General features: G+C 64.3%; 57 protein-coding genes and 1 tRNA gene (2 of these 58 only partly in view). 45 read left to right on the top strand and 13 right to left on the bottom strand.

The window, feature by feature from the left end:
• The 4 genes in view from nth to marP are tightly spaced (at most 50 nt apart) and all read left to right on the top strand, a layout consistent with a single transcriptional unit that may run on beyond the window.
• Positions 1–615 carry the 3' portion of an endonuclease III gene (nth, locus tag R4P57_RS25030; RefSeq protein WP_411742438.1) on the top strand. 153 nt of this gene lie to the left of the window's left edge, so the window shows 615 of its 768 coding nt (coding positions 154–768); the start codon falls outside the window, past its left edge; its stop codon occupies positions 613–615.
• 50 nt (positions 616–665) lie between these two features.
• The gene (locus R4P57_RS25025) at positions 666–1277 is read left to right on the top strand and encodes a TlpA disulfide reductase family protein (protein WP_317805576.1); all 612 of its coding nucleotides are present in this window, start codon (positions 666–668) and stop codon (positions 1275–1277) included.
• Positions 1278–1300: 23 nt separating this feature from the next.
• Entirely contained in the window at positions 1301–1987 is a 687-nt protein-coding gene (locus R4P57_RS25020) for a CoA pyrophosphatase (protein WP_317805575.1), read from the top strand.
• Entirely contained in the window at positions 1984–3174 is a 1191-nt protein-coding gene (gene marP / locus R4P57_RS25015) for an acid resistance serine protease MarP (RefSeq protein WP_317805567.1), read from the top strand. The genes R4P57_RS25020 and marP overlap by 4 nt, the downstream gene beginning before the upstream one ends.
• On the opposite strand, the gene R4P57_RS25010 is transcribed toward marP, so the two are convergent.
• Positions 3171–4103: an alpha/beta hydrolase gene (locus R4P57_RS25010; protein ID WP_317805566.1), complete on the bottom strand. Its 933-nt coding sequence runs from the start codon at positions 4101–4103 to the stop codon at positions 3171–3173. The two genes, marP and R4P57_RS25010, sit on opposite strands and share 4 nt — an antisense overlap.
• Positions 4104–4124: 21 nt before the next feature.
• Positions 4125–4619: a phage holin family protein gene (locus R4P57_RS25005; RefSeq protein WP_317805565.1), complete on the bottom strand. Its 495-nt coding sequence runs from the start codon at positions 4617–4619 to the stop codon at positions 4125–4127.
• Positions 4620–4860: 241 nt separating this feature from the next.
• Between R4P57_RS25005 and R4P57_RS25000 the strand changes: the two genes are divergently transcribed.
• Both R4P57_RS25000 and R4P57_RS24995 read left to right on the top strand, forming a co-directional pair.
• Positions 4861–6231, top strand: a complete 1371-nt coding sequence (locus tag R4P57_RS25000; protein WP_317805564.1) for an MFS transporter — start codon at positions 4861–4863, stop codon at positions 6229–6231.
• 221 nt (positions 6232–6452) lie between these two features.
• Entirely contained in the window at positions 6453–8243 is a 1791-nt protein-coding gene (locus R4P57_RS24995; protein ID WP_317805563.1) for a glycosyltransferase family 39 protein, read from the top strand.
• Positions 8244–8319: 76 nt separating this feature from the next.
• Here the strand turns inward: R4P57_RS24995 and acs are convergent, their stop codons facing one another.
• Positions 8320–10263: an acetate--CoA ligase gene (gene acs / locus R4P57_RS24990; protein ID WP_317805562.1), complete on the bottom strand. Its 1944-nt coding sequence runs from the start codon at positions 10261–10263 to the stop codon at positions 8320–8322.
• Between the two features lie 445 nt (positions 10264–10708).
• Here acs and R4P57_RS24985 point away from each other — a divergent pair, with 445 nt between their 5' ends.
• The 5 genes from R4P57_RS24985 (at position 10709) to R4P57_RS24965 (ending at position 16788) form a co-directional block, all read left to right on the top strand.
• Positions 10709–12331 carry an ABC transporter substrate-binding protein gene (locus R4P57_RS24985; RefSeq protein WP_317805561.1) on the top strand — a complete coding sequence of 541 codons (1623 nt, stop codon included), beginning with the start codon at positions 10709–10711 and terminating at the stop codon, positions 12329–12331.
• A 140-nt stretch (positions 12332–12471) separates the two neighbouring features.
• Positions 12472–13395, top strand: coding sequence for an ABC transporter permease (locus R4P57_RS24980; RefSeq protein ID WP_317805560.1), 924 nt, complete (start codon positions 12472–12474; stop codon positions 13393–13395).
• Complete coding sequence (locus tag R4P57_RS24975; protein ID WP_317805559.1) at positions 13388–14326, top strand: ABC transporter permease; 939 nt, start codon at positions 13388–13390, stop codon at positions 14324–14326. Before R4P57_RS24980 ends, R4P57_RS24975 begins: the two co-directional genes overlap by 8 nt.
• A 1-nt stretch (position 14327) precedes the next feature.
• Complete coding sequence (locus tag R4P57_RS24970) at positions 14328–16001, top strand: ABC transporter ATP-binding protein (RefSeq protein WP_317805558.1); 1674 nt, start codon at positions 14328–14330, stop codon at positions 15999–16001.
• A 40-nt stretch (positions 16002–16041) separates the two neighbouring features.
• Positions 16042–16788: an oxidoreductase gene (locus R4P57_RS24965; RefSeq protein ID WP_317805557.1), complete on the top strand. Its 747-nt coding sequence runs from the start codon at positions 16042–16044 to the stop codon at positions 16786–16788.
• A gap of 359 nt (positions 16789–17147) precedes the next feature.
• On the opposite strand, the gene R4P57_RS24960 is transcribed toward R4P57_RS24965, so the two are convergent.
• Entirely contained in the window at positions 17148–17993 is an 846-nt protein-coding gene (locus tag R4P57_RS24960) for an HAD-IB family hydrolase (RefSeq protein ID WP_411742437.1), read from the bottom strand.
• Positions 17994–18327: 334 nt separating this feature from the next.
• On the opposite strand from R4P57_RS24960, the gene ssd reads away from it, so the two are divergent.
• The 7 genes from ssd to R4P57_RS24925 all read left to right on the top strand — a co-directional run bounded on the left by ssd (position 18328) and on the right by R4P57_RS24925 (position 22915).
• On the top strand, positions 18328–19443 hold the full coding sequence (gene ssd / locus R4P57_RS24955) for a septum site-determining protein Ssd (protein WP_317805555.1): 1116 nt from the start codon (positions 18328–18330) through the stop codon (positions 19441–19443).
• Positions 19440–20624 carry a TadA family conjugal transfer-associated ATPase gene (locus tag R4P57_RS24950; RefSeq protein ID WP_317805554.1) on the top strand — a complete coding sequence of 395 codons (1185 nt, stop codon included), beginning with the start codon at positions 19440–19442 and terminating at the stop codon, positions 20622–20624. Before ssd ends, R4P57_RS24950 begins: the two co-directional genes overlap by 4 nt.
• Positions 20621–21400, top strand: a complete 780-nt coding sequence (locus R4P57_RS24945) for a type II secretion system F family protein (protein WP_317805553.1) — start codon at positions 20621–20623, stop codon at positions 21398–21400. Before R4P57_RS24950 ends, R4P57_RS24945 begins: the two co-directional genes overlap by 4 nt.
• Positions 21397–21969 carry a type II secretion system F family protein gene (locus R4P57_RS24940; protein ID WP_317805552.1) on the top strand — a complete coding sequence of 191 codons (573 nt, stop codon included), beginning with the start codon at positions 21397–21399 and terminating at the stop codon, positions 21967–21969. The genes R4P57_RS24945 and R4P57_RS24940 overlap by 4 nt, the downstream gene beginning before the upstream one ends.
• Positions 21970–22032: 63 nt before the next feature.
• Positions 22033–22236 (top strand): DUF4244 domain-containing protein, encoded by a 204-nt coding sequence (locus R4P57_RS24935; RefSeq protein WP_317805551.1) that lies wholly within the window; start codon positions 22033–22035, stop codon positions 22234–22236.
• Positions 22237–22241: 5 nt separating this feature from the next.
• Positions 22242–22571, top strand: a complete 330-nt coding sequence (locus tag R4P57_RS24930; protein ID WP_317805550.1) for a TadE family type IV pilus minor pilin — start codon at positions 22242–22244, stop codon at positions 22569–22571.
• Positions 22568–22915 (top strand): Rv3654c family TadE-like protein, encoded by a 348-nt coding sequence (locus R4P57_RS24925; RefSeq protein WP_317805549.1) that lies wholly within the window; start codon positions 22568–22570, stop codon positions 22913–22915. Before R4P57_RS24930 ends, R4P57_RS24925 begins: the two co-directional genes overlap by 4 nt.
• A gap of 25 nt (positions 22916–22940) precedes the next feature.
• On the opposite strand, the gene R4P57_RS24920 is transcribed toward R4P57_RS24925, so the two are convergent.
• Both R4P57_RS24920 and R4P57_RS24915 read right to left on the bottom strand, forming a co-directional pair.
• On the bottom strand, positions 22941–24203 hold the full coding sequence (locus tag R4P57_RS24920) for an alpha-hydroxy acid oxidase (RefSeq protein ID WP_317805548.1): 1263 nt from the start codon (positions 24201–24203) through the stop codon (positions 22941–22943).
• Positions 24204–24255: 52 nt separating this feature from the next.
• The gene (locus tag R4P57_RS24915) at positions 24256–25941 is read right to left on the bottom strand and encodes an L-lactate permease (RefSeq protein ID WP_317805547.1); all 1686 of its coding nucleotides are present in this window, start codon (positions 25939–25941) and stop codon (positions 24256–24258) included.
• A gap of 121 nt (positions 25942–26062) precedes the next feature.
• Here R4P57_RS24915 and R4P57_RS24910 point away from each other — a divergent pair, with 121 nt between their 5' ends.
• Positions 26063–26830 (top strand): FadR/GntR family transcriptional regulator, encoded by a 768-nt coding sequence (locus tag R4P57_RS24910; protein WP_317805546.1) that lies wholly within the window; start codon positions 26063–26065, stop codon positions 26828–26830.
• A gap of 172 nt (positions 26831–27002) precedes the next feature.
• Here R4P57_RS24910 and R4P57_RS24905 read toward each other — a convergent pair whose 3' ends face one another.
• The gene (locus R4P57_RS24905) at positions 27003–29372 is read right to left on the bottom strand and encodes a DEAD/DEAH box helicase (RefSeq protein ID WP_317805545.1); all 2370 of its coding nucleotides are present in this window, start codon (positions 29370–29372) and stop codon (positions 27003–27005) included.
• A gap of 397 nt (positions 29373–29769) precedes the next feature.
• Between R4P57_RS24905 and R4P57_RS24900 the strand changes: the two genes are divergently transcribed.
• From R4P57_RS24900 to R4P57_RS24885, 4 genes are all read left to right on the top strand, one after another.
• On the top strand, positions 29770–29973 hold the full coding sequence (locus R4P57_RS24900; protein WP_005248460.1) for a cold-shock protein: 204 nt from the start codon (positions 29770–29772) through the stop codon (positions 29971–29973).
• A 148-nt stretch (positions 29974–30121) separates the two neighbouring features.
• The gene (locus tag R4P57_RS24895; protein WP_317805544.1) at positions 30122–30709 is read left to right on the top strand and encodes a hypothetical protein; all 588 of its coding nucleotides are present in this window, start codon (positions 30122–30124) and stop codon (positions 30707–30709) included.
• A gap of 109 nt (positions 30710–30818) precedes the next feature.
• Positions 30819–33812: a type I DNA topoisomerase gene (gene topA, locus R4P57_RS24890; protein WP_317805543.1), complete on the top strand. Its 2994-nt coding sequence runs from the start codon at positions 30819–30821 to the stop codon at positions 33810–33812.
• Positions 33813–33865: 53 nt separating this feature from the next.
• Positions 33866–35053 (top strand): DNA polymerase III subunit delta', encoded by a 1188-nt coding sequence (locus R4P57_RS24885; RefSeq protein ID WP_317805542.1) that lies wholly within the window; start codon positions 33866–33868, stop codon positions 35051–35053.
• Here the strand turns inward: R4P57_RS24885 and R4P57_RS24880 are convergent.
• The gene (locus tag R4P57_RS24880) at positions 35050–35568 is read right to left on the bottom strand and encodes a CGNR zinc finger domain-containing protein (protein WP_317805541.1); all 519 of its coding nucleotides are present in this window, start codon (positions 35566–35568) and stop codon (positions 35050–35052) included. The two genes, R4P57_RS24885 and R4P57_RS24880, sit on opposite strands and share 4 nt — an antisense overlap.
• Positions 35569–35656: 88 nt before the next feature.
• On the opposite strand from R4P57_RS24880, the gene R4P57_RS24875 reads away from it, so the two are divergent.
• A complete protein-coding gene (locus tag R4P57_RS24875; RefSeq protein WP_317805540.1) occupies positions 35657–36352 on the top strand; it encodes an SDR family oxidoreductase in 696 nt (231 codons plus the stop codon).
• A 66-nt stretch (positions 36353–36418) separates the two neighbouring features.
• Positions 36419–36491 (top strand) — tRNA-Thr (locus R4P57_RS24870).
• Between the two features lie 68 nt (positions 36492–36559).
• Here the strand turns inward: R4P57_RS24870 and R4P57_RS24865 are convergent.
• Positions 36560–37828: a tyrosine-type recombinase/integrase gene (locus R4P57_RS24865; RefSeq protein WP_317805539.1), complete on the bottom strand. Its 1269-nt coding sequence runs from the start codon at positions 37826–37828 to the stop codon at positions 36560–36562.
• Between the two features lie 454 nt (positions 37829–38282).
• Between R4P57_RS24865 and R4P57_RS24860 the strand changes: the two genes are divergently transcribed.
• The 10 genes from R4P57_RS24860 (at position 38283) to R4P57_RS24815 (ending at position 44078) form a co-directional block, all read left to right on the top strand.
• Positions 38283–38513 carry a hypothetical protein gene (locus tag R4P57_RS24860; RefSeq protein ID WP_317805538.1) on the top strand — a complete coding sequence of 77 codons (231 nt, stop codon included), beginning with the start codon at positions 38283–38285 and terminating at the stop codon, positions 38511–38513.
• A 512-nt stretch (positions 38514–39025) separates the two neighbouring features.
• The gene (locus R4P57_RS24855; RefSeq protein WP_317805537.1) at positions 39026–40183 is read left to right on the top strand and encodes a hypothetical protein; all 1158 of its coding nucleotides are present in this window, start codon (positions 39026–39028) and stop codon (positions 40181–40183) included.
• The gene (locus tag R4P57_RS24850) at positions 40180–40485 is read left to right on the top strand and encodes a hypothetical protein (protein WP_317805536.1); all 306 of its coding nucleotides are present in this window, start codon (positions 40180–40182) and stop codon (positions 40483–40485) included. The genes R4P57_RS24855 and R4P57_RS24850 overlap by 4 nt, the downstream gene beginning before the upstream one ends.
• On the top strand, positions 40482–41018 hold the full coding sequence (locus R4P57_RS24845; RefSeq protein WP_317805535.1) for a DUF2637 domain-containing protein: 537 nt from the start codon (positions 40482–40484) through the stop codon (positions 41016–41018). Before R4P57_RS24850 ends, R4P57_RS24845 begins: the two co-directional genes overlap by 4 nt.
• A gap of 25 nt (positions 41019–41043) precedes the next feature.
• A complete protein-coding gene (locus tag R4P57_RS24840; RefSeq protein WP_317805534.1) occupies positions 41044–41493 on the top strand; it encodes a hypothetical protein in 450 nt (149 codons plus the stop codon).
• A 142-nt stretch (positions 41494–41635) separates the two neighbouring features.
• On the top strand, positions 41636–42196 hold the full coding sequence (locus tag R4P57_RS24835; RefSeq protein ID WP_317805533.1) for a hypothetical protein: 561 nt from the start codon (positions 41636–41638) through the stop codon (positions 42194–42196).
• 331 nt (positions 42197–42527) lie between these two features.
• Positions 42528–42776, top strand: coding sequence for a type II toxin-antitoxin system prevent-host-death family antitoxin (locus tag R4P57_RS24830; protein WP_317805532.1), 249 nt, complete (start codon positions 42528–42530; stop codon positions 42774–42776).
• Positions 42773–43039 carry a Txe/YoeB family addiction module toxin gene (locus R4P57_RS24825; RefSeq protein ID WP_317805531.1) on the top strand — a complete coding sequence of 89 codons (267 nt, stop codon included), beginning with the start codon at positions 42773–42775 and terminating at the stop codon, positions 43037–43039. The genes R4P57_RS24830 and R4P57_RS24825 overlap by 4 nt, the downstream gene beginning before the upstream one ends.
• Positions 43040–43052: 13 nt before the next feature.
• The gene (locus R4P57_RS24820) at positions 43053–43253 is read left to right on the top strand and encodes a hypothetical protein (RefSeq protein ID WP_317805530.1); all 201 of its coding nucleotides are present in this window, start codon (positions 43053–43055) and stop codon (positions 43251–43253) included.
• A gap of 105 nt (positions 43254–43358) precedes the next feature.
• Positions 43359–44078, top strand: a complete 720-nt coding sequence (locus tag R4P57_RS24815) for a DUF2510 domain-containing protein (RefSeq protein WP_317805529.1) — start codon at positions 43359–43361, stop codon at positions 44076–44078.
• Between the two features lie 67 nt (positions 44079–44145).
• Here R4P57_RS24815 and R4P57_RS24810 read toward each other — a convergent pair whose 3' ends face one another.
• On the bottom strand, positions 44146–44484 hold the full coding sequence (locus R4P57_RS24810) for a DUF5319 family protein (protein ID WP_317805528.1): 339 nt from the start codon (positions 44482–44484) through the stop codon (positions 44146–44148).
• Positions 44481–44807 (bottom strand): hypothetical protein, encoded by a 327-nt coding sequence (locus R4P57_RS24805; protein WP_317805527.1) that lies wholly within the window; start codon positions 44805–44807, stop codon positions 44481–44483. Before R4P57_RS24805 ends, R4P57_RS24810 begins: the two co-directional genes overlap by 4 nt.
• Before the next feature lie 300 nt (positions 44808–45107).
• Here R4P57_RS24805 and R4P57_RS24800 point away from each other — a divergent pair, with 300 nt between their 5' ends.
• The 3 genes from R4P57_RS24800 to R4P57_RS24790 are packed head-to-tail and all read left to right on the top strand — an operon-like array spanning position 45108 to position 50811.
• Positions 45108–49880, top strand: coding sequence for a hypothetical protein (locus R4P57_RS24800; RefSeq protein WP_317805526.1), 4773 nt, complete (start codon positions 45108–45110; stop codon positions 49878–49880).
• Entirely contained in the window at positions 49877–50146 is a 270-nt protein-coding gene (locus R4P57_RS24795; RefSeq protein WP_317805525.1) for a hypothetical protein, read from the top strand. Before R4P57_RS24800 ends, R4P57_RS24795 begins: the two co-directional genes overlap by 4 nt.
• Before the next feature lie 56 nt (positions 50147–50202).
• Positions 50203–50811, top strand: a complete 609-nt coding sequence (locus R4P57_RS24790; protein ID WP_317805524.1) for a hypothetical protein — start codon at positions 50203–50205, stop codon at positions 50809–50811.
• Between the two features lie 3 nt (positions 50812–50814).
• Here the strand turns inward: R4P57_RS24790 and R4P57_RS24785 are convergent, their stop codons facing one another.
• A complete protein-coding gene (locus R4P57_RS24785) occupies positions 50815–51153 on the bottom strand; it encodes a hypothetical protein (RefSeq protein WP_317805523.1) in 339 nt (112 codons plus the stop codon).
• Positions 51154–51183: 30 nt separating this feature from the next.
• Positions 51184–51411: a hypothetical protein gene (locus R4P57_RS24780; protein WP_317805522.1), complete on the bottom strand. Its 228-nt coding sequence runs from the start codon at positions 51409–51411 to the stop codon at positions 51184–51186.
• 186 nt (positions 51412–51597) lie between these two features.
• On the opposite strand from R4P57_RS24780, the gene R4P57_RS24775 reads away from it, so the two are divergent.
• From R4P57_RS24775 to R4P57_RS24745, 7 genes are all read left to right on the top strand, one after another.
• Positions 51598–51816, top strand: coding sequence for a hypothetical protein (locus R4P57_RS24775; protein WP_317805521.1), 219 nt, complete (start codon positions 51598–51600; stop codon positions 51814–51816).
• Positions 51817–52193: 377 nt separating this feature from the next.
• Positions 52194–52406 (top strand): hypothetical protein, encoded by a 213-nt coding sequence (locus R4P57_RS24770; protein ID WP_317805520.1) that lies wholly within the window; start codon positions 52194–52196, stop codon positions 52404–52406.
• Between the two features lie 478 nt (positions 52407–52884).
• On the top strand, positions 52885–53331 hold the full coding sequence (locus R4P57_RS24765; protein WP_317805519.1) for a hypothetical protein: 447 nt from the start codon (positions 52885–52887) through the stop codon (positions 53329–53331).
• The gene (locus tag R4P57_RS24760) at positions 53318–53707 is read left to right on the top strand and encodes a hypothetical protein (RefSeq protein WP_317805518.1); all 390 of its coding nucleotides are present in this window, start codon (positions 53318–53320) and stop codon (positions 53705–53707) included. The genes R4P57_RS24765 and R4P57_RS24760 overlap by 14 nt, the downstream gene beginning before the upstream one ends.
• 67 nt (positions 53708–53774) lie before the next feature.
• Complete coding sequence (locus tag R4P57_RS24755; RefSeq protein WP_317805517.1) at positions 53775–53900, top strand: hypothetical protein; 126 nt, start codon at positions 53775–53777, stop codon at positions 53898–53900.
• Positions 53901–54199: 299 nt separating this feature from the next.
• On the top strand, positions 54200–55114 hold the full coding sequence (locus tag R4P57_RS24750; protein ID WP_317805516.1) for a DNA-processing protein DprA: 915 nt from the start codon (positions 54200–54202) through the stop codon (positions 55112–55114).
• Positions 55115–56178: 1064 nt separating this feature from the next.
• Positions 56179–56218, top strand: partial view of a lipase family alpha/beta hydrolase gene (locus tag R4P57_RS24745; RefSeq protein ID WP_317805515.1) — the beginning only. The gene runs 785 nt beyond the window's last position; only the first 40 of its 825 coding nucleotides appear in the window; the start codon lies at positions 56179–56181; its stop codon lies off the right edge, out of view.

The following is a 56218-nucleotide window of genomic DNA, read 5'->3' as shown; positions in this document are numbered from 1 at the left end:
GCCGTCGCGACCATCCTGTCCGCGCAGTGCACCGACAAGCGCGTCAACATGGTCACCCCGGCACTGTTCGTGAAATACCGCACAGCCCGCGACTACGCCGAGGCCGACCGCACCGAGCTCGAGGAGTACATCCGCACCACGGGGTTCTACCGCAACAAGGCGAACTCGCTGATCGGGCTCGGACAGAAGCTGCTGGAGAACTTCGACGGCGAGGTGCCCGCGACGTTGAAGGATCTCGTCACGCTTCCCGGGATCGGCCGCAAGACGGCCAACGTGGTTCTCGGCAATGCCTTCGATGTTCCGGGAATCACCGTCGACACCCATTTCGGACGGCTCGTACGGCGCTGGCAGTGGACCGAGGAGCAGGACCCGGTCAAGGTCGAGCACGCCGTCGGCGCACTCATCGAACGCAAGGAGTGGACGCTGCTCTCGCATCGAGTCATCTTTCACGGTCGACGCGTCTGCCACGCTCGTACACCCGCATGTGGGGTGTGCGTCCTCGCCAAGGACTGCCCCTCCTTCGGGACCGGTCCGACCGACCCCGCCGCCGCGGCTGCATTGGTGAAGGGCCCGGAAACCGATCACCTCCTCGCTCTCGCCGGAATCGTGCCGTGAACAAGTCTGCTCTGCGCTGGTCACTGGTCGCTCTGATCCTGGTGGTCGGGATGGTCTACGCGCTGTGGCCCCGCAGCGACACCGCACCGGCAGCGCAGCGCGCGGACTCTCCAGGCCTCGGGCAGCGAGCACCGGGCACCGACGAGCGTCGAGCAGTCGACACCCCCGAGGCCCTCGCGCCGCTGCGTCAGGACGCCGGTCTCGCCGCATGTCCGACGGCGTCGGGCAACGCCGCCGGTCCGCTGACCGGTATCACCCTCGAATGCATCGGCGACGGCTCGTACGTCGACCTCGGCCAGGTACTCGCGGGCCGCCCGGCCCTACTCAACATCTGGGCGTACTGGTGCGGACCCTGCGCCGAAGAGCTGCCCTACCTGCAGCAGTACGCCGAACGAGCGGGCGACAGGATCGAGGTCCTGACGGTCCACAACGACGCCAACGAGGCCAACGGCCTGACTCGGCTCACCGACTACGGCATCACTCTGCCCGGAGTTCAGGACGGCGCGGGCCGCGTCGTCGCCGCCGTGGGAGCACCCAACGTGCTGCCCGTTTCCGTTTTGATATCTGCGGATGGCACCGTCGCCAAGGTGCTGCCACAACCCTTCCGGAGCGTCGACGACATCGCCGACGCCGTCCGCGTGAACCTCGGAGTCGACTCGTGAGCGCACCCGACTGGCTCGGGCGGATGCTCGACGTCGCAGGTAGGGCGGGCGGTCTGACCGACACCACCGGCACCAACCCCGTGCTGCAGCGTCAGGCACAGCCCGCCCAGAAAACTCGATCAGCGGCGGTACTCGTGCTGTTCGGCGGCCCGGCCGCCGCCGATCCGACCGCTCCCGGCGGACTGCCCGCCGACGCCGACGTCCTGCTGACCCAGCGTGCATCGACGCTGCGAGATCACAGCGGGCAGATCGCCTTCCCCGGCGGAGCCACCGATCCGGGCGACGACGGCCCGATCGGCACGGCACTGCGTGAGGCGCAGGAGGAAACCGGACTCGACCCGGCAGGCGTCGTGCCACTGGCGACGATGCCCGGCATCTACGTTCCGCCCTCGCGTTTCGACGTGGTTCCGGTGCTCTCGTACTGGGAGCGGCCGACCCCGGTGCGCGTCGTCGATCCCGGCGAGACCGAGCGAGTGGTGCGAGTTCCGTTGCGCGAGTTGCTCGATCCGGACAACCGATTCCAGGTGCGCCACCCGGCGGGCTACCAGGGGCCCGCGTTCGCTGTGCAGGGAATGCTGGTGTGGGGCTTCACGGGCGGTATCCTGGCGGGTCTGCTGGCTGTATCGGGCTGGGAGCCCGAGTGGGACACGGGGGACATACGCGATCTGGAGGCCAGCTTGACTGCGGTAGGAGCGAGGCTCGATCGGTGACAGGTTCAGGGTGGGTCGATATCGCGGTGGTTGCCATCGCACTGCTGGCGGCAACGTCGGGATGGCGACAGGGGGCGGTGGCGTCGGCGCTGGCGTTTCTCGGTGTCGTTCTCGGGGCCGTCGCCGGCATTCTGGTGGCACCGCACGTGCTCGAACACGTCGACGGTTCGCGGATGCGGGTGTTCGTCGGCATCGCGTTGATCGTGGTGTTGGTGATCGTCGGTGAAGTTGCCGGCATGGTTCTCGGTCGGGCATTGCGTAGCGGAATCCATTCCCGCGCAGCACGATCCGTCGACAGCACCATCGGTGCCGGGTTGCAGGCCGTCGCGGTGCTCGCCGCTGCGTGGCTGCTCGCCATCCCGCTGACGTCGTCCTCGCAGCCCGAGGTCGCCAGTGCGGTTCGCGGATCGACGGTCCTCGGCCAGGTCGACGAGGTGGCACCCGACTGGCTGCGACAGGTGCCCAAGGAATTCTCGGCCTTGCTCGACACCTCCGGACTACCGGATGTCATCGGCCCGTTCGGTAGCACCCCGGTCGCCGAGGTCGCCGCTCCCGATTCCGGGATCGCAGCGGGACCGATTCCGGTGCAACTGCAATCGAGCGTCATCAAGATCAACGGCATCGCGCCGAGCTGCCAGAAGGCGCTCGAGGGTTCGGGATTCGTCGTCGGATCGGATCTGGTGATGACCAACGCACACGTCGTCGCAGGCACGTCCGAGGTGACGGTCGATTCGCCGAACGGACCGCTCGACGCCGACGTCGTACTGTTCGATCCGGAAGAAGACGTTGCGGTGCTTCGTGTTCCGCAGCTGCAAGCACCGGTGCTGGCGTTTGCGCCGACGCCGGCCGAGTCCGGAACCGACGCCATCGTGCTCGGCTACCCCGGCGGCGGACCGTACACGGCGAGCCCGGCGCGTATCCGCGAGATCATCAACCTCAGCGGACCGGACATCTACCGCACCGGCACCGTCCAACGTGAGGTGTACACCGTCCGCGGATCGGTGCGGCAGGGCAACTCCGGTGGACCGCTGGTCAACTCGTCCGGTGAGGTACTCGGCGTCGTGTTCGGTGCCGCTGTCGACGACCCCGACACCGGATTCGTGCTGACCGCGTCGGAGATCGCGGACGAACTTGCGCAGAGCTTCGATGCCCCGGTGCCGGTGGGCACGGGCGACTGCATCGTCTAGCTCTCGCGCACGACCCGCAGGATCTCCTCGGACACCACGTCGGGAGCTTCCTGGTGCACGTAGTGCCCCACGTCCCGCACTGTTCGACGCGTCAGCCCCGGTGCCCAATGCCGATCTCTGTCGAGGGTGGTGGGCAGCACGTACGGGTCCAGGTCGCCGCTGATCTGCGCGACGGGAATCGAGGTGCGTACGTCCACGGCGTCCATGAAGCGGCGACCCTCGGCACGGAACTGGCTGCGGAACGCCCAGCGCTGATATTCGAGTGCGCAGTGTGCAGCACCGGGAATTCTGATGGCCGAACTCATCTTGGCTGCGGTGTCCGCGTAGTCCTCGGTCCTCTTCCACTCGGGCCCGGCGCGGTTGCTCATCAACTCGGTCACCGCGGCACCGCCTCGGCGCGTCAGTAGTCTCTCGGGGCGCAGCGGAACCTGGTAGCGAACGAAGTGCGGTAGCAGCGCGGCGCGCTGTGCCGAATCCTTCAACACGGCTCGTCGCAGAGAGATGGGGTGCGGGGCGTTGATCAGCACCATCGAATGCACCAAGCGGGGGTGGAGCGCAACACTGGCCCAGCAGACGAGACCGCCGTCGGCGTGGCCGACGAAGGTGGCGTGCGGGTACCCCAGCGCGCGAACCAGCCCGACGATGTCGCCGGCCAGGGTCCACCCGTCGTATCCGCGTGGAGGCTTGTCGGAGTCACCGTATCCGCGCAGGTCGACGGCGATGGCGCGAACACCCGACTGCGCGAGCGCCTCGAGTTGGTGTCGCCACGAGTACCAGAAGTCGGCGAAGCCGTGCAGCAGAACCACCAGCGGTGCGTCCGGTGCGTGTTCGCCGACCTCCACGATGTGGAACCGGATTCCGTTGGCGTGGATGTCGCGATGGATCCACTGTCCCGGATATCGGACCGTGGACGGATCGGGCTGATTCATACTGCTCGATTCGCCGGGCTACTACTTCTTGTAGCCGGGAACTCCGGGGATGGACTCGTGCTGGTTCGGCAGCACCGTCGACGCCTGCTTGAGCGAGTCGATGGTCTTCTCGGGCTTGCGCAGCTTCTTGACCCTGCGGTAGCCGAGGAATCCGAACAGCGCCGCGGCCAACACCATGAATGCGAACACGATGAGGAATGCGGCCCAACGGTAGAGCCACACGTCGAGCAGTTCAGCGGCGAAGAAGAAGAAGAAAAAGGTGCTGAACAGCAACACCGTCAACGCGATGATGAAGAAGACGCTGCCCTGCAGGCCCTTCTTGACCTCGCCGGTGACCTCGGCCTTGGCGAGGGCGACTTCGGCGCGCACGAGCGTCGAGACCTGAGTGGTGGCGTCCTTGACGAGATTTCCGATGCTGGCGCTACCAGGGGTGCGGGCATCGACATCGGTCAGAGGTATCGACGAAATCGTGTTCGGGACGCCGTTGCCGTATCCCTTGTCATTGCTGACGCTCAACTCTCGACCCCTTGTAATCGCTCTGCTCGTGTTGTGCGGATCGTATCGACAGTAGTGCCTAGGTAGCAGATTAACTGTTTCGCGGCAGGCTGGCGACGCTCGACCCGGGGCTGGTTACCGCGTCGTCCCGATGGGCAAACACGGGAATGTTGCACAAACGGGCAACGAACGCCGCCCGGGCGTGAAATTCTCAGGTGTTCATCAGGTAATTTGCAGGGAACTTCCCCCTTCAGGAGCATTTGTGAGTTCAGCACACGCCGTCGCCGCCGACGGCGCAATTCCCGCACCTCAGGTGCCGCGGTCGCGCATCGTGATCGCCTCGATGGTCGGCACGTCCATCGAGTTCTTCGACTTCTACATCTATGCCACCGCCGCAGTGCTCGTGTTCCCGCGTCTGTTCTTCCCGGCCGGCAACGACACGACCGCGCTGCTGGCGTCGTTCGCGACGTTCGGTTTGGCGTTCGTCGCGCGACCCATCGGCTCGATTCTGTTCGGCCACTTCGGTGATCGCATCGGACGCAAGGCGACCCTCGTCGGGTCCCTGCTGACGATGGGTGTCGCGACGTTCGCGATCGGACTGTTGCCGACGTACGCCGCGGTCGGCCTGTGGGCTCCGGCTCTGCTGGCGATCATGCGCTTCACCCAGGGCGTCGGTCTCGGAGGTGAGTGGAGTGGAGCGGCGTTGCTGGCCACCGAAACCGCCAAGCCGGGCAAGCGGGCCTGGGCGGCGATGTACCCGCAGCTCGGCGCACCGATCGGCTTCTTCTTCGCCAACGGCATCTTCCTGCTCATCGTCATCGCGACCGGCTACGATTCCGCGAACTCCGGCACCGACCACGCGTTCCTCACGTGGGGCTGGCGAATTCCGTTCCTGCTCAGCGCGATCATGGTCATCATCGGCCTGTACGTCCGGCTCAAGCTGGAGGAGACACCGGTGTTCAAGCTGGCAGTCGAGCGTGGCCAGAAGGTCAAGACACCTCTGGCCGAGGTGTTCAAGACCAGCTGGCGTCAGCTGATCATCGGCACGTTCGTCATGCTCGCCACCTACACGCTCTTCTACATCATGACCACGTGGGTGGTCAGCTACGGAACGGGCAAGGTCTCCGACGTCAACGGCCCCAAGCTCGCCATCCCGTACACCGACTTCCTGGAACTGCAGCTGATCGCCGTGCTGTTCTTCGCGGCACTGATCCCGGTAGCCGGACTGCTGGCCGACAAGTACGGCCGCCGCCCCACGCTCATCGTCATCACCGCGGCGATCGTGCTGTTCGGTCTGTCGTTCCACTGGTTCGCAGACCCGTCGTCCGCGTCGGCAGGCAAGATGCTGGTGTTCATGTGCGTGGGTCTCGGCCTGATGGGCCTGACCTTCGGACCGATGAGTGCCGTTCTGCCCGAACTGTTTCCGACGAACGTGCGCTACACAGGTTCGGGGATCTCGTACAACACCGCGTCGATCCTCGGTGCCGCAGTGGCCCCGTTCATCGCGACCTGGCTGGTCAGCAGCTACGGCGTCGGCTGGGTGGGCGTCTACCTCGCCATCGCTGCAGCGTTGACGCTGATCGCGTTGATCATCATGAAGGAAACGCGAGACCAGTCGCTCGACAGCGTGTAGAGCGGCTGCGCCGCATGTGCGCGGAACTTCGTAGTGGGCTACGAAGTTCCGCTCACATGTAGTTTCTTCACGTCGTTGCAGTGCAGACAATTCGGACATTCTTCGGGTGGCTGTGGCGATTGACGGTCGATTGTCAGGAAGTTGATCGCACATCCTCAGGATCGAGGGCAACAGTGATCGACTGTGACCGTCCTCGAACGCGACATCGCTCGCGCTGGGCAATGCCCACTCTCGCCGCCCTTCTCGTCGCGACCGCAGGTGTGTACGCCCTCGATCTCGACCGTGAGCGCTGGGGCAATTCCTTCTATGCGGCCGCCGTTCAAGCCGGGTCGGTGAGCTGGAAGGCCTTCCTCTTCGGTTCGTCCGACGCCGCGAACTCCATCACGGTGGACAAGCCGCCTGCATCGCTGTGGGTCATGGAGCTCTCGGTTCGCATCTTCGGCCTCAACTCGTGGTCGCTGTTGTTGCCGCAGGTGCTCATGGCTGTGCTGAGTGTGGGAATCATGTACGCGATCGTCGCCCGTCGATTCGGATACGGGGCAGCGTTGATTGCCGGCGCGGTCTTGGCGACGACGCCGACCTTCGCGCTGATGTTCCGCTACGACAACCCCGATGCTCTCCTCACCCTCACATTGTTGGGAGCAGCGTGGGCGATGCTTCGCGCGCTCGAGGACGGGCGCACTCGCTGGCTGGTGCTCACCGGAGCTGTTGTCGGCCTGGGGTTTCTGACGAAGCAACTGCAGGCGTTCCTCGTCGTTCCAGCTCTTGCCGTGGCGTACGCGGCGTTCGGTCCGCCGAAGCTTGGAACCCGACTGCGGCAGTTGCTGGCGGCCGGTGCCGCGGTGCTCGTGACCGCCGGATGGTGGGTCGCGATCGTGCAGCTCGTTCCCGCTGCCGACCGGCCGTGGGTCGGTGGGTCGAAGACCGACAGCATTCTGGACCTGGCATTCGGCTACAACGGCCTTGGTCGATTGACGGGCAACGAACACGGAAGCAGTGCGGCATCCGATGCCGGTGATGTGGTGCAGGCGGGCGGGCACGGTGCGCAGACGGGCATCACCCGCATGTTCGCGGCCGCACAGGGTGGTCAGATCTCGTGGCTGATACCGGCTGCGCTCGTGCTTGCTCTGGTGGGAATTGTGTTGCGCGGCAGAGCACCCCGACGGGACTTCCGGCGCGCGTGGTACGTGATGTGGGGATTGTGGCTCGTCGGGTGCTCGCTGGTGTTCAGCTTCATGTCGGGCACCTTCCACTCCTACTACACGATCGTGATCGCGCCGGCTATCGCCGCCATCGTCGGAGCTGCTCTGCATGAACTGTGGGTGCGACGCGAGAAGACTTGGTGCCGTTCGATTCTCGCGCTTGCTTCGGCCGTCACCACGGCAACGTCGTTCGTCTTTCTCGCTCGCACTCCCGATTTCGTGCCGTGGCTCCGCTGGGTCGTGCTGGGAGTCGGGATCGTTGTGGCTCTCGCCCTCGTGGTCCGGATGTCCCGAACTGTCTCGATTGCACTGGGAGCGGTGGCAATTGCGGTCGCTCTGGCCGGCCCGGTGGCGTACGTCGCCGACACCGTCGTCACCCCGCACAGTGGGGGTGGCCCATCGGCAGGCCCCACGATTCCATCCGAGGCCGCAGAGTCCAGAAACGCAGTGCACGACGACAGTGCCGGGCACTCGGCACTATTCACTGCCCAGGCACCGGACGGCCAGCTGACCGGACTGCTCGAATCCAACGCGCAGCACTACACCTGGGTGGCAGCGACGATCGGATCCGACGCCGCAGCGGTCCTACAGCTCGCGACCGACGACCCGGTGATGCCGGTGGGGGGATTCTCCGGAACCGATCCGTCGCCCACACTCGACCAATTCGAGGCCGACGTGGCCGCTGGAAAGATCCATTACTTCCTCGCCGGCACGGGCAAGGCCAGATCGTCGGCGATAGGGGATTGGGTGGCCGCGACCTTCACACCCAGAAGCATCGGCGACTACACGGTGTTCGATCTGACCGGGTGAGCATCAGAGCGGCTGCGCCGCATGTGCGCGGAACTTCGACCTCTGCTACGAAGTTCCGCGCACATGCGCGAAGCGCTTACCGACCTTTTTTGATCGCCTCGAATACCTTCGGGTCGACGAGGGTGGAGACGTCGCCGAGTTCGCGGCCCTCGGCCACGTCGCGCAACAGGCGACGCATGATCTTGCCAGAGCGGGTCTTCGGCAGCTCGGGCACGATGGAGATCTCCCGCGGCCGGGCGATCGGTGAAATCTCCTTCGACACCTGAGCTTTGAGTTCGGCGATCAAGGCGTCACCGGTGTTCTCCACGCCTGCACGGAGGATGACGAACGCGACGATGCCCTGACCGGTGGTCTCGTCGGCCGCACCGACGACGGCGGCTTCGGCGACACCGTGGTGGCTGACGAGCGCCGATTCGACCTCGGAGGTCGAGATGCGGTGGCCGGAGACGTTCATGACGTCGTCGACGCGGCCGAGGACCCACAGGGCACCGTCCTCGTCGTACTTGGCGCCGTCGCCGGCGAAGTACCAGCCTTCCTCGGCGTAGCGGGACCAGTAGGTGTCCTTGTATCGCTCCATGTCGCCCCAGATACCGCGCAGCATCGCCGGCCACGGCTCGGACAGGACGAGATATCCGTTGCCGCCGTTGCCCAGGGGCTTGGCGTCGTCGTCGACGATCTTGGCGGAGATTCCCGGCAGCGGGGTCATCGCGGAGCCCGGCTTGGTGGAGGTGACGCCGGGCAGTGGGGAGATCATGATCGCGCCGGTTTCGGTCTGCCACCAGGTGTCGACGATCGGTGCGGTTCCGCCGCCGACGACGTCGCGGAACCAGCGCCACGCCTCGGGGTTGATCGGCTCGCCGACGGAACCGAGCAGGCGGATCGAGCTGAGGTCGTGGGCCTCGGGAATCTCCTTGCCCCACTTCATGAATGTGCGCACGAGGGTGGGGGAGGTGTAGTAGATCGAGACCTTGTACTTCTCGATGACGTTCCAGTGCCGGTGCTCGTCGGGCGAATTGGGGGTGCCCTCGTAGACGACCTGCGTTGCGCGGTTCGAGAGCGGGCCGTAGACGATGTAGGAGTGCCCGGTGACCCAGCCGATGTCGGCGGTGCACCAGTAGACGTCCGTGCCGGGCTTGTGGTCGAAGACGTTGTGGTGGGTGTACGAGGTCTGCGTCAGGTAGCCGCCGGAGGTATGGATGATGCCCTTGGGCTTACCCGTCGTACCGGAGGTGTAGAGGATGAACAGGGGGTGCTCGGCCGGGAACGGCTGCGCCTCATGCTCTTTCGACGCCGTGGCGACGGTCTCGTGCCACCAGAGGTCGCGTCCGTCGGTCCAGGCGACGTCGGAGTCGGTGCGCTTGACGACCAGCACGTGTTCGATCGAGGCTGCCCCGTCGACGGCCTCGTCGACGGTGTCCTTGATGGGAGCGGGCTTGCCGCGTCGCCACTGGCCGTCGGTGGTGATGACGAGCTTGGCTTCGGCGTCGTCGATGCGTGAGCGCAGTGCGGTGGCGGAGAAGCCGGCGAAGACGACCGAGTGGGTGAGGCCGAGGCGAGCGCACGCGAGGATCGAGACGATGGCCTCGGGGATCATGGGCATGTAGATCGCGACGCGGTCGCCGGAGACGAGGCCGAGTTCGGTCAGGGTGTTGGCGGCCTGGCTGACGTCGGCGAGCAGATCGGAGTAGGTAACGTCGCGGCTGTCGCCGGGCTCGCCTTCCCAGTGGATGGCGACTTGGTCGCCGTGGCCGTCGAGGACGTGGCGGTCGACGCAGTTGTAGGCGACGTTGAGCTCGCCGTCGGCGAACCACTTGGCGACGGGGGCGTCGGACCAGTCGAGTACCTCGGTGAACGGGGTGTGCCAGTGGAGTCGGCGAGCCTGTTCGGCCCAGAAGCCGAGTCGATCCTCTTCGGCGGCGGCGTAGAGCTCGGCTCCGGCGTTCGCCTGAGCCGAGAACTCGGCCGAGGGTGCGTAGGAGGCAACCGCGGTCTCGTCGGTTCCGGGGGTACTGGTCGTCATCTCGAATAGCTCTCTTTCGTCCGATGCTTTTCGCCCATGAAACGGCACTCACTAGCCGGTCTCGAGCCCCTAGTGAGGGTAGTCACATGTGATGGCGATCGCACCGTTGCAATCGGCTGCAACCCCTTGATCTGCGGTGATCGGTAGTTTCCGCACGCTGGGCGGTCATCGGGGGCATCGACGCCGCGCCTCAGCGACCCGGATGTCCGAAGTGTGAGAAATCGACTTGCCGAAACGTTTCGATCATGTTTCGGGCTTACTCACGGGTCAGCAAAATCTGGGGGAGTTCACATGTTCGTTTCAGGATGTGTCTAAAGTTCGTTCCATCAGATCGTTGGTACGGCTCACATGCCGTGTCTTGCGGTCGCCCACGAATCCCCGGGCGTCGCGCCCGAGGACCCTGAACACGGATGACCCCGTGTTCACATCTGGATGGAGGATTTCCTTGCGTATCAAACGTGCCGCGGTCGTCACCACGGCTGTGCTGATGAGTGCGAGCTTGCTCGCTGCCTGTGGCGGCGGGGGCTCGAGCTCCGGTGGCAGCGCCGACGGGATCTACAGCATCTACATCGGCGAGCCGGAGAACCCGTTGGTTCCCGGAAACACCACCGAGAGCGAAGGCAGCCAGGTCCTCAAGGCGCTCTTCACTCCGCTGGTCACGTTCAACGACGAAGACAACAGCGTCGAGTACAACGGCGTTGCCGAGTCCGTCGAGTCCGACGACAACATCACCTGGACCGTCACGCTCAAGGACGGCTGGACGTTCCACGACGGCACCCCGGTCACCTCGGAGTCCTACACGAAGGCGTGGAGCTACAACGCGTTGAGCACCAACGCATTCGGTGCCTCCTACTTCTTCGAGAACATCGAAGGCTACGCAGATCTGCAGGGCAGCGACACTGCCGAGCCCGCCGCGACCGAACTGAGCGGACTGAGCGTCGTCGACGACACGACCTTCACCGTCAAGCTCACCGGACCGTTCGCAATCTTCCCGCTGACGCTCGGCTACACCGCGTTCGATCCGCTGCCGGAGGCGTTCTACACCGACCCGACGGCATTCGGCGCCCGCCCCATCGGTAACGGCCCGTTCAAGGCCGACTCGGACTTCGTTCCGGGGCAGGGCTTCACCGTCACCAAGTACGACGACTACGCAGGCGACAACGCCGCCCAGTCCGCAGGCGTCAACTTCAAGGTCTACACCGAGCTGAACACCGGCTACAACGATATCCAGGGCGGCGGACTCGACATCATGCTCGATCTGCCCGAGGATGCCTGGGCCACCGCGCGAGATCAGTTCGGTGATCGCTACACCGATCGCGCTCGTCCCGACATCACCTCGCTCGGCTTCCCGACGTACGACCCGCGGTTCCAGGACCCGAACGTGCGCAAGGCATTCTCGATGGCCATCGATCGTCAGGCCATCGCGACCGCGATCTTCACCGATACCCGCACTCCGGCAAATTCGTTCGCCTCTCCGGTGGTCGAGGGCTACCGAGAGGACGCATGTGGAGCCGCCTGTGAGCTCAATGCCGACGAGGCCAACCGCCTGCTCGACGAGGCCGGCTTCGATCGCAGCCAGCCGATCGACCTGTGGTTCAACGCCGGTGCCGGCCATGACTCATGGATGACGGCCGTGGGCAACCAGATTCGCGAGAACCTGGGTGTCGACTACGCACTGCGCGGCGATCTGCAGTTCGCTCAGTACCTGCCGCTGCAGGACGCCAAGGGTATGACCGGCCCGTTCCGTTCGGCCTGGATCATGGACTACCCGTCGATCTACAATTTCCTGGCGCCGCTGTATTCCAAGGCAGCACTTGCGCCGGCCGGCAGCAACTACGTCTTCTTCGACGATCCGGCGTTCGACGCCAAGTTGGCCGAAGGTAACAACGCCGACAGCGTCGACGCGGCGACGGCCAAGTACCAGGAGGCCGAGGACATCCTGATTCAGCAGATGCCCTCCACCCCGCTGTTCTACGGCCTGAATCAGGCAGTGTGGTCCGATCGCGTCTCCGACGTCAAGATCGACAACACCGGCGACATCGTCCTCGAGGACGTTGTAGTCAGCTAACAACGGACACCGGTGGGTGGCAACGGACGTGACTCCGTTGCCACCCACCGGTTCGTTTCGGCGGTGGGCTCGACGCCTACCGAAGACCTGCGTCAGCGAGACCCGATTCGCAGGATCGCCGCATTCAAGGAGAAACCACAGTGGGTCGCTACATATCCCGCCGATTACTGTTGACGATTCCCGTCCTGATCGGCTCCTCATTTCTGATCTTCGCCATGGTCTACGCCCTTCCGGGTGACCCCATCCGTGCCCTCGCCGGAGATCGCCCTCTCGCGCCTGCCGTCGTCGCGCAGCTGCGCGACGACTTCAACCTCGACGACAACCTGGTCGTCCAGTACATCAAGTACATCGGTGGATTCTTCCAGGGCAATTTCGGCACCGACTTCTCCGGCCGCCCTGTGCTCGACACCATCGAGCGGGCCCTGCCAGTCACCATCAAGCTGACGATCGTGGCCGTGGTCTTCGAGACGATCATGGGTATCGCAGCGGGTGTGCTCTCGGCCCTGAAGAAGGGGTCGTTCTTCGACAACCTCGTGCTGGTGTCCACCACGTTGCTGGTGTCGGTTCCGGTGTTCGTCCTCGGCTTCATCGCGCAGTTCACGTTGGGACTCAAGCTCGGCATCTTCCCGATCTCGGGCATCAACGACGGCTGGTCGAGCTACCTGCTCCCCGGCCTCGTGCTCGCCTCGCTGTCGATGGCGTACGTCGCCCGACTGACCCGCACGTCCGTGGCCGAGTCGATGGCGGCGGATTACATCCGAACCGCGAAGTCCAAGGGAATCAGTAATCGGCGCATCATCGTGCGGCATGCGCTGCGCAACTCGCTGATCCCCGTCGTCACCTTCATCGGTGCCGACGTCGGCGGTCTGCTGGGTGGTGCGATCGTGACCGAAACGGTGTTCAACCTGCCGGGCCTCGGTCGCGCAATCTACGACGCACTGGCGCGTCAGGAAGGTGCCGTCGTCGTCGGCATCGTGACGCTGTTCGTGTTCTTCTACATCTTCTTCAACCTCGTGGTGGACGTTCTCTACGCGGTTCTCGATCCAAGGATTCGCTATGAATAAAGAAGATTCGAGCGCAGCTCAGCACGCCGCGGACGAAGGCCAGCCCGGCAACGTCATCACCGGGGAGGCCGTCGATCTGGTCGGCCAGGCCAGCCTGTGGGGGAACGCGTGGAAGTTCTTGCGCAAGAGCCCCTTCTTCATCGTCGGGTCGTTTCTTCTCGTCGTTCTGTTGGTCATGGCTGTCTTCCCGCAGTTGTTCGCGCGGGGAATCGATCCTCGGGTGTGCTCGCTGTCCGACTCTCGGCAGACCCCGAGCGCCGCACACTGGTTCGGCACCGACATCCAGGGGTGCGACTACTACGCCAATGTCATCTACGGAGCGCGGATCTCGCTGTCCATCGGTGTGCTCTCCGTCATCGGAGTTCTCATCATCGGCGTGTTGATCGGCGCTCTCGCAGGCTATTTCGGCGGCGTCACCGACAGCATCCTGGCTCGCTTCACGGATGTCTTCTTCGGAATTCCACTCCTGCTCGGTGCCCTCATCCTGTTGACGGTGACCGAACAGCGCACCATCTTCACCGTCTCGCTCGCCCTGGTCGTCTTCGGCTGGATGACGGCGATGCGGTTGGTCCGATCGAGTGTCATCGCGATCAAGAACAGTGAGTACGTCCAGGCCGCTCAGGCGCTGGGTGCGTCCACGTACCGAATTCTGGTGCGGCATATCTTGCCGAACGCCCTTGCGCCCGTGATCATCTACGCCACCATCTCGGTCGGTACGTTCATCGCGGCCGAGGCGACGCTGACGTTCCTCGGGATCGGACTGCAAGCTCCCGAGATCTCCTGGGGCCTGCAGATCAACCTCGGTCAGAACGTGTTCCTGACGGCGCCGCACCTGGTGCTGTTCCCGGCCGCGTTCCTCTCGGTCACGGTGCTCGCGTTCATCATGCTCGGCGACGCACTCCGTGACGCACTCGATCCGAAACGGAACTGACATGAGTATCCAGAAGGACACGGTCCTGACCGTCACCGATCTGACGGTCGAGTTCGAGGTCGAGAAGGTGTGGCGCAAGGCCGCCGATTCCGTCTCGTTCACCGTCGCTGCGGGTGAAGTACTCGCCATCGTCGGTGAGTCGGGTTCCGGTAAGTCGACCACCGCCATGGCCATTCCCGGTCTGTTGGCGGACAATTCGCGCGTCTCGGGCAGCATCGTGCTCGGCGACCGTGAACTGGTCGGCCTGCCGGAGAAGCAGCTGGCCCCGATCCGCGGCAAGAACGTGGCGGTCATCTTCCAGGAGCCGATGACGGCGCTCAATCCGGTGTACTCGATCGGCTGGCAGATCACCGAGGCCATCCGCGCGCACACCTCGCTGTCGAAGAAGGAAGCGAAGGCGCGGGCCGTCGAGTTGTTGAAGCTCGTCGAGATGCCGGATCCGGAGACCCGGGTGAACTACTACCCGCATCAGCTCTCCGGTGGTCAGCGTCAGCGCGCCATGATCGCCCAGGCGCTGTCCTCGGATCCGTCGCTGCTGATCGCGGACGAGCCGACCACGGCTTTGGACGTGACGGTTCAGGCCGAGATCCTCGACCTGATGCGCGACCTGCGTAACCGCATCGACGCGTCGATCGTGCTGATCACCCACGACATGGGTGTGGTGGCAGACATGGCCGACCGCATTGCGGTGATGAAGGACGGCGTGATCGTCGAAACCGATGCTGCGCAGAAGATTTTCAAGAATGCGTCGCATCCGTACACGCAGCAGTTGCTCGCCTCGGTTCCGCACCTGGGCAGCAGTATGGAGTCCGTGGCGGCGGGCACGATCGCCCAGCCGAGCGCCGTCGAGGACACGCGGGCACTGAGCATCGTCGACGGCGTCATCGAGTACCCGGGCCGCACCGTGTTCAGGGCAGTCGACGGGGTCAGCCTCGATATCGAGATGGGTGAGGTCGTCGGGCTCGTCGGTGAATCGGGCTCGGGCAAGTCAACGATCGGCAAGGCTGTGGTGGGGCTCAACAAGCTCACCGGCGGCACGCTGTCGATCGCGGGTGTCGACATCACCAAGGCGACGAATCGCGATCTGCGGTCGGTGCGAAGCAAGGTCGGCATCGTGTTCCAGGATCCGGGTTCGTCGCTGAACCCGCGCTGGCCCATCGGTCAGTCCATCGCCGAGCCGATGCTGCTGCACACCGAACTCGGTGCTTCCGAGCGGAACAAGAAGGTCGAGGAACTACTCGATCAGGTGCACCTGTCGCGGACCATGCGTAACCGGTATCCCCACCAGCTGTCCGGTGGGCAGCGCCAGCGTGTCGGTATCGCTCGGGCATTGGCACTGGAGCCGACGCTTCTGGTGGCCGACGAACCGACGTCTGCGCTCGACGTGTCGGTGCAGGCCAAGGTGCTCGAGCTGTTCAAGGAACTCCAGCGTGAGTACGGGTTCGCATGCCTGTTCATCAGTCATGACCTCGCTGTGGTGGAGGTGCTGGCCAAGCGCATCGCGGTGCTGAACAAGGGCAAGTTGGCCGAGTTCGGTACGACGGATCAGATTCTGCGTCGTCCGACCAACGAGTACACCAAGCGGTTGCTCGCGGCCGTCCCGGTGCCCGACCCGGCCGAACAGGCCAAGCGTCGTCAGGCGCGCGCCGAGCTGTTGGCGGCCGGAGCGAAGTAGGCGGGAACACCGAGTGGGGGAGGGGGTACCGTCGTCTGTCGTGACGGACCCCCTCGCCCCGCTGCTGGAACTGCCCGGAGTTCTCGACTCCGCCGAACGTGCGCGCGACGCTCTTGGCGCGGTGCATCGGCACAAGGCCAATCGTCGTGGGTGGCCTGCCACCGCCGCCGAGGCCGCGGTGCGTGCGGCACGCTCGTCGTCGACGCTCGAGGGCGGTTCGATGGACTTCCCCCGCGAGGGCGAAGAAGGCGACCCCATTCTGGCGGGTGCGCTGCGAGTCGCGGCCGCTCTCGACGGTGATGCGCTGCAGAACACGGTCTCGACGTGGAAGCGCGCACCGCTGCAGACCCTCGCACGACTTCACCTGTTGGCCGCAGCTGACCTCGTCGACGACGCCTCCGAGCTCGGCCGGCCCCGCAGCGACGCGGGTGTCGGTGATCGACTCGACCTGCTCGCTCAACTGGTGACCGGCGGAACGTCTGCACCTGCCCCGGTGATCGCGGCGGTGGTACACGGTGAACTGTTGACGCTCAAAGCTTTCGGAACGGCCGACGGCATCGTTGCGCGCGCTGCATCGCGACTGGTGGCAGCGTCGTCGGGATTCGACCCCCACAACCTCGGAGTGCCGGAGGTGAGCTGGATGCGTCGAGCAAATGCCTACCGAGACGGCGCGACGGGATTCGCCGAGGGCACGGCAACCGGCGTCGGGAGTTGGGTGATTCTGTGCTGCGGAGCATTCGAAGCCGGTGCGGCAGAAGCGACTTCGATTGCCGAAGCTGCTCAGTAGTGAGCACATAAAAGGGCGGCGATGCCGACTTGCGTCGACGTCGCCGCCCGTTAGCACGGAGCGCCTGGTTACCAAGCGTGCACAGGTGGGCTGTGATGGACTACCACGTGGCCTCGGCGAGAATTCGTCAGTGATGAGGTCATCCCTGCAACCGGTGCAGGGTTCTTGCTGATCAATGGCGAATGTCGCAGGCCCACAGCGCTTCTGCCATTAGGTGGCAAGCTCCGCGTGGGTGCCGGTGTCCGTGCTGGGAATCCGGGTTGGGAGAGCGAATCTTCTCTTCCGATTCGTTCTTGGCCTTCCGTTCTTCCGTACGTCATTTGTACCCCGTGACGCTCCTCACATCAAGGGGTTGGGCGTCATCTTTTTCTTCGGAGCAGTCCGTAGGTGATCGCGCCGGCCGCGAGAGCGCTGAAACCTGCTGCGGCACTTGCCGCTACGGTCTTGCCGGACGGGGTCTGGATTCGTGATCGCAGCGAGACCGGGTTGGAGAAGGTGAGAATCGGCCATCCGCGCGAGGCCGCTTCCTTGCGCAATGCGCGATCGGGGTTGACGGCCGTGGGATGCCCGACGGCGCGCAGCATCGGCACGTCGGTGATCGAATCGGAGTACGCGTAGCTCGACGTCAAGTCGTAATCGTGTTGCGCGGCCAGGGAGTTCATGGCGTCGACCTTGCCCTCGCCGTAGCAGTAGAAGTCGACCTCGCCGATGTACTTGCCCTCCACGGTCACCATCGTGGTGGCCATGCTGTGATCGGCACCCAGAAGCTCTGCGATGGGGTGCACGATCTCGTCGCCGGACGCCGAGACGATCACGACGTCGTGTCCGCGGAGCTTGTGGTCGGCGATGAGATCGGCGGCTTCGGCGAACACGAGGGGGTCGACGATGTCGTGCAGAGTTTCGGCGACGACCGCTCGCACCTGTTCGACGTCCCAGCCTGCGGTCATGCCCGCGATGTGCGCGCGCATGCGCTCCATCTGGTCGTGATCGGCTCCGGAGAGCAGGAACAGGAACTGCGCGTAGCTGCTCTTGAGAACGGCGCGCCGGTTGATAAGTCCTTGGTCGAAGAACGGCTTGCTGAATGCCAACGTGCTGGACTTGGCAATGATCGTCTTGTCGAGGTCGAAGAATGCCGCGACGCGCGCTGCGCGTCGGCCGGCCGGGGCGTCGTCGTTGCTCGCGCTCTGGGTCACGTTTGTCACCATAGTGGCCGGTGGTGACCGGTGGATGTTGCGTGGTGACACTGGCGGACTCGGTCCGACGCGGTCGAGAAATACGAACGGTTGAACTTGCAAACAAGGATGTCCACGGGTGTAGTATTTTCTACGAGCCCGGTTCATCCCGGGCGGTGTTCAGCCCGACCCCCCGGGGCTGAACCAGACGACCCTCGCCTCCTCCCCCCCTGGCGAGGGTCGTCCTCTTTTCCGGGGTAGGTCAAAAACTGGTACAGCAGTACCGGTATTCATCCACAGGCCCGGATCTATCCACATTTCCCCAAGTCGCGCGCATCTCGAGCACATTCTCACGCACGCTTGGCGCATGGAAACGGACTCGCGGCAGCGAATCGCGCACCCGGCAGTGACGATGTCGATCGAACTTCGCGGTCTCCGCGAGGACGTCTATCGAATCGCCGCGGCCGCGGATTGTGTTGTGGAAGAGCAGAACTTACTGGTCGGTATCGGTTCGACACGTTCGATGTGGGACCGCGGCGGAACAATTTTGATCGATTTCGCGTCCGCAGAGACGGCACTGTCGACCGGATTTCCGCGACGCTCGGGCGTCATTCTGGTCACGGACGCACCACCGACACTCGACGACTGGCGAATCGCCACATCGCTCGGTGCCGAGCATGTGATCTCCCTGCCGTGGGACGAGGACGCACTCGTGCGCATACTCGGCGAACCCGCGTCGGCACCGTCGGGAGACGGTGGAGTGATCGCTGTGGTCGGCGCTCGCGGTGGCGCGGGCGCATCCACGTTCGCCGCCGCGCTCGGACTCTGCAGCAGCCGTTCGGGTCGACGTGCACTCGTCGTCGAGGGTGACCGGTACGGCAGCGGCCTCGACCTGTTGCTCGGCTGGGAGAATGCTCCGGGTCTGCGGTGGTCCGGCTTGGTGGTCGAAGGTGGCCGAGTCTCCGGCGACGCTCTGCACGGGGCGCTGCCCTCCCGCGCCGGATTGTCGGTGCTGGCACTGGGCCGATCCGACGACCGGAGTGTCGGACTCTCCGCCGTCGCAGTGGCGGTTGTGCTCGATGCAGGACGCGCAGCGGGTGATCTGGTGGTGTGCGACGCTCCGCGTCATCCCAGCGACGTCTCCGACGCCCTGTATGCCGCGGCGGACCTCGTCGCGCTGGTACTTCCGGCCGAACTGCGAGCCGTGACGTCGGCTGAGGCGGTGGTAGCGCATGTGGTGGATCGAAATGCCAATGTCGGCCTGGTCGTTCGTGGGCCTGCTCCGGGTGGGCTGAGGGCCGACGACATCGCGGTCGCCCTCGGGCTTCCGCTGTTGACGTCGATGCGCGCCGAGCCCGCGTTGGCCGAGCGCCTCGAACGAGGAGGTCTGGTGCTGGGCCGACGTTCGCCACTGGCCGCGGCGGCCGATGCTGTGCTCGATACGTTCGCGCACAAGCCCGGTGGTCAGCGGTGGGCGGCATGAGCGCCGTCGTCACCGCGGATCTGCTCGACCGCGTCCGTGATCGCTTGGCGGCATCGGCCGACGCTCCGGTTCCCGCCACCGTCGCCGCAGCCATTCGAGCGGAAGCAGGTGGAGTCATCGGCGACACCGATATGCTTGCGGCCCTACGGGTTCTGCAAACCGAGCTGACCGGCGCGGGGCCATTGGAGCCGCTGCTGTCCGAGCCCGGAGTGACCGATGTACTGGTCACCGCACCGGATCAGGTGTGGATCGATCGTGGTCGCGGACTCGAGCGCACCGGGGTTCGTTTTCTCGACGAGGCTGCCGTTCGGCGGCTCGCGCAACGGCTCGCCCTCTCTGCCGGCCGTCGACTCGACGACGCGCAGCCCTGGGTGGACGGTCGACTGCCGGGCGTCGGGCAGGGGGCGTTCGGCGTCCGCCTGCACGCTGTGCTGGCACCGGTGGCGAGTGGGGGAACGTGTGTGTCGCTTCGGGTTCTGCGACCCGCGACGCAGGGACTCGCCGCGCTCCGTGCATCAGGAGCTGTGACCGAAGACGGGTACGAGCTGCTGCGTCGAATCGTGTTCGGTCGCCTGGCATTTCTCGTCGTCGGTGGCACCGGCGCTGGAAAAACAACACTCTTGGCCGCACTTCTCGGGGAGGTGGATCCGGCAGAGAGAATAGTCTGCGTCGAGGACGCGGCCGAGTTGGCACCGGCCCATCCGCACGTGGTTCGTCTGGTGGCCCGCGCACCCAATGTCGAGGGTGTAGGCGAGGTGTCGGTGCGGCAGCTGGTTCGGCAGGCCCTGCGAATGCGACCCGATCGCCTGGTGGTCGGTGAGGTGCGCGGGGCCGAGGTCATCGACTTGATGACGGCTCTCAATACCGGTCACGACGGCGGAGCCGGAACCATTCACGCGAACTCCCCGGCCGAGGTACCCGCCCGGCTCGAAGCTCTTGCAGCACTGGGCGGAATGGGGCGAGACGCGTTGCACAGCCAACTTGCCGCTGCGGTTCAGGTGGTGTTGCACGTCCACCGCAGCGCCGACGGTACTCGACGACTACGTGAAATCGGAGTGGTCGACGTCGATCCCACCGGGCGGGTGCACATCGCGGCGGCCTGGTCGGTAGATGCCGAACCGACGCCGGGTGAAGGCCGGCTCCTCGAACTGCTCGACCGCCGATGCGGTGACGCCCGATGACGGCCGCGGTCATGGTCCTTGCTGTGGCAGTCGCTCTGTGGCCGAGCAGCTTCCGTCGATTGCCCAGCGAAGTACGCACGGCGTCGAGCGCGCCGCGATGGATGGTGCCGGCCAGCTGCGCTCTGGTTGCGGCAGGGACGGTGTGGTGGTTCGGCGGAATCTGGGCCGTGGGCGCAGCAGCGGTGGCGGGCAGTACCGGATGGCGGCGCTATCGTCGGCGACTCGAACGCGACCGGCGGGCCGACGAATTGAACTGGCTCGCAACCGGAGTCGAGGTGGTCATCGGCGAGCTCCGCGTCGGGTCCCATCCGGCCACGGCCAGCGCAGTTGCGGCGGAGGAGTGCGGCGGCATCGCGTCGACGGCACTGCGCGGCGCGGCATCGCGGGCGCGGCTGGGCGGCAGGGCTGCCGACGGCATCGCTGCGTCCGATTCGTTGCTGGACGCGGAGCTGGCCCGATTGGCCGCCGCGTGGCGGGTAGCCGACGACCATGGACTCGCCCTCGCCGAACTCCTCGACGCTGTCCGCGAGGACATGCTGGGACGCAGACGATTTCGTGAACGAACGGACGCATCGCTCGCCGGGGCCCGTGCCACCGCGCTGGTGCTCGCCGGTCTACCGATCCTCGGAGTCGCGCTCGGACAGCTGATGGGCGCGAATCCGCTGCAGATTCTGCTCGGCGGTGGGCTCGGCGGAATGCTGCTGCTCATCGGCACGGCGCTGGGCTGCGCGGGACTGCTGTGGACCGATGCGATCACCGGCAAGGTGACGACGTGATGTGGGTGACGGTGCTCAGTGTGGCAACGGCGTTGATCACGCTGCCCTCGGCCGCGGGCGGGTTGCACAGACTGGCACCCGAGGGCCGCGCGTCCGCCGTCGCCGTCGACGCGCCGACACCCGACCCGCTCGCGGTGGCCACGACCTTCGATCTACTCGCCGCATGTCTGCGTTCGGGGCTGCCCGTATCGACCGCCGCTGCGGCAGCAGCGCATTCCGCTCCGACCTCGTTCGGTGTCGCGCTCCGCAAAGCTGCCGATCTGCTCGATCTCGGAGCCGATGCCGAGACCGCGTGGGACGCCGTCGCGCAGGATCCGGAGACCGAGGCTCTGGCCAGGATGGCACGGCGATCTGCCCGGGCCGGATCGTCCATGGCGTCGGCGATGACGGAACTTGCTGCAACCCAACGAACCCGGGCCGAAGATGCCTCGGCTGCTGCGGCCGAGCGCGCCGGCGTGCTGATCAGTGGACCGTTGGGGCTGTGCTTTCTGCCTGCCTTCATCTGTCTCGGCATCATCCCCGTGGTGATCGGACTGGCGGGCAACGTACTGGGCGGCGGTCTGCTGTGACCGGCGCACACACAAGTGTCCGGTGCGGAGATGCCGCATCGGAGAACAGGGAGGGGAATCGAGATGATCGAGAATGCACTGCAGGAGTTGAAGACTCGAATCGTGTTGTTCGGTGCGGAGGACGATGGCATGTCGACCGCGGAGTACGCGATCGGCACCATCGCGGCAGCGGCATTCGGGGCGGTGCTGTACACGGTGGTGACCGGGGACAGCATCGTGTCGGCCTTGACGGGGATCATCGATCGAGCGTTGAACACTGCTGTCTGATACCGGTGGGTGATGACGGTGCCGTGACGGTGGAGGCGGCGTTCGCGATCGCGTCCATCGTCGCGGTGATCGTGGTGTGTATCGGGGCGATCGTCTCGGTGACGATGCACATCGGCTGCGTCGATGCGGCCAGGGAGGCAGCTCGGTTGGCGGCCAGAGGGGATGCGGCCCGGGCTGTGTCGGTGGGGGAGCGGGTTGCGCCGGACGGGGCTCGGGTCACAGTGACGGAGGACGGGGAGTTCTTCGTCGCGCGGGTGGAGGTGGCGAGTCCGCTGCCGGGATTGACGCTGTCGGCTGAGGCGGTTGCTGCTGCGGAACCGGTTGCGCCCGAATGAGAATGCAGGACGACGATGGTGGGGCGACGGTGTTGGCGGCGCTCGCGATGTCGGCGTTGATTTCGGTGGTGGTGATGGTGATGCACGTCGGCTCGGCGGTGGGTGCTCGCCATCAGGCGCAGTCGGCGGCCGACCTTGCGGCGTTGGCAGGTGCCGGGGCTCTCGATCGTGGGGTGGCCGATGCGTGTGCGACGGCGCGATCAGTAGCGAGCAGGATGTCGACTGATTTGCGGGAGTGCACGATCGAGGAGTGGGACGTGATCGTGACGGTCGGACAACCGGTGTTCCTCGGGCGCTTCGGAATGTCCGACGCCATCGCCTCGGCGCGGGCGGGTCCGGGGTGACCGGACGCCCGCCCACCTGCAGCGGTCAGCTCGACGTGAAGGTGCGCGCACCGGATTGCAGAGGGGCGAATCGAGTGAGTTGAGTGACGTGCTCCGGGGTGAGCTCCGCGAGTGAATTGACCTGCAGCAGTTGCATGGTGCGGACTATTTCTTCGCGCAGGATCTCGATCATGCGGTCGACGCCCTCGCGACCTCCGGCCATCAGGCCGTAGAGGTACGCCCGCCCGACAAGTGTGAACGATGCCCCCATCGCGATGGAGGCGACGATATCGGCACCGTGCATGATTCCCGTGTCGACAGCGACCTCGAAGTCGGAGCCGACTTCGCGTACGACCTGAGGCAACAGGTGGAAGGGAACGGGAGCTCGATCGAGTTGTCGGCCGCCGTGGTTCGACAGGATGATGCCGTCGACTCCCAGTTCGGCCAGACGTACCGAATCAGCAACGGACTGAACACCTTTGACGACCAGCTTGCCGGGCCAGATTTCCCGGATGACGTCGAGATCCTCGAACGAGATCGAGGGGTCCATCGCCGAATTGAGGAGCTCCCCGACCGTGCCGCCGGTAGAGGACAGCGATGCGAACTCGAGCTTGGCCGTGGTGAGGAAATCCCACCACCACCAGGGACGGGGAATGGCGTTGGCGATCGTCGATGCGGTCAACTGCGGCGGGATGGAGAATCCGTTGCGCTTGTCGCGAAGGCGTGACCCGGCTACGGGCGTGTCGACTGTGAACAGAAGTGTGTCGAAGCCTGCTTTCGCGGCGCGTTCGACGAGCCCGAACGAGATGTCGCGGTCTCGCATGACGTAGAGCTGGAACCAGTTTCGCCCATTTGGATTGGTGGCCTTGACGTCCTCGATCGACGTGGTGCCCAGAGTCGAGAGGCAGAACGGAATTCCAGCAGCTCCGGCTGCGGCAGACCCGGCGTATTCACCCTCGGTCTGCATCAGGCGGGTGAATCCCGTCGGCGCGATGCCGAACGGGAGCGCGGACGGCCCACCGAACACCGTCGTCGAGGTGTCGACGTGGGAGACGTCCCGCAGGATCGAGGGGTGGAATTCGACGTCACGGAAGGCCTGACGAGCCCGCGAGAGCGAGATCTCGGCGTCTGCGGCACCATCGGTGTAGTCGAATGCCGCGCGCGGGGTGCGTCGACGGGCGATGGTGCGGAGATCGTCGATGGTGAGTGCGGCGTTCAGCCGTCGCCGGCGCAGGTTCAGATCGGGTTTCTTGAACGAGAGGACCTCGCGCAGGTCGGTAGCTTTGGGAATCTGCCGGGTGATGGGCATGTCATGGTCTCGATTCTGTGCAGAGTTGCGGTGAGTGGGGGGCGACGACGGGTCAGGGGAGCATCCAGGCCAGTACCGAACTTTGCAGTCCGACCAAGAGGCAGATGGCAAGCAGCAGGCCGAGACTCCACCAGATGACTTTTCGGAAGATCTCGGACTCTCGCCCGACCAAACCCACCGCGGTTGCGGCGATGGCGAGATTCTGCGGGCTGATCATCTTTCCCACCACACCACCCGAGGTGTTGGCGGCCACCAGCAGGGTCGGGTCGATGCCGGCGTTGATCGCTGCAGTCTGCTGCAGCGTCGCGAACAAGGCGTTCGCGCTGGTGTCCGAACCGGTGACCGCAGTTCCCAGCCACCCCAGAATCGGGGAGAGGTAGGCGAAGAATGCGCCGGTGCCTGCGATCCAGGTGCCGATGGTGATGGTCTGCCCCGACTGGTTCATCACGTAGGCGAGCGCAAGGACTGCACCGACCGTGAGTGCGGAGAAGCGGAGTTTGATCAGGGTGCTGCCGAACAGCCGCGCGGCGTCGGGAGCGCTGACGCGATAGACGGCGGCCACGATGACGCCGCAGATCAGGAGCAGAGTTCCCGGCGTCGACAGCCAGGTGAACTTGTAGATGGTGGTGGTGGCCGGGGAACCAGCGGCGGTGAGGATGTTGCCGTCGAGGCCGGGCCACGGAACAGCGATGTCGGTCGACGCGAGGAACTTGGTGACCGGCGACCACAGTTTGGCCACGGAGAACACTGCGATGACCAAAAGGTACGGAAACAGTGCGAGCACGACACGCTGTGCCGTCAGTGGTGCGGCTTCGACGGTGAGGGTTGCGACGGGTGCAGGCGTGACCGGGGCAGTGCCCGAGCTTCCGGAATCGGAGTCGGCATCGCGGGCCAGCAGGAGGCGTTCGCGGGCCGCATCGGATCCGGCAGGCTTCCAGAACCTGAGTACGACCACTGCTGCGGCGATGCCTGCGAGCGAGGCGATGATGTCGGTCAATTCGACCGAGATCCAGGTTGCACTGACCCACTGAGCGATTGCGAACACGACACCGACGGCCACTGCAACCGGCCACGTCTGTGCGACGCCGCGTCGACCGTCGGTCAGGAAAGCGATGAACAGCGGCACGAACAGCGCGATGAACGGGGTCTGATGGCCCACGTACGCACCGATCTCGTGGTAATCGATGCCAGTCAGGTTTCCGGCGGTGAGGATCGGAATACCGATGGCACCGAAGGCAACCGGGGCGGTGTTGGCGATCAGTACGACAACGGCTGCGCGCATCGGAGCGAAACCGATGGCCAGAAGCATGACGCCCGTGATGGCGACCGGGGCACCGAATCCGGCGAGCGCTTCCAACAGTCCACCGAAGCCGAACGCGATGATGATGGCCTGGATTCGGGGATCGTCCGAGATGGAGTCGATGATTCGACGTAGGTCGTCGAATCGGCCGCTCGCCACGGTCAACTCGTACAACCAGATCGCGCAGATCACGATCCACACGATCGGGAACAACCCGAAGCCGAACCCCTGGGTGGCCGATAGTCCGGCGAGGTTCACCGGCATGTCGTACGCAAGGACTGCCACCGCCAATGCGACGGCGAGCCCGGCCAGACCGGCAAAGTGGGCCTTCCAGCGGAGAACGCCCAGCGTGACGAAGACCGTCAGCAGCGGCAGGCACGCCACCGCGGCGGACAATCCGATGCTGCCCGCGAGCGGTTCGAGATCGGGTGTGTACACAGCTACTCCATTCGAGACCTTCAAGGTGTGTGAGGTCTGACCACATGAAGAATGGTATGGATCACACTCGATGGGGTCAAGAGGCTAAAGGCACAGACCTTCTTCTGGTTGGATGACCGGTATGGCTGACGACGCTGGACGGGCGCAGAACGAACCGCTTCCGTGGAAGCCGGTCCGGCGCGCCCGCGCGCACGAGCTGGTCATCGACGCAATCGAGGAGCGGATCATGGCGGGTGACCTGCGCGTCGGAGATCCGCTGCCGCCCGAGCGGGAGTTCGCAGCGCAGCTCGACGTCAGCCGCGCCGGGATCCGTGAAGCGGTGCGCGTCCTCGAAAGCAGTGGAATTCTCCGGTCGTCACCGGGTTCGGGTCCCGGAGCCGGCACCTTCGTTGCGGCTCTGCCGCGGCCGGCCCTCACACGTCTCCTTCGCCTGCACGTTGCGCTGGCCAACTTTCGGATCGACGATTTGATCAGCACGCGGGTGGCTCTCGAGCGGGCAAGTGTTCACCTCGCCGCGGTGGCGCCCGATCAGGACAAGCTTGCGCAGGCCAGGGACGCCGTGGAAATCATGGAAGCGCGGGGTGTCACCCGAGAGGCCTTCAACGACGCCGACACGAACTTTCACATCGCCTTGGCCGAGGCTTCGGGCAACGACTTCGTTGCCTCCCTCACGGCGGCAATCCGGGAATCGATGCGTGCGCCCATCCTCACCGCGCTGTTGGAGATCGAGGATTGGGACTCGGTGGCCGACACGCTGAAGGCCGAACATCGGCAGATTCTGGTCGCCGTAGAAGCCGGTGATGCGGAACTCGCAATGAAGTCGGCCGAAGAACACATCCGGTCGTCCGCTGCGGCCCTGTCCATTCGCAACAGAACGGAACCGTCGTAGCATCGGCTGTGGAACCGGCCCTCGCTACGCAGCAGGGCGGCTATCGCCCGCCCAGCCACCGCAAATGCGTGCGCGTTTGCCAGGGGCGCGCGGAATTGCCCCGCCCAGCAGCCTATTTCGCTCGCGTTCAGCGAATGCGCGCGCGTTTGCCGTTGCCGCTGAACCCAGCCGCTCACCCCTCGCGAGTGATGGCCGTCAACACCGCGGTCAGCACTCGAACGGCACCGTCCTTGTCCAGTGGATCGTTGCCGTTTCCGCATTTGGGGGATTGCACACAGGAGGGGCAGCCTGTGTGGCATTCGCACGAGACGATGGCGTCTTTCGTGGCGGTGAGCCAGTCGGCGATGGCCACGTGACCGCGGTCGGCGAAGCCTGCTCCGCCGTCGTATCCGTCGTAGACGAAGACGGTCGGTAGGCCGGTGTCGGGGTGCAGTGCCGTCGAGACTCCGCCGATGTCCCAGCGATCGCAGGTCGCCACCAGGGGCAGTAGTCCGATGGCGGCGTGTTCTGCTGCGTGCAGCGATCCGGGGAATCGTTCGTACGGAACTCCGCTGTGCTCCAACAACTCCGGGGTGATGGTGTACATGACGGCTCTCGTGTCGAGTGTCTGCGCGGGCATGTCGAGTTCGATGGAATCGAGAACCTCGCCCGAGAGCAGGCGTCGCAGATACCCGACGACCTGATGCGTCACATTCACCTGCACCAACGCGACGGTTACCTCGCCGTAATCGGTGGATTCGTGCACTGCGGTGATCGAGATGTCGGTGATCTCGCGGGCCGAGGTGTTCCACTCGGGTTGTTCGGCGTGCACCAGTGCGAGCCCGGCATCGAGATCGAGTTCGTCGACGACGAACGACTCACCCTGGTGAATATGCACCGCACCGGGGTGGGCGGTGGCAGGAGCTCTACCCCCGTCGACGGTGCCGAGCATGCGGCCCGACTCACCGTCGACGATGGCCACTTGCACCCCGGTGCCGCCGCGAATGTTCACCGCACCGTGCGGCGAGAGCTGCTGTCCTTCGGGCGTGATGAACCACCCGTGTGGGCGCTTGCGCACGTAGCCCTTCAGCTCGAGCTCTTCGAGTACCGATTCGGCGTTCAGTTCTTCGGCCTCGACGAGGGTGATCGGCAGTTCGACTGCAGCGCAGAGCAATTGCGGAGCCAGAATGTAGGGGTTGGTGGGATCGGTGACGGTGGCCTCGACAGGCTTGTCCAACAGAGCAGCCGGGTGATGCACCAGGTAGGTGTCGAGGGGATCGTCACGGGCAACGAGCACCAGCAGCGAGCCCTCCCCGCGTCGTCCGGCCCGGCCGCCCTGCTGCCAGAACGACGCGACGGTGCCGGGGAAGCCTGCGACGATCACCGCGTCCAATCCCGCGATGTCGACGCCCAATTCGAGCGCATTGGTGGTGGCGACGCCGAGCAGTGTGCCGTCGGACAGATCGGATTCCAGCTTGCGCCGATCCTCGGCCAAATACCCTGCGCGATAGGCGGCGACGCGTCGTACCAATTGCGGGTCGACGTCGGCGAGAATTCTCTGGGTACCCAGCGCGGTCACCTCGGCTCCGCGCCTGGACCGCACGAATGCCAGAGTTCGCGCGCCCTCCACCAGTAGATCGGCCATGATGCGCGACGCCTCGGCTCCGGCGGATTTCCTTACCGGAGCGCCGTTTTCGCCGGTGATCTCCTTGAGCAGCGGCGGTTCCCACAGTGCGACGGTGCGCGCTCCGTGCGGGGATCCGTCTTCGGTGATCTCCTCGCACGGCGCTCCGATGAGGCGACTGGCGGCTCGCCCCGGTTCGGATGTCGTCGCACTGGCCAGAACGAATACCGGCGATGCTCCGTACCGTGCGCAGAGGCGTCGTAGCCTGCGGAGCACCAATGCCACGTTGGATCCGAAAACGCCACGGTAGTAATGGCATTCGTCCACCACCACGTAGCGAAGGTTGCGGAGGAACCGCGACCACCGCTCGTGCGAGCCGAGGATGCCGAGATGCAGCATGTCGGGATTGGTGAAGATCCACCGCGCATTGGCGCGGGCCCACTGACGTATCTCGATCGGCGTGTCGCCGTCGTACGCGCTGGGGAACACTTCGGCGAGTTCGACTGATAGCGAACGTAACTCGTCGGTGATCGAGATCGTGGTGCGCAGCTGATCGGCACCGAGTGCCTTGGTGGGAGCCAGATACAGCGCGGTTGCCCGGGCATCGGCAGAGAGTGTCGTCAGAATCGGGAGTTGATACGCCAGCGATTTGCCCGACGCGGTACTCGTCGAGAGCACCACATGATTGCCCTCGGCCGCGAGTGTTGCCGCACGTGCTTGATGCGTCCACGGTTGTGCGATCCCGCGAGAGGTGATCACCTGCACCACTTCCGGGCCCACCCACGACGGCCAGGAGGCGAACTGCGAGGCCCGTGCCGGCAGTTCGGCGACGTGGGTCAACGGGCTCTCGCTCGCGGGCGATCCCGCCAACACTCGATCCAGCAACCGCTGCCCGTAACTCCCGGCATCCGCACCACCCAGCGGATGTTTCTCGCTCACTGCCGGTCTCCATGCATTCGTTCGATCTACAAGTGCCATCGGGCTCTTCGCGACCTGGGATCCTCATGCTAGCGCGGACCCTGCTGGGCTCCTTCGTGCCCTGGTGAAAGCGGCTATTCACCTGTCCGATGTTGTCCGTTTCGACAACACGGACAAAATGTTCGAAAACGGTCGACTTTCGACTGTTGCGAACGCGGAACTCATGGTTCACTTGACCCGGTCGCAGCTTCTGTGTTCGTTCTACGCTCGCAGGATCTATCGTTGCGGGCGCGGTACTGGAAGAGCTCGTCCGCCAGGGGGAATCCTGAGGGGGATTGTTGGAAAGTGCAGCGGTCGGAACCGGCCCGATGGACCGAAAGTGCGCTCCATCGAATCTGGTAGAAAGAGAAGGAAAAGCATGGCTCAGGGAACTGTGAAGTGGTTCAACGCCGAAAAGGGCTTTGGATTCATCGCACCAGAAGACGGCTCCGCTGACGTCTTCGTCCATTACTCCGAGATTCAGGGCAGCGGCTTCCGCACCCTCGAGGAGAACCAGCGCGTCGAGTTCGAGGTCGGCCAGGGCACCAAGGGTCCTCAGGCAACGGGCGTTCGCGCAGTCTGATTCTCTTCTTTTCGGAGTCGAGAACCGTCATCCCCCTTTTCTATCGGTCGTACAGGGCCGATAGAAAAGGGGGATGTTTCGTTTCCGCGAACCACCGGGGAGCGTCGAAAGCCGTGAGCGCGGGCGCCGATGTCCTAATGTCCATGCTGTGAACCAGCTGTCCTTCTTCTCCGCCGAGTCGTTGCCGCCCGCGGTGACCGATCTCAGTGGGCTGCTGGCTGCCACCGGCCATGTCGTCACCTCCGCGGGTGCGGCCCGAATTTCCGTCGTGGTCGACGCGCAGTGGCGCGCGGATGCCATCGCCGAACTCATCGAGCAATGTGGTCTGACGCCGGAGCTCGGTCGATCGGAAGAGGACAGGCCACTGGTGCGTACCGCGTCGGTGCCCGAACTGTCCGCGTTGGCGTCTCTGTGGACCAAGGGCGCTGTCAAGGCCGTCCCGCCCGGTTGGGTACCGGGTTCTCGCGAACTGCGCGCCTGGGTGCTCGCGTCGGGTCGGCCCGAGGCCGAGGGAGAGCGGTACGTGCTCGGCCTGGATCCCCATGCGCCGGACACTCACGCCGTCCTCGCTCAGTCGCTGATGCGCGCGGGTATCGCGCCGACGCTCATCGGCACGCGTGGATCCAATCCGGGCCTCCGAATCACCGGTCGACGCCGGCTGCTGCGGCTCACCGAGAACGTCGGCGAGGCTCCACAGAACGTGGACGCACGTACCAATTGGCCCCACGCCGAGTAGAACGATCTGTGACTGATCTGCGAGTATTTGGCCGACGTATGTCAGTCTGTTAGTAGTGGGACAGGCAAATCTGCCTGTGAAAACGCACTAGGGAAGGTTCGGCAGCAAGGTGGCAGCACGTAAGAACGGCACGGGGGACAGCTCCGCCGAGCCGCGTCGTCTGGTCATCGTCGAGTCTCCGACCAAGGCAAAGAAGATCGCCCCGTACCTCGGAAGCAACTACGTCGTCGAGGCTTCCGTCGGCCATATTCGCGACCTTCCCCGCGGTGCCGCGGACGTCCCCGCAAAGTACAAGGGTGAGCCCTGGGCGCGTCTCGGCGTGGACGTCGACCACGACTTCGAGGCCCTGTATGTCGTCTCGCCCGAGAAGAAGGGCAAGGTCGCAGAGCTGAAAAGCCTGCTCAAAGACGCCGACGAGCTGTATCTCGCCACTGACCCCGACCGCGAGGGTGAGGCCATCGCCTGGCATCTCCTCGAGACCCTGAACCCCAAAGTCCCTGTTCGACGCATGGTCTTCCACGAGATCACCAAGCCGGCGATCCTCGCGGCCGCCGCCGACACTCGCGACCTCGACCAAGACCTGGTCGATGCCCAGGAGACCCGTCGTATCCTCGACCGTCTCTACGGCTACGAAGTGAGCCCGGTGCTGTGGAAGAAGGTCATGCCGAAGCTGTCGGCAGGCCGAGTGCAGTCCGTCGCCACCCGCATCATCGTCCAGCGTGAGCGCGAGCGGATGGCATTCCGCAGCGCCGAGTACTGGGACATCTCGGCCACGCTCGACGCCGGTGCCGAGGCGAGCCCCCGCAGTTTCGGAGCCCGGCTGGTCAATGTCGACGGCAATCGCGTCGCCGCCGGCCGCGATTTCGGAGCCGACGGCAAGCTCAAGACCGAGTCCGTGACCGTGCTGGACGAACCGCGTGCCCGACGCCTCGCCGAGGCTCTCGAAGGCGTCGATCTGACGGTCGCGTCGGCGGAGGACAAGCCGTACACCCGCAAGCCGTACCCGCCGTTCATGACGTCGACACTGCAGCAGGAGGCCGGCCGCAAGCTGCGGTTCAGTTCCGAACGGACCATGCGTGTGGCGCAGCGTCTGTACGAGAACGGCTACATCACCTACATGCGTACCGACTCGACGTCGCTGTCCGCTTCGGCGGTCTCCGCGGCACGGGCGCAAGCGACCGAGCTCTACGGCCCCGAGTACGTGCATCCGACTCCGCGGCAGTACACCCGCAAGGTCAAGAACGCGCAGGAGGCGCACGAGGCCATCCGCCCCGCCGGTGACGTGTTCCAGACTCCCGGTCAGCTGCACTCTGCGCTGCAGACCGACGAGTTCCGGCTGTACGAGCTGATCTGGCAGCGCACCGTGGCGTCGCAGATGGCGGATCTGCGCGGCACCACGCTGACGCTGCGCATCACCGGAACCGCAGGCACCGGTGAGGAATGCACGTTCTCCGCGTCGGGCCGCACCATCACGTTCGCCGGCTTCCTCAAGGCGTACGTCGAGAGCGTCGACGACGAGGCGGGCGGTCAGACCGACGACGCCGAGTCACGTCTGCCCGCGTTGAAGGCCGGCCAGGCAGTGACGGCCACCAAGCTCGATCCCGACGGTCACACCACCAACCCGCCGGCTCGATTCACCGAGGCGTCGCTCATCAAGACGCTCGAAGAGCTGGGAATCGGTCGGCCGTCGACGTATTCGTCGATCATCAAGACCATTCTCGACCGCGGTTACGTCTACAAGCGCGGCAGTGCTCTGGTGCCGTCGTGGGTGGCGTTCTCGGTGATTGCGTTGCTTGAAGCGCACTTCGGGCGTCTGGTGGACTTCGATTTCACCGCCGGCATGGAAGACGATCTCGACGCGATCGCGGGAGGCCGTGAGCGACGAGGCGATTGGCTGCAGAATTTCTACTTCGGCGGCGAGACCGGTGCAGAGGGCTCGGTGGCGCGCTCCGGTGGCCTGAAGAAGATGGTGGGCCAGAATCTCGAGGAGATCGACGCGCGCACCATCAACTCGATCCGTCTGTTCGACGACTCCGAGGGACGCGAAATCCATGTGCGCGTAGGCCGTTACGGTCCGTACCTGGAACGGATGGTCAAGAACGACGACGATCCAGACGGCGACCCGATCAGCCAGCGCGCCAATCTGCCCGACGATCTGCCGCCGGACGAGCTGACCCTCGACTTCGCCGAAAAGCTCTTCGCCACACCACAAGAGGGCCGCAAGCTCGGCGTCGATCCGTTGACCGGCCACGACATCGTCGCGAAGGAAGGCCGTTTCGGGCCGTACGTCACCGAGATCCTGCCCGAGCCGGAACCCGAGCCGACGCCGCCTCAGCCCGACATCGTGCCGATCCCGTCCGGTAATGACGGTGACGGTGGCGGCGGCGTCAAGACTGCGGTGAAGAAGGCTGCAGCCAAGAAGGCACCGGCCAAGAAGGCTGCCGCGAAGAAGGCGACCGGCCCCAAGCCGCGCACCGGTTCTCTGCTCAAGTCCATGGATCTGGCGACCATCACGCTCGAGGATGCACTCAAGCTGCTCTCGCTTCCCCGCGTCGTCGGAGTCGATCCGGAGTCCAAGGAAGAGATCCTCGCGCAGAACGGTCGATACGGCCCATACCTGAAGAAGGGCACCGACTCTCGCTCGCTCGCCGACGAGGATCAGATGTTCACCGTTTCGCTGGAAGAGGCGCTCAAGATCTACGCCGAGCCCAAGCGTCGGGGTCGTCAGGGTGAAGCCAAGCCACCGCTGCGCGAGATGGGCGTCGACCCGATCAGTGAGAAGCCGATGGTGATCAAGGACGGTCGCTTCGGGCCGTACGTCACCGACGGCGAGACCAACGCGAGTCTGCGCAAGGACGACGAGGTCGAATCGATCACCGATGACCGCGCGTCGGAGTTGTTGGCGGACAGGCGTGCTCGCGGACCGGTGAAGAAGAAGGCCGCAGCGAAGAAGGCTCCGGCCAAGAAGGCTCCGGCGAAGAAGGCCGTAGCGAAGAAAGCACCGGCGAAGAAGGCCGCTGCCAAGAAGACGGCCGCCAAGACCACTGCCACCAAGACCACCGCCGCGAAGAAGGCCCCGGCCAAGAAGACCGACAGCGAGTAGCCCTCTGAGTTCGCGGGTTCGGGTTGTCGGCCCCAACCACTAGGGTTGCGTGCATGGCGGGTGTGTTCGATCGATTGGTCGGTCAAGAGGATGTCGAGGCCGATCTGACGTCTGCAGCGGTGGCCGCTCGCACCGGCGTCGACTCGTCGGCGATGACGCATTCGTGGCTGTTCACCGGCCCGCCGGGATCCGGCCGTTCCATTGCGGCCCTGTGCTTCGCGGCGGCGTTGCAGTGCACCACCGAGGGTGTTCCCGGGTGCGGGCACTGTCAGGCGTGCTCGACGACCATGGCCGGAACTCACGGCGATGTGCGACGCGTCGTGCCCGAGGGATTGAGCATCAGCACCAAGGAGATGCGCGACATCGTCTCCATCGCCTCGCGTCGACCCAGCACCGGGTTGTGGCAGGTGGTCGTGGTCGAAGACGCCGATCGACTCACCGAAGGCGCCGGAAACGTGTTGCTGAAGGTCGTCGAGGAGCCGCCGGCGCGGACGGTGTTCCTGCTGTGTGCGCCGTCGGTCGATCCGCAGGACATCTCGGTGACTCTGCGCTCGCGGTGCCGTCACGTCTCGTTGGTCACTCCCACGGTGCCGGCGATCGCGCAGGTGCTGCAGACCCGTGACGAGCTCGACGCCGAGACGGCGGAGTGGGCCGCGTCGATCAGCGGCGGCCACGTGGGCAGAGCGCGTCGACTCGCCACCGACGAGGACGCGCGATCGCGCCGTAAGCGTGCACTGGCTCTGGCGTCGGCTGCAGCTCGGCCCAATCAGGCGTACCTCGCGGCCGAGGAACTCGTGAAGGCCGCCGAGGACGAGGCCAAGGAGATGAGTGCCTCGCGCGACGAGGCCGAAACCGAGGAGTTGCGAACGGCCCTCGGTGCGGGCGGTACCGGTAAGGGTGCGGCGGGCGCGTTGCGCGGGTCGGCAGGGGTGCTCAAGGACCTCGAGAAGCGGCAGAAGTCCCGTGCCACCAGAACCGGTCGCGATTCACTCGATCGCGCATTGATGGATCTGGTGGGCCTGTATCGAGATGCGCTCGCCCGCTCGTACGGATCGACCGCCACGGCGACGCACCCCGACATGGCCGAGCAGGTCGAGCGGATGGCGAAAGCGGTGTCGCCCGAGGCGCTGCTGAAGAGCATCGAGGCGATCCTCGAATGCCGAGAGTCGTTGGCGGTCAATGCAAAACCGAAGTTCGCCATCTACGCGATGGTTGCGACGCTGGGTGACGTGCTGCGTTAGTCCTGTGCCTTCCTGCGTGCCCGTGAAGCCCGAAGATTGGCAACGTTGCCGCAGGTCTTCACGTCGTGCCAGACGCCACTGTTGTTGCGTGAGCGGTCGTAGAAGGCGGATCCGCACGCCTCGTTCTTGCATCGCTTGAGCCGACGCCACGTGTCGGACCGTTGTGCGAGAAGCACTTCGGACCAGATCTGCGACGCGATGTAGGCGGCCCCGGTGCCGGTGGGCGAGAGTCGTACCGTGCCGTCGGTGTCCGGAACGAGCTCGACTCGGACGGCCGGCCTTGCAGCCATATCGCCTGCAATGGCCGCTTCCACATCGGATCGCACTATCCGTAGCGCGGCTGCGTCATCGTCCGACAAAGGCGTCCCCCAGGTAGACGACGCTGTCTCGCCGTCTGCGATGAGGTCGGGAAGGTCGTACGCGTCGATGGCTCGCGTGTTGAGCAGATTCTGAACCACCTGTAAGCCGTCGGGTGCAGGCGCGAGGCGGAAGCGCTCCGTCGGAGTCAGTGACATATGCGAACCCTATTTGACTATGTCGTACTGGTCAACTATGAATGACAGAAGCAAATGTATTTTACCTCTGTCTCGAAAGGTGACGGCCATGGTGTCGATTCAAGGAGCAACCGTGTTGGTGACCGGCGGTCAGCGCGGTCTGGGCAAAGCGACGGTCGACGCGTTGCTCGAGCGTGGGGCCGCGAAGGTCTACGCGACGGCGAGGAACCCGCGCGAGGACTCCGATCCTCGGGTGGTGCCGGTTGCCCTCGATGTATCCGACGCCGATTCCGTTGCAGCGCTTGGTGATATCGCGTCCGACGTATCGATCGTGTTCAACAACGCCGGTGCGCCGGGTACTACACCTCTGCTGACGACGTCGATCGACGACATTCGGGCGGTGTTCGAGACCAACGTGTTCGGCGCGCTGCGAATTGCGCAGGAGTTCGCCCCGATCCTGAAGGCGAACGGTGGCGGGGCCTTGGTCGACATCCACTCGGTGCTGTCGTGGCTCGGCGGCGCGGGTGCCTATGGGGCGTCGAAGGCGGCGATCTGGTCGGTCACCAACTCGCTTCGCCTCGAGCTCGCACCGCAGGGAACCCTCGTCGTCGGGGTGCATCTGGGGTACACCGACACCGACATGATCGCCGAGCTGAACGTGCCGAAGAACGACCCACGTGATGTGGTGCGCCAGGTGCTCGACGCCGTCGAGGCCGGCGAGACCGAAGTGCTCGCCGACGATCTGACCAGGCACGTCAAGTCGATCCTCAGCGGCCCGGCAGAAGGACTCGGTCTCGCCGGCTGACCGTCAGGGGAGGCGATTTTCGTTTCGACCTGATGCTCCGTTAGACTCACCAACGCCGAAAGGCACGCCGCCTTAGCTCAGTCGGTAGAGCATTTCACTCGTAATGAAAAGGTCAAGAGTTCGATTCTCTTAGGCGGCTCAGAGAACGAAAGCCCCTCACCAGCAAGATCCGGTGAGGGGCTTCTTCACGTCCTGCTCCGGTGAGCGTCAGGCCGGCTGATGTGGTCGCAATGTGGTCGCACCGCGCTCACGAGCTTGCTTCTCGGCTGACCTTTCCGCGTCGGCCACATCCAGTGCCGTACCCAGCGCATCTGCCGCAGCGTGGGCAGCCTCAGGCGTCAGATGGCCGTACAGATCGGCCGTGATGGATACCTGTGAGTGACGCAGAGTCTTCGACACCAGCGCGAGGGGGACCCCGTTCATCAACATCAGCGTGGCGGCGAGGTGACGAAGGTCATGAAGACGGCACTCGGGTAGTCCCGCGTCGCGGGTGAGGTCACGGAACCGGTGCAGCACCTTCTCAGGTCTCAGATACTCACCGTCTTCCCGGGCAAAGACGAGACCACGATCCGCGTACCCCGCGCCCCACTTCACTCGGTCGACTTGCTGACGCCAGCGCTGCCGCTCGAGCGCCGCGATCGTTCGGCTCGATAGCCCGACGCCTGCAGCGCTCGACCGCGTTTTGGGTGCCCCGACGACCAGGTGCCCGCCTACGTCGGACAACGTGCGTCTGACCCGAAGCTCCCTGGCCTCGAAGTCAACATCGTCCCACTCCAACGCCAGTGCTTCGCCGCGCCGAAGGCCGGTACCGATGATGACCTCGAAAATCGCGGACATCGGATCGACACGCCACGGCGGCGCGCCGTTGACGTGGTCCAAGAAGACCACGGCCTCCTGAACTGACCACGGTGAAACCTCTGTCCGAACCACCGCGGTCGATCGAGCATGCTCAGCCGCGTTGTGCGTCAACCGCTTCGTCCGCACAGCGTCCGACAGTGCCGAGCGAAGGACCGCGAGAATCTTCGAGATCGTTGCGGGTCCACGCCCTTGCTCCTCGAGCAGGCCGATGAACGCGACGACGTCTTCGTGCCTGAGCTTCTCCAGCCGCTTGCTGCCGATCGCCGGGATGATTCGTTTCGTGACGTACTCGCTGTAACCGAAGTGTGTCGACGGCTTGAGTGTGCGTTTCTTGTCTGCGAGCCAGCCCGTGAGGTAAGCGCCGACCGTCTCTCGGTCGTCGTTCTTGACGCTGGTGCCCGTTCGTTGAGTGACCGCGTTCAATTCCAATTGCGCCGCTCGCTTGGTGACGAAACCGCCTCGCCGCATGGTCTTTCGACGTCCGTCTAGGGTCGGCACGTCAACTGCGAACGTCCACGTCCCATGCTTGGTGTTCGATGTCAGCGTCGGGCAGCTCGCGCCGGCCAGCTTGCCCTCCGTTGTTCGGCATCCACACCGTCGATACACTCTGCCGCTCATTTGGTCATGCCCCGATTCGTAACGTCCAGCGTGGAAGGAATACATGCGGTCCGCTGACCCTGTGGTTCACGGTTTATCCGCAGGGTGAGCCAAAATGTGCGAAATGGAAATTGACATGGCGCATAGCCAGACTGCAAGCGATTGGATAGATTTCAAGGTACACAACGGAACTGAGTTCCGCACTAGGACTCGAAAGACTGAGGGGAATAGCCGTAATGGAAGCGCGAATCGAAGAGGTAGCGGGCCTCGCGGCCGAGCTGCTCGCATCGGGCCCAACTGTGGACTTACAGACAGCGAGTCGAGCGCTCGGCATCAGCAAGAGCCACGGATACGCACTCGCACACCGACGCGAGTATCCCGTTAGAGTGCTTACGCTCGGCACCCGATACCGGGTGATCGCTGCGGAACTTCTTACGGTACTGGGAATCGAACGGCCGCAAAAGGTAACCGCTGCATGAAAATTCGTGCACAGGCCGAGGTCGGGGACAGGCCGCAGGTAGACATCGCGACGGGCGGCGACGTGACCATTTCAGTCGGAGATGTCCGCTTGGTCATGTCCCAGAGCATGGCTGACCAGCTCATTGAAGACATCATGCTCGCCATCGCGAGCCGAAATCTCGGATCACCGCTGCTGCGTGACGAGGAGGCAATCAGAATGAATGCGTTTGTCCGAGAAAACCTTTGAAGGGTGGGAAACCGCTCGGCGTCGAAACGCCGAGCGGCTGACCCTTCACCCACTCCGGTGGATCCGCGGTAGTTCCGGTGCTGGCACACCGGACGCGTAAATCCACTTCACCAGCAAATCCGACACCCACAGGGCAACCCCAACAGCATTACCCGATCGAGCTGAAAGACCAGCTCGCACAATTGAAAAGGAGTCAAGGTCATGATACTTCGGGCACCGACCCCACGGCAACCGCTGCTGCCTGACATGCCTGTTGCAGAGTCGCTGAAGAAGCGCTGGACCTACCATGCGCTCGCAGCCATCGGCCGGGCGTCGCAGGAAAAGGTCCGCTTCACAGCATGGACGCTCTCCGACGAGTACGGACTACCTGACCCACCGAACCCGCGTTGGTGGGGCCTCGCATTCGCAGAGGCACACCGCAGCGGGTTGATCGAGTATGCAGGCTTTCAGGAGTCACCACGGCCGTCGCGATCACGTGGAGTATGCCGTGTGTGGAAGCAGGTTGGGGCGGCATGATCTACGTCGCGCTCTCGACCACCTACTACACGGATCCGAAGATCGAAGCCATCTCCGCTGACGCCGAACGCCTCTTCACCCGTTCCCTCGCCTACTGCGGGAACGCAGAGAACCGCGGCCGCATTACATCGACAGCACTGAAAAACCTCGGCCTCAGACGCGTCGAAAGCCTCGCCCAGCAGCTCGTCGACGTCGGCCTCTGGGAGGTCATCGATGCCCCGTCGGATCACGATCAGGGTCATCTCAACAGCGCGGTAACCGACGTTTCAAATGCACAGTCAGCACCATCTCAAACCCGCTCGAAAGCTCATCTCAAAAACACGCCGTCACGTGCCAAAGCCGCCACGATCTACCGGATAGTCCGATGGGCAGACTGGCAAGACAAGGGTGATGAGCTGGTGAAACGTAGAAGTAGTGACCGAGACAGGAAGGCTCGTCAGCGTGAACGAGACCGAGCTGCTGAGGGGCGATTGTCACGTGACACTTCACGTGACGTCACGCCCACAGAGGAGAGGAGAGAAGAAGAGAGAAGAGAAAAAGAAGAAATGACGTCCATAGACCCCCTGCAGTCTGTATGGGATTCGAACCGATGCGATCAGCCGGCGGAAAGCCTGCCCGACGTCTGGGACGCGGAGGAGGAGAATCCATCGATCGACAATCCTGACGAACCACCGGGCTCCGGAACTGTCTCGGACCGGGGTCAGCTCGCCGTCGTCCCGGACCACTCGTCGTCCGTCGTCGCGACCCGAGTCGAAGCGAACGCCGTCGTCGACCGCTACCAAGCCGCGCTCTGCCCCGCAGGCGTCGTCCCGACAGTCCGAAAATCGATGGTCGGGGCCATCCGCACCCTCCTTGCCGACGGAGCTTCCAGAGAGCACATCGAGGGCGGGATCAAGCTCTGGCACGAATCGACGATGAACCACCCCAGCCAGATCGCGACGTTCGTGCACCAATTCGCGAACCAAGGCAACCGCCGCACCGGCAACGCCTCCACCAAAGCCGCCGACTACCTCGCGACCGGCGCCGCCATGCTCGCCACCCAACACTTTCAGTCCACTGCTGGGCATACAGCTTCCGCCTGTCCGTGGGACACCGAACCAATCAGCAGCGAATCCGTCAGACCGCGCAACTTCAACAGACAGGGCTTGGGATGAGCGCAACCCCCAGCGCGCCGTCGAGTACGCCGCGGACGCGGGCCCGGAAGAAGCCGGTGAAACCACCATTACCTCGCACACTCCCCGCACGACTACGAGCCGACCCGGTCGCTCTCACCGCCACCCGCAACACCAACGGACAGATCGAACTCAGCATCCAACACAGCCCGATCACCTTCGTCCTCGAACACCGCGACGCACTCGAACTCGCCGACGCGATCGTCGACGCCACCGAGCAACGCCGGAAACGACGACGCAGACGCCGCCACCCGACCACACACGCCACCCCGGAGACCCCATGAACCCATCGACCCGAACCGTCGTCCTCCTCGCCGCAGCAGGAACCCTCGCCCTCACCGCCGTCTCATTCGCCCTCAGCTTCGCGAGCCTCCGAGACCTCGCCCAACAATCAGGAACCGCCCTTCCCACCCTGTGGCCAATCGCCATCGACGGACTCGTCATCGTCGCCACGATCGGCGTCGTAGCCCTACAACGACACCGCTGGTACGCCTGGACCGTCCTCATCGGCGCCAGCATCGTCTCCGTGGCAGGCAACGCCACACACGCGGTACTCAACACCCCAGCCGTCGGCATACCCGTCGCCGTCGCAGTCGCCGTCGTTCCACCCGTCATCCTCCCTGTCGCCGTCCACATCGCCGTCGTCCTCTACCGCGAACACATCGACATCGACCCGCAGATCCAAGCCCTCAAACTCCTCGAGACAGGACTCGGCGTTCGAGAAGTAGCGAAAAAGCTCGACATCGCACCGGGAGTCGTCAGCAAATGGCGAAGCCAAGCGCAAACACCCGAGCCAACACCACTCCACGTCGCCTAGACCTCCCACCGAAAGGACAACGCCGGTGGCCCCACCACTCAACCGTCCAGCAACTCTCGCCCTACCCGGCAACACCTACTACCCCGTCACCCTGACCCAATCCGGCCGACCGGCAATAAGGCTCACCGCGACCGAAGCTGCGAAGCTGGCTGCCGATATCGCCGGGATCCTCGAACAGCGGCCGGCAGGCTACTTCGACGACTCCCGCCGACTCCTCGATGGCCTGCACTACTACATCGAGCGACACGCCGACAAGACCCTGGACCGCCGCAACGCACGAGACGAAGTCGCGGCATACCTTCACGCACGCTGCGACTTCGGAGACCTCGACATCGCCGAAGAACTCGACATTGCGATCCGGCACGCCACAGCATTCCGTCGACGCCACACCGCCAAGCACGGCGCAACATTTCCCAACCTGACGCCCGAATGGGAGCGCATCCAGATTGAAACACCATGGCTCGCAGCGGGATAGCAGCAAGAGCCCTTAGCGCGCCGAGGCGATGCCAGTACGCAACCTGCCGATACCTCACCCGAGCCGACAGCGGGCGATGCCCCCACCACACCTCAACCCGCAGCGAACTGAACAACCCCACCCCACACGACGAGGAGCGCACATGACCACCCAACCGAAACTCAACTCGCACAAACGAGTTCAATCCCGAATCGACCGAAAGGTCGACGAAGAAGTCGCCGCCAGACTCGCCGCGATGCCCCAACCTGCCGCACCCGAACCAGCGACCCCGCCCCGCGGCCCGGGTACGAACGCGGACACCGCACTCGCAGACGCCATCGCAGCGAAAGAACGCGCCGAACAACAAGCAGCGACCATCGACACCATCCGCGCCGCACGAGCCACCAACACCCCCACCCCGGCCCAGCAACGACAAACCGAAGCCGACGCGACCGTCGCCGCAGTCATCGAAGAGAGACGAGCCAAGAAGGAAGCAGCAGCCGAAGACGGAGACATCAACGAACGCCGCCACGCCCACGTCGAACGCACCCGCAACGGAACCACACCCCAACCCCTCACGACCGCCCCGACGAGCGGCATCGCACCATTCCGGCAACGAAGCTTCGAAGAATCCGCAGAAAAGACCGTGGCCGCAGTCGCGAAACGCGAGCAGCGAAGAACCGACATCGCAAACACACTCCACACCCTCCGAACGGAGCGATAGCGCCCTATCAGACCGGAGCGCTGGCCGCCCGACACCTACGCACACGCAACCGAGACCGGTGAGTCGCGTCCGGTCTCGGTTGCGCTCGCGGGCGCGCACACGCGTGCGCGAGGGCCGTGGCGTTTTCTCCGTGCTCGCTGGGGTGAATTCGTGCGACGAAACGTCAGTATGAGTACCACTTGTGGTACCTGTACCGGAAGTGGTACCTTAATCGCACTTAAGGCGATTTCCCGCGCAATGCGGGGCCAAGCAGAGAATTTGCCCGCGCAAGGCGGGCCGCACACGTCCGTCGGTGACCGCCATCGCCACGGACCGGAGGAGCCCAGATCCCATGCCAGCCATCACCCGCACCGAAGCCCGCAAAAGTCTATTCCCGCTTGTCGAACAGGTCGTAGAGGACCACACCCCCGTCGAGATCGTCTCCAACGGAGGTAACGCGATCCTCATGTCGAAGGCCGACTACGACGCGATGATCGAGACCGCGTACCTCTTGCGCAGTCCCGCCAACGCAACCCACCTACTCAAGAGCATGGAGCAGGCCCGCCGCGGGGAGGTGAAACCCAGAAAGCTGGTCAAATGACCCAAGTCCGATTCACCGAAGAAGGATGGGACAGCTACACGTCCTGGACCGTCGTCGACAAGAAGATGCTCGCCCGCATCAACAAACTCATCGACGCGGCACTGCGCGACCCGTACGTAGGGATCGGCAAGCCCGAGCCCTTGAAATATGCTCTGGCAGGGGCATGGTCACGACGAATCGACGCCGAGCATCGTCTCGTCTATGTGCCTCCGAGCGACGACAATCCGGACCTCGTCATTCTGTCGACGAGATACCACTACTGAACGGAACAAGCCTGTGATCGACCCGGCCATCATCAGCAGTCTCAAGAGCACCGAAACCGATGTTCATATCACCACCGTCGATGGAGGGGACTATTACGGGACGATCGCAGACTTTTCGAGCCTCGACGTCACGTTGACCTATCCACCGGATCACTCGGGGCGGTTCCCGGGTGCAGTTCTTGCTCTAGACAAGATTACCGCGATCGAATCCTGAGCTCGCGGAGAGTGCGCCCGCCGAAGCGTCATTCAATCGAATGGTGCTTCGGCGCAAAGGATCACGTACGGCGCGTCAGTCGGAGGCGTCTGGTAATCCTTACCCATGACAGTCGCAGGTTGGTACCCGGATCCGGTCGATCACACGGTCGATCGCTACTGGGACGGCGCGCAATGGACACCCGCAATCCAAGCGCGACGCGCACGGCACCCGATTCCGGCACCGCAGCCAAAGACCAAGAGGCCGAACAAGACTCTGCAAACCCTCGGTGTGATCTTCCTCGTCGTGTTCTTCGGCGGCATGGCGATCTCCGCGATCGAAGACGACACGACGGCACCGGTGGCGCGCACACCCGACACCGCTGAGACGGTCGCCGAAGCGCAGTCACCCGAACAGGTCATGGAGACCGAGAACGTGGCCGGCCCACGAGACACCCTCAACTACGACGATGGCCTCCAAGCCGCTGTCACCGCGGTGGTCGAAGGCCCATCGACGAGCAGCCTCGACGACGAAGGCCCGTACACCGTCATCTCCTACGCGCTCCACAACACCGGCACCGAGACGCTCGACGCTGCCGACTGGTACGCCCCCCACGTCAACTACGGACCTGCTGGTGTGAGCACACCGAGTGAGATCCTGGCCGGCACCATCAGCGGTATCGAGCCGGCCTGGTTGAAAGGGTCCGGCCTGATCGCGCCGGGAGGGACCGTGACTGTCAGCTTCGCCTACAAGGTCGCCGCCGCAGAGCTCTCAAGCGCCACGATCACACCGCGGTGGCCCGGCCGCAAGACCTGGACCGGCGACTTCGGCGCGGCCTTTGGCTGACCCGGTATCCACGCTTGTGCAGGGGGCCGCTCAGAGGGTTCGCAATCCCCTTGACTGAACGAGTGAGTCAAGTCGTCGTGGTCGGGTGTACCGCAAAGTTGCCCGACGCGTGTGCCGCGAAGCCTCTGCAGAAATCCCAGCTGACGAATTCGGTTTCGCTCGCGGTGTCGTCTAAGACGGCGTGTTCAGGTTCCAGGCCCGCAAGGATCTGGGAAAGTGCCATGCGGAGCTGAAACCAGCCATGCAGGTGGTCTTTCGCGCAGTCGTCGCACCAGACCGCGAGGCCCTTGACGCCCACCGGGGCAAGATATGACTCGAAAAGGTGCAAGTCGACGAGATCAGCTCTTGCACTGGCGGCCTCGGCAGCAGAAATCGGGCCAAGCCCGCCGCCGGGCGTCGCCGTCACGCGGTCCAGTTCTGGTCATAGACATGCATGGTCCGGCCGTCGGACACCTCGAGGCGGAGACTGTCCAGGTCGGCGTAGGTTGCCCATCTTGTTGTGCTGAGTTGTGCAATCGCCTCCGATGCCGAGATCGACGGTGGGCGTGAAGCGAGGATCGTTCCTTTCACGGCGGAAATGTAGATCTCGACCGCGATCACACACCCTGCGCACATGCGTGCGTCTGGGTCGGGTTCCGGGGGTGGACGCAGCGACCCCACGTCATCGGTCTTCTCGCCGTCGCAGAGTGACGAGCCGTCCAGATTCCACACGTGCAGGAGTGCTGTCATGAACGGATCCTATTTGGCACCGACTGTTGGCGTAGAAAAACCGCCCGTGGCATACAATCAGCAGTACAAAGAACCTCAGTGAGCTAGCCCGATACATCCTGAACAGATCGTAGGGCGAGCGGCGAAAACCTAACCGACACCGAGTCGGACAGGAACAAGACCTCCGAGTCGACGCCGAGCATCGCAGAACCCACCGAACGGGTCTCTGCGTGCTCGGCGTTCGTGTTTTCTCGGAGACGATTCGATGCACGCCGCACCAGCTCCCTGCACTACCCGCGACGCCAGCGTCGGCGGAATCTGATGTCGAATTCCGGGTACTCAGCCGGAACCGCGTCGCTCACGGTTCGGCCGGATTTCAGCGGCTTCCGTCAGCACGCGAACGCCGAGATCCGTGGCATCGTCCTTAACCCCATCGACGTCGTGCTGCGCGCCGACGCGACGCAGCTACGCAGACAGGTGCAGGCCGAGACCCGCGCCGCCGGCACCACCATCGACATCGACGTCAATCTGGACCTGACCCGCGCACGCGCCCAGATGGACACGTTCCGGCGCAATATCCGCGACATCGACATCGACGTCAACGTCGATACCACCAACGCCCGCAACGGTATCCGGCAATTGCAGGACGCCGCGAACGATCTCCGCGACACCCTGAACGACATCAACATGCCCGGCGGTGGCGGTGGTGGTGGCGGCGGCGGTGGTGGCCCTGCGGGTGCAGCAGCAGGCGCGGTCGGCCGACTCGGCTCGGTAGCCGGGATCGCGCTCGGCGCGATGAAGGCCCTCGGCGTGGTAACCCTGATCCCGCTCATCGCGTCGGCCCGTGAAGCACTGCTCGTCGTCACCCTGCTGCCTGCTGCCATCGCCGCTGCCGCTGCCGCGATCGGCACCCTCGTCATCGGGTTCCAGGGCGTCAGTGACGCGATCACGGCAGGCAAGGCACTGACCGCCGACGCCGGTGCCGAAGCTGCGACATCCGCGCAGGCCATCGCCACTGCGAACCGGGCCGTCGCCGACGCTGTCGACGGGGTGACCTCTGCCGAAAAGGCACAGAAGCGCGCCGTCGAAGACGCAGCCGACGCCCAGAAGGACCTGACCAGGGCACGTAAGCAGGCCACCGAGCAGATCGAGGACATGAACCTCGCGCTCAAGGGGTCCGCGCTCGATGAAGAAGACGCGATCCTCGCCGTCGAACGCGCCGCGGAACGGCTCCGCAATCTCGGCCAGGACGGCCCCGTTTCCGGGCTGGACCGTCGTGAGGCCGACCTCGCGTACCGGCAGTCGCTCCAACGTCTCGAAATGACCCGCGAGTCGAACGCCGATCAGCGCGAAGAGGCCGCGCAGATGCAGAAGGACGGCATCGAGGGCTCCGAACTCGTTGTCACGGCGAAGAAGCGGATCGTCGACGCCGACGAAGCTGTCATCGACTCGAACAAGAACGTCGCGAAAGCGGTCCAGGCCGTCGCCGACGCACAGTTCGCTGCCACGCAGGCCATCAAGACGTCCGCGCCGCTCCTCGACGCCTACAACAAGGCGCTCGAGAACCTGTCCCCGAACGCCCGCGATCTCGTCGTCCAGCTCCGCGACCTCGGTGGAGCATGGAAAGAGCTGCGTTTCGCGGTGCAGGACGAGCTGTTCGAGGGCATCGGCACCGACATCACCGAACTCGCCGACGCTCAGCTCCCTCGCCTGCAAGAGGGCCCGACCGGCATCGCTGACGTCATCAACTCCAACCTGTCCGGGGCCCTGGACTTTCTGTCGACCGAGTCGTTCGGCACAGATCTGACCCGGATTCTCGAGAACTCAAAGGTCGCCGTCGACAACCTCATGGGCGCGTTCGGCCAGCTCGGCGAAGCGTTCGTCGACATCGCGACCGTCGGCTCCGACTTCCTTCCTGGTCTGACAGGTGAGGACGGATTCCTCGGCTGGGCAACGCGATTCGCCGACCGCATCAAGGAAATGCGGGAGTCCGGGGACCTCGAAGTCATGATCCAGGGGGCGATCGACAAATTCGGTCAGCTCTGGAACATCGGCTCGTCGATCGTCGAACTGCTCGACAACATTTTCGACGGCTCGGAAGACACCGGCGACGGGATGCTCGTCTCGATCCAGGCGACTCTCGACAAGTGGAACGAGTTCCTGTCCTCCACCGAGGGACAGCAGGCAATCCGGGACTTCTTCGAAGACATCCGAACCACCTGCCAGGCCATCGCGGACATCATCTCCGGGGCAGCGAACATTGTCGGATTCTTCACACCCGACGCGCCGATACCCCGCGACGGTGAGGGAGGCGGCAAGCCTGGAATAGGTGGTGGTGGAGGAAGTTTCGACGGCGGCGGTAGCAGTGCCCCGTCAGCCGGTGACCGCATCAACAAGTACCTCAGTCTCGGATCCAGTCGCGCCATGCCCGAAGGTGCCGGATCACCTCTGCTCGGTGGTGTCAATGAGTACGGCGAGTACGAACGCGACATCTTCGGCAAGGCCTGGGACGGACTCTCAGGGATCGGTGACTGGTTCGGCGGCGGCGCGTTCGACGGACTCGGAGCGAAAGACGGTCAGTCCCCGGCATCGGCGTTGTGGGACAGAATGTTCGGCGACGACGAGAAGCCTGCGTCTGTAGGTACCGGTCAGGGTCCACGCGGAGCCCGCGACTACGGCGCTCTCGCCGACTCACTCGGTGCCGAGGCGGGTATCGGCATGGACGGTACCGCGGAGCCCGAAGGTGGCTGGCTCGGTGGGCTGTGGGATTCGACGACCGGGACGGTGTCGGCCGGCTGGGATGCCACGATCGCCAAAGCGGGGGAGCTCGGTACCTCGATCGGCGATCTGGGAACCAAGTTCCTCGAGTCGATCGGTGGCACCGCGACCGGTGCCTGGAACGGTCTCACCTCGACCGTGTCGACGACGTGGACCGAGGACATCTCCCCGGCCATCGAATCGTTCAAGCAGGACGGTCTGACTGGCCTCGCGGACCACTTCACCAACACCATCACCGACGGCGCGGTCCCGACGTTCGGGGAACTGCCCGGCGCTATCGGGTCCGGTATCTCGACGATGCTCACCGAGCACTTCCCGGGCCTGACCAGTGGCCTGTCCAGCGTCAGGACGTTCTTCGACGAGACCGTCGAAGGCATCCGCGGTATTTGGTCCAAGCTCGGCGGTTACCTGTCGGAGCCGATCAACTGGGTCATCTCGAACGTCATCAACGGCGGCATCGGGCGGGCCTGGGGTGCGGTCGACAACTTCCTCGGCGGCAAGCTCCCGGACTGGACCGACGTCGGCCTCATCGGCGGCGGCGTCGATGTTCCCGGAATGGAGACGGGCGGCTTCGTGCCACGCGAGCCGGGCACCCAGTGGGGCAAGGACGGCGTACTGCGCATCCTCGCCCCGGGTGAAGTCGTCATGTCCAAGCCCGCAGTGGACCGAGCCGGTGTCGAAAACCTGCTCGCCTTCAACGCATCCGCGCAGGGCGGGAACCGGCCGACGAGTGAGGGCCTGTTCCAGCTCGGCATGGAGACCGGCGGGCGGGTCAGCAAGAGCGATCCGGCGTGGGACGCGATGAAACGCGGCCACGACTTCGCACAGAGCCAGGATGGCAAGCCCTACCAGTGGGCCGGTCCCCGGTTCGTCGACGACTCGTTCGACTGCACCGGCTTCATGTCGTCCATCGCGTCGGCGATCCTCGAGCAGAACGTCTGGACTCGAAAGTTCTTCACCGGCAGCTTCAACGGCGGCGAGAACGGCCCGATGGGATTCAAGCGCGGCCTCGGTGCCGGGTTCTCGATCGGTATCCACGACGACCCGGGCGGTGCAGGTGGCGGTCACGCGGCAGGCACCCTGTCCGGGTTCGAGGGACTGCCCGACATCAACGTCGAGGCGGGTGGCCGGGCCGGTGACGTGCAGTACGGCGGCGGCGCGGCCGGTGCTTCCAACAGTCAGTTCCCGTGGAAGTACCACCTGCCCATCGCGGGCGGTGCCTTCGTCGATCCGGGTCCGGGCGGTGGCGGCGCGGCGGCGGGCCCGACTGCCGAGGATCAGAGCTCGATCGCGGCACGGTTCTTCGACAAGATCATGGATCCGATCCAGACCAAGATCGAGTCCCTGTTCGCTGAGCGGCCCCCGGAGTCGAATGCGATTCCGGGCGCGATGCTCGATTCGGTTCGTGATGTCGTTCGGGAGTCGATCTCGGATGCCACTCGCGGTATCGATGTCGTGGTCGATGGGATCAAGAAGCTCACCGACCTGGTGAGTAAGCCGGTCGATTCGATCGGTGACTTCATCTTCGACCGCGACACCGGTGGCAACCTGCCACCGGGATTGTCCCTGCTCAACAACCGGACGGGCACGGACGAGTACGTGCTCGAGCCGGAAGGCTTCCAGGCGATCAAGGGGCTGATGGGGGTCCTTAGTTCCGGCGCTGTCGGTGGCCTCAGTGCGGGCATTGCCGGTGGCCTCAGTGCCGGTACTGCCGCGGCAGCCACCGGCCCTGCTGGTGCTGTCGCTGCGGGTGCGGCTGGTGCTCTCAGCGCGGGCGGTGCCGGTGCCCTCAGTGCGGGTACGGACGCGCTGAACAAGATCGGTGGCGTCGGCGCGTTGCCTGGTTTGGCTGCGGGTGCGCTCGGTGAGTTCGGCAACGGACAGCAGCGTCAGCAGGAAGCCAACCCCAACGGGGGCGGCGGCATGGGCGCAGGCGGCGCGGGTGGCTACGACTACGCGGGCCGGTTCGCGTCCTACGGGCAGGACCTCCTCGGTATCGCGAAGGATTCGTCGCTCGAGTACCTCGGTCTCGAAGGCACCCTGTTCGACCCCAAGAACCCGTACACCTCGCAGTTCCTGGAGGCGATGACCGCGACCGGGCCGATGTCCGGTGGCGCGATGGTTCCTGCTGATCCGTACGTCGGCCAAGGCCTCGCCAAGGGTGAGCAGATCACCAACGGTGCGAATCAGCCGGGTGGGCCTGTCGACAACTCGACGACCTACAACATCACGGTCGCAGACCTCGAAGAGGCGATGCGAAACATTCGTGCCGGTGAGGCCCAGAAGGCTCTGCAATTCGCCGGGAGGTGGTCATGAGCCGCGGGCCCTACGAGCTGACGAGCGCCGATTACCAGCGTGCATCAGCAGCTATCAGCCACCGCATCAACGCAGACGGCGCCGGCCTGCGGCATGCCCTCGACAGCGCACACGACGAGCAACGCACCGAAGAGCTCCTGATCAGCGTCATCGACGCGTTCGCGCAGCTGGCCTCCGTGGCCGGCGCCGACATGTCGGTCGTCGCGTCACTCGCAACGCGGACCGCAGTCCAGCTCGCGACCGGAAAGCACGACAGGAAGACCTGAGTTCAGAGGCTCCCGATCGATCAAATTCCGACCTGAACCAGAGAGCGACCATTCCGGTGACCACACTGCAGGACTTCCGTGACCCAACAGAACAGCTGCACGGCGCAACGCATGCGCTCGAGGACGCCATCCACCGGCTCATCGGTCCCCGAAGGGGTGTGGTTGCCAACGCCGTCCACATCGGACCATCTCTGTACGCGAACATGCGCAGCGACATCGCCGGCCAGCAAGGGACGGGTCTGGGAAACGCTGCGCGCTCACTCCCACCCGCATGGCTCGCTGCGATCGACTGGCTGCACGACGTCGAGCGAACAGTTCACGGTTGGTGGATCGACACAGACGCATCGACAGAGTCACGGCTCGACTCCCTGAGCCGATGGCAATGGCAGAAAGCCGACCTCGTACAGGTCGAAGACATGACGGCCAGGGTCGCTGAATGGGTACGACGCGCCGAGAGGCTGTTGGACGCTCGAGCGAGCTTTCCCGTGACCGGGAATTGTCCCGAATGCCACGTCGCGGTCACGAAAAGCATCGACGCCTGTGGTGAGACCGTCCGCTCGCCAGTCCTGCGCGCCAGCGTCAGCGGGGCCCACTGCCAGGCATGCGATGCGTCGTGGCCGGCAGATCAACTGTGGGCATTGGCGGATCTCGTGCGCAAACAGTGAGTTCTACTGGTGCCGTTGTTCGTTCAGGGCAATGTCGCGGAACGCCAACTGACTCGGCATCGAATCGAAGAGGTCATCGATCTCGATCCCCTCGTCGCGCACGGCGTGAAGAATCTGATCGGTGATGTGCAGGACTGCCTCGACCATGTTCGATTCACCCGCCCCGCTCAGCGCTTCGACGAACCCGTCGGCGACATTCGCAGACCGGGCCAACTGTGCGCCGATCCTGACCACAGCCAGCTCGAGCTGAGGACTGCGAGCCCCGTCGGTATAGGCACGATCGCCGCCGGCGGCGTGGTCACGGATCACCGAAACCGCTGCCTTATAACTTGATTCGTCCATTGGCCGATTGTAGCCTTCAACCCCGCGATACTACTGACGCAGCGACTCCATGTAGGTGCGGACATCGGACCGAACCCACCGCAGGCCACCAGCGGGGCCGAACGGCGCGAAACCTTTCGCGAACAGTGGGTTACTTCCCCGGCTCCGGTCAGTCTTCACCGTCCCTGGCTTCACGCTGAGCAGGGTACACAGTTCCGGCAGCGTGACCCACGGTTCGAGCTCGTCGGGATCGGGGTGTTTGCGCGGATTGGTTGCCATCGGGGTCGTCCTGTCTTCCGGGAATACGTCGAACGCAACATACAACAGCTGAGAGGCATCGAAAACCACTGTGCTGTCTAGCATCTCGCGTTCAATTCTGGACGACCGGCGGTGTTGGCCCTCGTTGGAGTCTTCCCGTTGTCAACCCGGGTTGCAAAGTCGGTCGATCGCGACCAGACTGGCCCCGTGGACATCCGTGAAGACATTGTTGTCGCGCTCGCCGAGGCGTCCGCCCGAAACCGCGACGCACAGGGTGCGGCGAATGCTGCTGCTGCCGCGCAGCGCTCCGCGATCTTCGCTGCCGTTGATGCCGGCGTCCCGGTGCCCGAAATCAGCGAAGTGGCCGGCATCAGCCGCGCACGGGTGTATGCCCTCATCAAGTCGCGAGATGGCCAGTTCAGCTGAATGTTTCGGGTTTGGTAAAACCTCGCTGGATCAGTCGATGTAATTTGTAACCCCCCTTGACAATAGTCGTCAAGGGGGGTTACATTTCTTTCAGCTCCCCAGTGAGCAGGCCACTTACATTCTCGGCCAACCAATCCCACAGAAGAGGTCATCCCCATGGCTACTCGCATTCATTCCAAGAGGACTGTTCAGTCCACCCTGGGCTCTGAGATCACCATCAGCTCCGATGTCATAGACGACACAGCCCTGGTGACCCTCGAAGCTGACATGAGAGAGGGCCTGGTGGACCTCACACCGGCTGTCGCAAGACGACTTTCAGCCCTTCTAGCCCAGGCTGCTACAGAAGCTGAACGCCAGCTCGCCCAGGAGCTCACAGCATGAGACTGTGGACGGAGGCAGCAGCCCCAGGCGTCACGTTCAGTGCCCATCTGAGCAACGAATCCGACCCTACGGTGACATTGACGGCGTCAAGCCAGCAGCTCGAACTACTGCTCACCATGGACGAGGTGTCCAGCCTTCTGGAGGTGTTGCACTCGGTCACGGAAAAGGCGCTCGGTGACCAGGCCTCGGAGTTCCTGAGAAGCCAGTAGCCACGTCACCCCTGCGACTCTGCACCATCTTGGATGGGTTCAGAAGCGCAGGGGTGAAGTACTTTTCGGATCAAGTGCAGGATTCTCGACACAACCAGATCCATAGAAATGAGATACACTGGATGATGCACCCCAGCCCCAAGCGGCTGCCTCCATGGTGCGTTCAGCATCGCTCTGATGCGCAAACATCACAGATTCACCTTCAGAAGGTTGACAGATGATCACATTGGAAGGTGTCCCTCCCTCTTCCCAGATTCGAGACGAACTCGCTGACTCCGGTCAGAAGGTGATTCTCAACTTCTCACGAGGCAAGGACTCGCTTGCAGCATGGATTGCACTGCGCGACTCAGGAATCGAAGTGATTCCAATACACAAATCCTGCCCACCAGGTCTCGAATTCGTCAGACGATCGATCGCGATGTACGAGGAACACTTCGGCGTTCACATCGTCGATCTACCCTCCTACGGATTCTTCCGAATGCTCAACAACTTCGTGCACCAGCCCCCGGAACGCTGCGCCATCATCGAGGGAGCAGACCTCCCACAGGTCAGCAGAGATCAGTTCGACCAGCTGATGCGCCTGCACTACGGCCAACCGGACACATGGATCACCGACGGTGTACGAGCCGCCGACTCCGCAGTACGGCGTTTGTCGTTCAAAACCCATGGGGCTGTGAAGGAGAAAGCCAGGCGCTGTTCTCCAATCTGGGACTGGCAGAAGAAGGACGTCATGGGTGCGTTGAAGCGTGATGGCCTGTCCCTCCCTGACGAATACACGTGGCTCGGCCGGTCTTTCGACGCGTTGCGATACGACACGCTCGTGCCCCTGTCGAAGCACGAACCAGAGGACTGGGAACGAATCAAGCAGTGGTTCCCGATGATCGAGATGGAACTGATGAGAGGTGCGATGAATGGCGTTGTCTGAGGAAGTTCGAGCCAAGCTGATGGGCGCGGGCGTAGGGAAGAAGTCCACCAGGAAGCAGATCATGGAAGCCCTGACCTACCAGCCCCACCCTGATGTGCTGGCCGACGTCGAATATACCGGGAACCTCGAGGAGGATTCGACAGCCGAAGTAGCTGCCCTGCAACAAGGTCTGTCCGGCCATGCGAAGGAGTGGGCGGCCAAGTTCAAAACGATGAACGATTCCGAGTTCTGGTGTGCGTTCTGCTTCGAGTCCCGCGCTCACAAGGAGAGGTTTCTGCAGCTGCTCAGCCTGTCGGAGCTCGGAGACAAGTACCTCGATGGGCATGAAGCGGCGAAGCGTCTCGGATTGGAATTGGACGAAAAGAGCGTAGAATAAACATGTTTCACGCATTCGCACGCGTGGAAAATGGCTAGTCTCTGCGACATCGCGAGAGGAGGAAACCATGCGCAACGCATTCCAGGAAGCAGGACGCCGCATCAGCGGCGTCTACCGAAACATCGTCGGCCGACGCAACCGCAACCGCGACGCAGCCCCGGTCGCTGCAGCCTCGGCATACCCCAACGGGTAGGCCGATCCGGCAGCGAGGCAGGGCTCTTGGTGCTCGACGAAAGTGCCCTGCCTTGGCCGAAATGGGCACACTGTTTGGGGCTCAAGGGAGGCCCGGCCATGTTCACGCCAGAGTGGGCAATTGAGCCTGGGCTCCCCCAGCCGTGGCCTCCGAATAGGGCGACATGTCGGTGGTCGGCTCTAGTCTTCGAACGTATGTCCTATATCGAAGGGTCGAGAGCTATGAATGATGCAGGAAGAGCGCACTTGGATGCCGGTGGAATGCTGCCAATCTCTGCAGTGCGTCCTAAGCTGTCGGACATGGGTGATATTAGCGCAGAGGAGACCGTGGCTCTGCTCGCTCTGCTCTCGGAGCGGCCGCTGAAGATGACGTGGCCCGCCATTGCCTCCGAGGTTGCTCTGCGCGGCTCCGCGGTCGACATCTGGAACGAGATCCATCCACCTACGTTCGATGGAATGAACGACGAGGATGGGTACCTTTCGGTAGCCAAGGATCAGCTCCGCTCCTGGGAACACAGCGGTTTCGACCTGCTCACTGTGCTGGACGACCGCTACCCAGCTAGCCTTCGGGAAATTCACGAGCTACCACCGTTGCTCTTCATGAGGGGCAAAGTGCACTACGACGAGGTCGGGGTATCGGTCGTCGGCTCGCGTAACGCGTCAGACCGTGGAATCGCAATCGCGCAGAACATCGCCGGCGGGTTGGTGGACCGCGGAATTTCCGTGATCTCTGGCCTGGCAGTGGGCATCGACACCGCAGCGCATCTCGCCACCCTCGCCGCAGGGGGACGGCCTGTCGGAGTAATCGGCACTGGCATCAATCTCGCGTTCCCAGCAGCGAACCGCGATCTCCATGATCGCGTTGCCGACGCGGGAGCCTTGATCTCGCAGTTCTTCCCCGATGCACCGCCGCGGCGTCAGCACTTCCCAATGCGAAACGCAGTCATGTCTGGAATTGGGCGTGCCTCGATCGTTGTCGAGGCGGGCGAGCACAGCGGTGCTCGAATCCAAGCGCGCTTAGCGGTCGAGCATGGTCGACCTGTGATCCTCACCGACCTCGTCGTAGGTGCGACAAATTGGGGGAAAGCGCTAGTCGGCAGGCCAGGGGTTCACGTGGCGGGAAGTATCGCGGAAGCGATGGCGGTCGTAGAGGACGTAGTCAGCACCGCGTCGTATATCGACGACCAGCTGCCTGTCTTGTCCTTGGACAGGTAGGTGAAGAGGGTGGGCAACGAGTGACGCTGGCGGACGCGCAGAAGGAACTGGTTGAACGGGCCGGTGGGTATCTCCGGAATACTGTTCGTGATGCACGCACGTGTTCAACGTGTACGACGCTTGTGTACGACGGCTATACCGAGTGCTATCCATGTGCACATACCCCGCCCGGCCGTGCGGACCTCGTTGTGCCTCTGGTGTACGGCATCGACGGGGTGCAATCCGGTACCTTGCTCCGGCATTACAAAGACAGCCCGTCGGCGGCGACCCGAGCAAGCCTGAGCCGGGTCATGCGCAGCCTGCTTTACACGGGTATAGCTGCACACCAGGATGCGTCGGACACGTGGTCGGCCAGCCTGTAAGCATGCGAATGGCAATTCCCTCGCTGAGTGGACGGGTCGGTGAGCACCCATTCGGCAAGATGGCCCGGCAGATGAACGCGGTGTCGTCGACAGACCCCTGCCTGATCGCGTCGTCCGTCGCCACGAAGGAACGAGTCTTCTCCGGCTCGCAGTTTGAGGTGTCTCCCGGTTCGGCATCACTGGCGGGACACCACATCATGGTCCTCGACGACACGTGGACGAAGGGCTCCCGTGCCCAGTCAGCATCCCTGGCATTACGGGCGGCCGGTGCATCGAGGGTGAGCGTGATGGTTATGGGACGGTGGCTGAAGGGTGGGTACCGGGACGCAAGCAAGTTCATTCGTACCCTGCCAGGTGACTACGACCCCGCAATCTGTCCAGTGACAGGTGGCACGTGCCCATAATCAGTGCAAGCCGCGTGGACTCGGTGTGGTCGCAGAATGCAGCGCACCGCCCCTCACTAGGTGGACTGGGCGACACACTTGCCCGCGCCTGAGCAGCTCCTAAGCAACTGAATGGACTGGAAGATATTCGGTAGCTGTCACTCGTAATGAAAAGGTCAAGAGTTCGATTCTCTTAGGCGGCTCAGACTTCGAGGCCCCTCACTGATACGCATCCGTGAGGGGCTTTTTCGTACCCTGATCAGCTGGCAGTCGGATCGGATGATGTGGTCGGACGCTGTCGACGGGCACACTGGACTGGGTGTTCGCCTCCCTCGCCCCCGCTCGCCGTCGCCTCGTGT

Source organism: Rhodococcus sp. IEGM 1330 (assembly GCF_033142445.1).
Lineage (GTDB): Bacteria > Actinomycetota > Actinomycetes > Mycobacteriales > Mycobacteriaceae > Rhodococcoides.
Note: the sequence above shows the minus strand (reverse complement) of the source record. Positions and strands in the feature narration are given on the sequence as shown.

Excerpts from the sequence above, each read along its gene's own strand:
- R4P57_RS25025 (WP_317805576.1), top strand. The coding sequence starts at position 666 with ATGGTCTACGCGCTGTGGCCCCGCAGCGACACCGCACCGGCAGCGCAG.
- R4P57_RS25020 (WP_317805575.1), top strand. The coding sequence starts at position 1,301 with ATGCTCGACGTCGCAGGTAGGGCGGGCGGTCTGACCGACACCACCGGC.
- R4P57_RS25010 (WP_317805566.1), bottom strand. The coding sequence starts at position 4,103 with ATGAATCAGCCCGATCCGTCCACGGTCCGATATCCGGGACAGTGGATC.
- R4P57_RS24995 (WP_317805563.1), top strand. The coding sequence starts at position 6,453 with ATGCCCACTCTCGCCGCCCTTCTCGTCGCGACCGCAGGTGTGTACGCC.
- acs (WP_317805562.1), bottom strand. The coding sequence starts at position 10,263 with ATGACGACCAGTACCCCCGGAACCGACGAGACCGCGGTTGCCTCCTAC.
- R4P57_RS24975 (WP_317805559.1), top strand. The coding sequence starts at position 13,388 with ATGAATAAAGAAGATTCGAGCGCAGCTCAGCACGCCGCGGACGAAGGC.
- R4P57_RS24970 (WP_317805558.1), top strand. The coding sequence starts at position 14,328 with ATGAGTATCCAGAAGGACACGGTCCTGACCGTCACCGATCTGACGGTC.
- R4P57_RS24960 (WP_411742437.1), bottom strand. The coding sequence starts at position 17,993 with ATGGTGACAAACGTGACCCAGAGCGCGAGCAACGACGACGCCCCGGCC.
- ssd (WP_317805555.1), top strand. The coding sequence starts at position 18,328 with ATGGAAACGGACTCGCGGCAGCGAATCGCGCACCCGGCAGTGACGATG.
- R4P57_RS24950 (WP_317805554.1), top strand. The coding sequence starts at position 19,440 with ATGAGCGCCGTCGTCACCGCGGATCTGCTCGACCGCGTCCGTGATCGC.
- R4P57_RS24945 (WP_317805553.1), top strand. The coding sequence starts at position 20,621 with ATGACGGCCGCGGTCATGGTCCTTGCTGTGGCAGTCGCTCTGTGGCCG.
- R4P57_RS24935 (WP_317805551.1), top strand. The coding sequence starts at position 22,033 with ATGATCGAGAATGCACTGCAGGAGTTGAAGACTCGAATCGTGTTGTTC.
- R4P57_RS24925 (WP_317805549.1), top strand. The coding sequence starts at position 22,568 with ATGAGAATGCAGGACGACGATGGTGGGGCGACGGTGTTGGCGGCGCTC.
- R4P57_RS24920 (WP_317805548.1), bottom strand. The coding sequence starts at position 24,203 with ATGCCCATCACCCGGCAGATTCCCAAAGCTACCGACCTGCGCGAGGTC.
- R4P57_RS24910 (WP_317805546.1), top strand. The coding sequence starts at position 26,063 with ATGGCTGACGACGCTGGACGGGCGCAGAACGAACCGCTTCCGTGGAAG.
- R4P57_RS24900 (WP_005248460.1), top strand. The coding sequence starts at position 29,770 with ATGGCTCAGGGAACTGTGAAGTGGTTCAACGCCGAAAAGGGCTTTGGA.
- R4P57_RS24885 (WP_317805542.1), top strand. The coding sequence starts at position 33,866 with ATGGCGGGTGTGTTCGATCGATTGGTCGGTCAAGAGGATGTCGAGGCC.
- R4P57_RS24880 (WP_317805541.1), bottom strand. The coding sequence starts at position 35,568 with ATGTCACTGACTCCGACGGAGCGCTTCCGCCTCGCGCCTGCACCCGAC.
- R4P57_RS24875 (WP_317805540.1), top strand. The coding sequence starts at position 35,657 with ATGGTGTCGATTCAAGGAGCAACCGTGTTGGTGACCGGCGGTCAGCGC.
- R4P57_RS24865 (WP_317805539.1), bottom strand. The coding sequence starts at position 37,828 with ATGAGCGGCAGAGTGTATCGACGGTGTGGATGCCGAACAACGGAGGGC.
- R4P57_RS24860 (WP_317805538.1), top strand. The coding sequence starts at position 38,283 with ATGAAAATTCGTGCACAGGCCGAGGTCGGGGACAGGCCGCAGGTAGAC.
- R4P57_RS24855 (WP_317805537.1), top strand. The coding sequence starts at position 39,026 with ATGATCTACGTCGCGCTCTCGACCACCTACTACACGGATCCGAAGATC.
- R4P57_RS24850 (WP_317805536.1), top strand. The coding sequence starts at position 40,180 with ATGAGCGCAACCCCCAGCGCGCCGTCGAGTACGCCGCGGACGCGGGCC.
- R4P57_RS24845 (WP_317805535.1), top strand. The coding sequence starts at position 40,482 with ATGAACCCATCGACCCGAACCGTCGTCCTCCTCGCCGCAGCAGGAACC.
- R4P57_RS24835 (WP_317805533.1), top strand. The coding sequence starts at position 41,636 with ATGACCACCCAACCGAAACTCAACTCGCACAAACGAGTTCAATCCCGA.
- R4P57_RS24830 (WP_317805532.1), top strand. The coding sequence starts at position 42,528 with ATGCCAGCCATCACCCGCACCGAAGCCCGCAAAAGTCTATTCCCGCTT.
- R4P57_RS24825 (WP_317805531.1), top strand. The coding sequence starts at position 42,773 with ATGACCCAAGTCCGATTCACCGAAGAAGGATGGGACAGCTACACGTCC.
- R4P57_RS24815 (WP_317805529.1), top strand. The coding sequence starts at position 43,359 with ATGACAGTCGCAGGTTGGTACCCGGATCCGGTCGATCACACGGTCGAT.
- R4P57_RS24805 (WP_317805527.1), bottom strand. The coding sequence starts at position 44,807 with ATGACAGCACTCCTGCACGTGTGGAATCTGGACGGCTCGTCACTCTGC.
- R4P57_RS24800 (WP_317805526.1), top strand. The coding sequence starts at position 45,108 with ATGTCGAATTCCGGGTACTCAGCCGGAACCGCGTCGCTCACGGTTCGG.
- R4P57_RS24795 (WP_317805525.1), top strand. The coding sequence starts at position 49,877 with ATGAGCCGCGGGCCCTACGAGCTGACGAGCGCCGATTACCAGCGTGCA.
- R4P57_RS24785 (WP_317805523.1), bottom strand. The coding sequence starts at position 51,153 with ATGGACGAATCAAGTTATAAGGCAGCGGTTTCGGTGATCCGTGACCAC.
- R4P57_RS24780 (WP_317805522.1), bottom strand. The coding sequence starts at position 51,411 with ATGGCAACCAATCCGCGCAAACACCCCGATCCCGACGAGCTCGAACCG.
- R4P57_RS24770 (WP_317805520.1), top strand. The coding sequence starts at position 52,194 with ATGAGACTGTGGACGGAGGCAGCAGCCCCAGGCGTCACGTTCAGTGCC.
- R4P57_RS24765 (WP_317805519.1), top strand. The coding sequence starts at position 52,885 with ATGCTCAACAACTTCGTGCACCAGCCCCCGGAACGCTGCGCCATCATC.
- R4P57_RS24760 (WP_317805518.1), top strand. The coding sequence starts at position 53,318 with ATGGCGTTGTCTGAGGAAGTTCGAGCCAAGCTGATGGGCGCGGGCGTA.
- R4P57_RS24755 (WP_317805517.1), top strand. The coding sequence starts at position 53,775 with ATGCGCAACGCATTCCAGGAAGCAGGACGCCGCATCAGCGGCGTCTAC.
- R4P57_RS24750 (WP_317805516.1), top strand. The coding sequence starts at position 54,200 with ATGGGTGATATTAGCGCAGAGGAGACCGTGGCTCTGCTCGCTCTGCTC.